This window comes from Burkholderia sp. SJZ089 (assembly GCF_007828315.1).
In the GTDB taxonomy this organism is placed as follows: domain Bacteria; phylum Pseudomonadota; class Gammaproteobacteria; order Burkholderiales; family Burkholderiaceae; genus Burkholderia; species Burkholderia gladioli.
Map to the genome: position 1 here is coordinate 172671 of NZ_VIUM01000004.1, position 55731 is coordinate 228401.

At 70.8% G+C, this 55731-nt stretch carries 52 protein-coding genes (2 of these 52 running past the window's edge); 29 read left to right on the forward strand and 23 right to left on the reverse strand.

Annotated features, from left to right (window positions below):
- On the reverse strand, positions 1–1052 hold the 5' portion of the coding sequence (locus FB600_RS09055) for a porin (protein WP_025099518.1). The gene continues 115 nt to the left of window position 1, outside the view; 1052 of the gene's 1167 nt are visible here — the first part of the coding sequence; its start codon is at positions 1050–1052; its stop codon lies beyond the left edge, outside the window.
- Positions 1053–1174: 122 nt separating this feature from the next.
- On the opposite strand from FB600_RS09055, the gene FB600_RS09060 reads away from it, so the two are divergent.
- From FB600_RS09060 to FB600_RS09070, 3 genes are all read left to right on the forward strand, one after another.
- A complete protein-coding gene (locus FB600_RS09060) occupies positions 1175–1369 on the forward strand; it encodes a hypothetical protein (RefSeq protein ID WP_127840921.1) in 195 nt (64 codons plus the stop codon).
- Between the two features lie 232 nt (positions 1370–1601).
- Complete coding sequence (locus FB600_RS09065; RefSeq protein ID WP_096750835.1) at positions 1602–2180, forward strand: hypothetical protein; 579 nt, start codon at positions 1602–1604, stop codon at positions 2178–2180.
- Between the two features lie 563 nt (positions 2181–2743).
- Positions 2744–4222 (forward strand): SulP family inorganic anion transporter, encoded by a 1479-nt coding sequence (locus FB600_RS09070; protein ID WP_098182776.1) that lies wholly within the window; start codon positions 2744–2746, stop codon positions 4220–4222.
- Positions 4223–4347: 125 nt separating this feature from the next.
- On the opposite strand, the gene FB600_RS09075 is transcribed toward FB600_RS09070, so the two are convergent.
- From FB600_RS09075 to FB600_RS09085, 3 genes are all read right to left on the reverse strand, one after another.
- Positions 4348–5328: a sulfonate ABC transporter substrate-binding protein gene (locus FB600_RS09075; protein WP_096750837.1), complete on the reverse strand. Its 981-nt coding sequence runs from the start codon at positions 5326–5328 to the stop codon at positions 4348–4350.
- Positions 5329–5557: 229 nt separating this feature from the next.
- Complete coding sequence (locus tag FB600_RS09080; RefSeq protein WP_036031334.1) at positions 5558–6418, reverse strand: MerR family transcriptional regulator; 861 nt, start codon at positions 6416–6418, stop codon at positions 5558–5560.
- A 9-nt stretch (positions 6419–6427) separates the two neighbouring features.
- The gene (locus FB600_RS09085) at positions 6428–7006 is read right to left on the reverse strand and encodes a GNAT family N-acetyltransferase (RefSeq protein WP_096750838.1); all 579 of its coding nucleotides are present in this window, start codon (positions 7004–7006) and stop codon (positions 6428–6430) included.
- Between the two features lie 189 nt (positions 7007–7195).
- Here FB600_RS09085 and FB600_RS09090 point away from each other — a divergent pair, with 189 nt between their 5' ends.
- Entirely contained in the window at positions 7196–8755 is a 1560-nt protein-coding gene (locus tag FB600_RS09090; RefSeq protein ID WP_145756571.1) for a methyl-accepting chemotaxis protein, read from the forward strand.
- 142 nt (positions 8756–8897) lie between these two features.
- On the opposite strand, the gene FB600_RS09095 is transcribed toward FB600_RS09090, so the two are convergent.
- Positions 8898–10556: an ATP-binding domain-containing protein gene (locus FB600_RS09095; RefSeq protein ID WP_145756581.1), complete on the reverse strand. Its 1659-nt coding sequence runs from the start codon at positions 10554–10556 to the stop codon at positions 8898–8900.
- 168 nt (positions 10557–10724) lie between these two features.
- On the opposite strand from FB600_RS09095, the gene FB600_RS09100 reads away from it, so the two are divergent.
- Entirely contained in the window at positions 10725–11243 is a 519-nt protein-coding gene (locus FB600_RS09100; RefSeq protein WP_096750841.1) for a DUF305 domain-containing protein, read from the forward strand.
- Positions 11244–11317: 74 nt separating this feature from the next.
- On the forward strand, positions 11318–12781 hold the full coding sequence (locus FB600_RS09105; protein WP_036056656.1) for a YncE family protein: 1464 nt from the start codon (positions 11318–11320) through the stop codon (positions 12779–12781).
- Between the two features lie 142 nt (positions 12782–12923).
- Here the strand turns inward: FB600_RS09105 and FB600_RS09110 are convergent, their stop codons facing one another.
- A complete protein-coding gene (locus FB600_RS09110; RefSeq protein WP_017921853.1) occupies positions 12924–13778 on the reverse strand; it encodes a helix-turn-helix domain-containing protein in 855 nt (284 codons plus the stop codon).
- A 457-nt stretch (positions 13779–14235) separates the two neighbouring features.
- On the opposite strand from FB600_RS09110, the gene FB600_RS09115 reads away from it, so the two are divergent.
- The 7 genes from FB600_RS09115 to FB600_RS09145 all read left to right on the forward strand — a co-directional run bounded on the left by FB600_RS09115 (position 14236) and on the right by FB600_RS09145 (position 21642).
- Positions 14236–15564 (forward strand): NAD(P)/FAD-dependent oxidoreductase, encoded by a 1329-nt coding sequence (locus FB600_RS09115; RefSeq protein WP_096750842.1) that lies wholly within the window; start codon positions 14236–14238, stop codon positions 15562–15564.
- Between the two features lie 126 nt (positions 15565–15690).
- Positions 15691–16476, forward strand: coding sequence for a hypothetical protein (locus FB600_RS09120; RefSeq protein WP_145756583.1), 786 nt, complete (start codon positions 15691–15693; stop codon positions 16474–16476).
- Positions 16477–16873: 397 nt separating this feature from the next.
- A complete protein-coding gene (locus FB600_RS09125) occupies positions 16874–17662 on the forward strand; it encodes a DUF4118 domain-containing protein (protein WP_096750843.1) in 789 nt (262 codons plus the stop codon).
- Position 17663: 1 nt separating this feature from the next.
- Complete coding sequence (locus tag FB600_RS09130; protein ID WP_098152017.1) at positions 17664–18590, forward strand: alpha/beta hydrolase; 927 nt, start codon at positions 17664–17666, stop codon at positions 18588–18590.
- Complete coding sequence (locus tag FB600_RS09135; protein ID WP_096750844.1) at positions 18587–19441, forward strand: MipA/OmpV family protein; 855 nt, start codon at positions 18587–18589, stop codon at positions 19439–19441. Before FB600_RS09130 ends, FB600_RS09135 begins: the two co-directional genes overlap by 4 nt.
- Before the next feature lie 100 nt (positions 19442–19541).
- Positions 19542–20303, forward strand: a complete 762-nt coding sequence (locus FB600_RS09140) for a 2-keto-4-pentenoate hydratase (RefSeq protein WP_096750845.1) — start codon at positions 19542–19544, stop codon at positions 20301–20303.
- A gap of 289 nt (positions 20304–20592) precedes the next feature.
- On the forward strand, positions 20593–21642 hold the full coding sequence (locus FB600_RS09145) for a sulfonate ABC transporter substrate-binding protein (protein WP_244107684.1): 1050 nt from the start codon (positions 20593–20595) through the stop codon (positions 21640–21642).
- Positions 21643–21708: 66 nt separating this feature from the next.
- Here FB600_RS09145 and FB600_RS09150 read toward each other — a convergent pair whose 3' ends face one another.
- From FB600_RS09150 to FB600_RS38060, 3 genes are all read right to left on the reverse strand, one after another.
- Complete coding sequence (locus FB600_RS09150) at positions 21709–22698, reverse strand: aliphatic sulfonate ABC transporter substrate-binding protein (protein WP_098182783.1); 990 nt, start codon at positions 22696–22698, stop codon at positions 21709–21711.
- Positions 22699–22841: 143 nt separating this feature from the next.
- Positions 22842–23414 carry a flavin reductase family protein gene (locus FB600_RS09155; protein WP_145756585.1) on the reverse strand — a complete coding sequence of 191 codons (573 nt, stop codon included), beginning with the start codon at positions 23412–23414 and terminating at the stop codon, positions 22842–22844.
- Positions 23415–23476: 62 nt separating this feature from the next.
- Positions 23477–23953: a helix-turn-helix domain-containing protein gene (locus FB600_RS38060; protein WP_315898300.1), complete on the reverse strand. Its 477-nt coding sequence runs from the start codon at positions 23951–23953 to the stop codon at positions 23477–23479.
- A gap of 53 nt (positions 23954–24006) precedes the next feature.
- Between FB600_RS38060 and FB600_RS09165 the strand changes: the two genes are divergently transcribed.
- The gene (locus FB600_RS09165) at positions 24007–24894 is read left to right on the forward strand and encodes a helix-turn-helix transcriptional regulator (RefSeq protein WP_186022098.1); all 888 of its coding nucleotides are present in this window, start codon (positions 24007–24009) and stop codon (positions 24892–24894) included.
- A 156-nt stretch (positions 24895–25050) separates the two neighbouring features.
- Here the strand turns inward: FB600_RS09165 and FB600_RS09170 are convergent, their stop codons facing one another.
- Positions 25051–25491, reverse strand: a complete 441-nt coding sequence (locus FB600_RS09170) for a DUF2000 domain-containing protein (protein WP_013689973.1) — start codon at positions 25489–25491, stop codon at positions 25051–25053.
- Positions 25492–26056: 565 nt separating this feature from the next.
- Between FB600_RS09170 and cysC the strand changes: the two genes are divergently transcribed.
- Both cysC and FB600_RS09180 read left to right on the forward strand, forming a co-directional pair.
- Positions 26057–26656: an adenylyl-sulfate kinase gene (cysC, locus tag FB600_RS09175; RefSeq protein WP_096750851.1), complete on the forward strand. Its 600-nt coding sequence runs from the start codon at positions 26057–26059 to the stop codon at positions 26654–26656.
- A gap of 165 nt (positions 26657–26821) precedes the next feature.
- Positions 26822–27637, forward strand: a complete 816-nt coding sequence (locus tag FB600_RS09180; protein ID WP_047838690.1) for a sulfotransferase family protein — start codon at positions 26822–26824, stop codon at positions 27635–27637.
- Positions 27638–27693: 56 nt separating this feature from the next.
- Here FB600_RS09180 and FB600_RS09185 read toward each other — a convergent pair whose 3' ends face one another.
- Positions 27694–28974, reverse strand: a complete 1281-nt coding sequence (locus FB600_RS09185) for an Nramp family divalent metal transporter (protein ID WP_227742840.1) — start codon at positions 28972–28974, stop codon at positions 27694–27696.
- 419 nt (positions 28975–29393) lie between these two features.
- Here FB600_RS09185 and FB600_RS09190 point away from each other — a divergent pair, with 419 nt between their 5' ends.
- The 4 genes from FB600_RS09190 (at position 29394) to FB600_RS09205 (ending at position 33867) form a co-directional block, all read left to right on the forward strand.
- Entirely contained in the window at positions 29394–30158 is a 765-nt protein-coding gene (locus tag FB600_RS09190) for a metallophosphoesterase (protein ID WP_096750853.1), read from the forward strand.
- A 303-nt stretch (positions 30159–30461) separates the two neighbouring features.
- The gene (locus tag FB600_RS09195; RefSeq protein WP_096750854.1) at positions 30462–31262 is read left to right on the forward strand and encodes an SDR family oxidoreductase; all 801 of its coding nucleotides are present in this window, start codon (positions 30462–30464) and stop codon (positions 31260–31262) included.
- Positions 31263–31433: 171 nt separating this feature from the next.
- Complete coding sequence (locus FB600_RS09200) at positions 31434–32750, forward strand: CynX/NimT family MFS transporter (protein WP_227744009.1); 1317 nt, start codon at positions 31434–31436, stop codon at positions 32748–32750.
- A 229-nt stretch (positions 32751–32979) separates the two neighbouring features.
- A complete protein-coding gene (locus FB600_RS09205; RefSeq protein ID WP_145756589.1) occupies positions 32980–33867 on the forward strand; it encodes a LysR family transcriptional regulator in 888 nt (295 codons plus the stop codon).
- Between the two features lie 79 nt (positions 33868–33946).
- On the opposite strand, the gene FB600_RS09210 is transcribed toward FB600_RS09205, so the two are convergent.
- On the reverse strand, positions 33947–35299 hold the full coding sequence (locus FB600_RS09210; protein ID WP_145756591.1) for a mechanosensitive ion channel family protein: 1353 nt from the start codon (positions 35297–35299) through the stop codon (positions 33947–33949).
- A gap of 302 nt (positions 35300–35601) precedes the next feature.
- Between FB600_RS09210 and lhpI the strand changes: the two genes are divergently transcribed.
- The gene (gene lhpI / locus FB600_RS09215; protein ID WP_098152035.1) at positions 35602–36540 is read left to right on the forward strand and encodes a bifunctional Delta(1)-pyrroline-2-carboxylate/Delta(1)-piperideine-2-carboxylate reductase; all 939 of its coding nucleotides are present in this window, start codon (positions 35602–35604) and stop codon (positions 36538–36540) included.
- Positions 36541–36571: 31 nt separating this feature from the next.
- Here the strand turns inward: lhpI and FB600_RS09220 are convergent, their stop codons facing one another.
- Complete coding sequence (locus tag FB600_RS09220) at positions 36572–37687, reverse strand: OpgC domain-containing protein (RefSeq protein WP_013689982.1); 1116 nt, start codon at positions 37685–37687, stop codon at positions 36572–36574.
- A 523-nt stretch (positions 37688–38210) separates the two neighbouring features.
- Here FB600_RS09220 and FB600_RS09225 point away from each other — a divergent pair.
- The 3 genes from FB600_RS09225 (at position 38211) to FB600_RS09235 (ending at position 42067) form a co-directional block, all read left to right on the forward strand.
- Positions 38211–39368 (forward strand): porin, encoded by a 1158-nt coding sequence (locus FB600_RS09225; protein WP_145756593.1) that lies wholly within the window; start codon positions 38211–38213, stop codon positions 39366–39368.
- Positions 39369–39675: 307 nt separating this feature from the next.
- The gene (locus tag FB600_RS09230) at positions 39676–40425 is read left to right on the forward strand and encodes a sulfite exporter TauE/SafE family protein (RefSeq protein WP_145756595.1); all 750 of its coding nucleotides are present in this window, start codon (positions 39676–39678) and stop codon (positions 40423–40425) included.
- Between the two features lie 115 nt (positions 40426–40540).
- A complete protein-coding gene (locus tag FB600_RS09235) occupies positions 40541–42067 on the forward strand; it encodes a PLP-dependent aminotransferase family protein (RefSeq protein ID WP_261383358.1) in 1527 nt (508 codons plus the stop codon).
- Positions 42068–42095: 28 nt separating this feature from the next.
- Here the strand turns inward: FB600_RS09235 and FB600_RS09240 are convergent, their stop codons facing one another.
- The 4 genes from FB600_RS09240 to FB600_RS09255 form a co-directional block, all read right to left on the reverse strand.
- The gene (locus FB600_RS09240; RefSeq protein ID WP_186128819.1) at positions 42096–42986 is read right to left on the reverse strand and encodes a PhzF family phenazine biosynthesis protein; all 891 of its coding nucleotides are present in this window, start codon (positions 42984–42986) and stop codon (positions 42096–42098) included.
- Positions 42983–44017 (reverse strand): threonine aldolase family protein, encoded by a 1035-nt coding sequence (locus FB600_RS09245; RefSeq protein ID WP_096750863.1) that lies wholly within the window; start codon positions 44015–44017, stop codon positions 42983–42985. The genes FB600_RS09240 and FB600_RS09245 overlap by 4 nt, the downstream gene beginning before the upstream one ends.
- Positions 44014–45135, reverse strand: a complete 1122-nt coding sequence (locus tag FB600_RS09250) for a carbon-nitrogen hydrolase family protein (RefSeq protein ID WP_098152044.1) — start codon at positions 45133–45135, stop codon at positions 44014–44016. The genes FB600_RS09245 and FB600_RS09250 overlap by 4 nt, the downstream gene beginning before the upstream one ends.
- Positions 45136–45315: 180 nt before the next feature.
- Positions 45316–46227 (reverse strand): LysR family transcriptional regulator, encoded by a 912-nt coding sequence (locus FB600_RS09255; RefSeq protein WP_145756601.1) that lies wholly within the window; start codon positions 46225–46227, stop codon positions 45316–45318.
- Positions 46228–46675: 448 nt separating this feature from the next.
- Here FB600_RS09255 and FB600_RS09260 point away from each other — a divergent pair, with 448 nt between their 5' ends.
- From FB600_RS09260 to FB600_RS09270, 3 genes are all read left to right on the forward strand, one after another.
- The gene (locus FB600_RS09260; RefSeq protein ID WP_013689992.1) at positions 46676–47254 is read left to right on the forward strand and encodes a murein hydrolase activator EnvC family protein; all 579 of its coding nucleotides are present in this window, start codon (positions 46676–46678) and stop codon (positions 47252–47254) included.
- A gap of 299 nt (positions 47255–47553) precedes the next feature.
- The gene (blaPEN-N, locus tag FB600_RS09265; RefSeq protein WP_145756603.1) at positions 47554–48468 is read left to right on the forward strand and encodes a PEN-N family class A beta-lactamase; all 915 of its coding nucleotides are present in this window, start codon (positions 47554–47556) and stop codon (positions 48466–48468) included.
- 268 nt (positions 48469–48736) lie between these two features.
- Positions 48737–49609: a LysR substrate-binding domain-containing protein gene (locus FB600_RS09270; protein ID WP_013689994.1), complete on the forward strand. Its 873-nt coding sequence runs from the start codon at positions 48737–48739 to the stop codon at positions 49607–49609.
- Positions 49610–49648: 39 nt separating this feature from the next.
- Here FB600_RS09270 and FB600_RS09275 read toward each other — a convergent pair whose 3' ends face one another.
- Positions 49649–50038, reverse strand: a complete 390-nt coding sequence (locus FB600_RS09275) for a type 1 fimbrial protein (RefSeq protein ID WP_145756605.1) — start codon at positions 50036–50038, stop codon at positions 49649–49651.
- Between FB600_RS09275 and FB600_RS37690 the strand changes: the two genes are divergently transcribed.
- A complete protein-coding gene (locus FB600_RS37690; RefSeq protein ID WP_261383359.1) occupies positions 50037–50168 on the forward strand; it encodes a hypothetical protein in 132 nt (43 codons plus the stop codon). The two genes, FB600_RS09275 and FB600_RS37690, sit on opposite strands and share 2 nt — an antisense overlap.
- Positions 50169–50482: 314 nt before the next feature.
- Here FB600_RS37690 and FB600_RS09280 read toward each other — a convergent pair whose 3' ends face one another.
- The 5 genes from FB600_RS09280 to FB600_RS09300 all read right to left on the reverse strand — a co-directional run bounded on the left by FB600_RS09280 (position 50483) and on the right by FB600_RS09300 (position 54774).
- Positions 50483–50737, reverse strand: coding sequence for a GlsB/YeaQ/YmgE family stress response membrane protein (locus FB600_RS09280; RefSeq protein WP_096750867.1), 255 nt, complete (start codon positions 50735–50737; stop codon positions 50483–50485).
- A gap of 259 nt (positions 50738–50996) precedes the next feature.
- Complete coding sequence (locus FB600_RS09285) at positions 50997–51752, reverse strand: ABC transporter ATP-binding protein (RefSeq protein WP_096752831.1); 756 nt, start codon at positions 51750–51752, stop codon at positions 50997–50999.
- A 65-nt stretch (positions 51753–51817) separates the two neighbouring features.
- Positions 51818–52723 carry an ABC transporter ATP-binding protein gene (locus FB600_RS09290; protein ID WP_409995214.1) on the reverse strand — a complete coding sequence of 302 codons (906 nt, stop codon included), beginning with the start codon at positions 52721–52723 and terminating at the stop codon, positions 51818–51820.
- Positions 52713–53654 (reverse strand): nickel transporter permease, encoded by a 942-nt coding sequence (nikC, locus tag FB600_RS09295; protein WP_145756609.1) that lies wholly within the window; start codon positions 53652–53654, stop codon positions 52713–52715. The genes FB600_RS09290 and nikC overlap by 11 nt, the downstream gene beginning before the upstream one ends.
- Positions 53655–53703: 49 nt before the next feature.
- Positions 53704–54774, reverse strand: a complete 1071-nt coding sequence (locus tag FB600_RS09300) for an ABC transporter permease (RefSeq protein WP_098182797.1) — start codon at positions 54772–54774, stop codon at positions 53704–53706.
- Between the two features lie 210 nt (positions 54775–54984).
- Between FB600_RS09300 and FB600_RS09305 the strand changes: the two genes are divergently transcribed.
- A protein-coding gene (locus FB600_RS09305; protein ID WP_145756611.1) for a hypothetical protein crosses the window boundary here: on the forward strand, positions 54985–55731 show its 5' end (the start). The gene runs 903 nt beyond the window's last position; only the first 747 of its 1650 coding nucleotides appear in the window; the start codon lies at positions 54985–54987; its stop codon lies off the right edge, out of view.

Consider the following 55731-nt stretch of genomic DNA (forward strand, 5'->3'; position numbering starts at 1 on the left):
TTCTGATAGACCCCTTCCAGGTAGATGTCGGTGCGCTTGCTGAAGGCGTAGTCGGTCTGCAGCATGGCGGTGTTCCAGCCCGGCGACGAGCCGTTGTAGGCGCCGCGCGTGTAGGTATAGGCGCCCGACAGGCTCAGCGCCGGGGTCAGCGCGTATTTCGCGTTGACCTCGTAGTTGTCCAGGCGCAGCGTGCCGCTCAGGCTGCCCGAGGAGCCGTCGGCGGCGCCCAGGTAGGTGCCGGTGCCGAACGAATACACGCCGGTGGCGTTGTCGATCTGGGTGTGGCTCCACACCAGGCCGACGGTGGCGGGGCCATAGGTGTAGTTGCCGCCCAGCGACCAGATCCGCTGCCGTTCGGCGACGAAGTTCGCGCTGGTGTCGCCGGTGGTGACCGCGCCGCTGCCGCTGCCGGCATCGTTGAGCTGCAGGTAGCCGGCCGCCAGGTTGACCGGGCCCTGCGCATACGACAGCGCGAAGCCGTAGGAGCGGTTGTTGGCGAAGTTGCCGGCCTGGTTGCTGAAGCTGTACATGGTCTCGAAGGTGAGGCCGCGCCAGGTCGGGCTCGCGTACTTGACCGAGTTGTTGATCACCACCGAGTTGGCGGCCAGGTTGTCGTTCTCGAACGGATGCGCGGCCAGGCTGCCGCCCCAGGTGTTGAACTCGGCCGACAGCGGGCCCACCAGGTCGTTCATCACGTCGAACTGGCGGCCGAAGGTGAGGGTGCCCGCCTGGGCGCTCTGCAGCCCGACCCAGGCCTGCGAGCCGAAGCCGTCGCCCGAGAAGGCCTGCGCGCCGTTGTTGAGCAGGAAGCCCTGCTCGAGCTTGAACACCGCATGCAGGCCGCCGCCGAGGTCCTCGTCGCCCTTCAGGCCGAACACCGTGTTCTGCGTCGAGCTGCTGTTCTCCTGCCAGTTGCTGTGGCCCTGCTGGTTGTTGGTGTAGACGAGGCCGGTATCGATCAGGCCGTAGAGCGTGACGCTGCTTTGCGCGTACGAGGACGTCGAGACGGCAAGCGCGCCGAACAGCGCGACGGTGATCAGGGTGGGTTTCATCGAATGGCCTCCGCAATGGACGATGAGTGTGGTCGATTGGTTTGCTGCCTGATGTATGTCGATCGGAAAAAGCGGCGCCGCGAATCGGGCGCGCGGCAATTCGGATCGGTCGAATCGATATCGTGTCGATCATCGCGCCGATGCAAATCGGTCGAAATCACCGGCTGCGAGCAACCGGTGCGACGAGCTTGCCGGGCGGCCCTGGCGGGGCGGCCCGGCGATCAGGCAACGGGCCGCATCATAGAACGCCGAAAATAAAAATGGCGTTGAAAAGACCCCTGCGTGGTATTAAAAAAACAGAATTATTTTTTATGTGAAGCAAGCTGTCATTCAATCGGCGATCAGCGCGATTCAAATCCGATGCGCAAAGAAAGTGCAATGAAAAGCGCCTGGCTTTCCATTGATTTGATAATCGATTACCGATGGCTTTCGGCATTGCGGATAAGCGGGGGCGATGCGATGATGGCACGCGGTGCGTTGCGCATTCCGGTCGAATCCGCGAGACGCGCGTGCCCCGATCGTCCACCCCTGCACCGAAGGAGCGCACGCTTGCGTCTCGTACCCGTTCTCGCGCTGGCCGTCGCGGCGCTGCTGTCCGCCTGCGCCGGTTCCGGCACGCCCCGCCAGAGCGCGCCGGTCGCAGCGCCGCGGCCGCCGGGCGCCACCGGCGCGCAATTGCTGCCGCCGGGCTACGTCTGCCAGGATTGCTCGATGGACTTCATCGTCAGCGCGATCCGTCCGCCGCGTCATGGGCTGATGCTGGTGCGCGGCGGTTTCATGACGCCGCAATCGATGTGGATCGTGGTCGACTACGACCAGCAGCGCATCTCGCGCGTGGTCACGGCCGCCTCGCGCGACGCGGCGGGCAACTTCGCGTTGCGCCCGGTGGCCGGCGACGCGGCCGCGCTCGACAGCGCCGAGCTGGCCGGCATCCGCGCGGATGCCGACGATGTCTGGGCCGCGCTGCGCACCATGCGCTCGAAGTCGGCCACCGACGTGACCTGGAGCCTCTACCTGCTCGACGGCGGGGCGGTGCGCCACGAGTTCGGCATCGGCCTGCCCGGCGACGACGCGGCCAAGCTGGCCGCGCGGATCGACACGGTGGTGGAACGGCGCTTCGCGCACTGATGAACGGCGGTCGGCGAGGGCAGCGGCCCGCGTCGGCGCCGGCTCGCCCCATGCGGTGACGCATTTCGGTTCTGGTAGCGCCCGCCGCCTGCCGCCCGCGACGCTGCCGCGCCGGCGCCAAGCCGGTTTGCGCGGTCGCGGACGAACCGGTTAAAATGCGCGGCGCGCAGCGGCCGATGCCTTCGCACCAGGCCGCGCCCGCCCGCCAGGCGCCGCTCAGGCGCCGCTGCCCGGCCGGGCCATCCTCCTCGACGAATTCATCCCGCTACCCATGTAATCGCTCGCGAACTCCCGTCAGTCCATTCCGCCCGACCGATCGGGGGTTCGCGGACAGATGCCGCCTGCCTGCGCGAGCGCCTTGCGCCGCGCCGACCAGGCGCCGTCCCGTCTACCCGTGTTCCACACGAAGCCAGCCGGCAGCGCGCCCGGGATCCGTCCCGTGCGGTCCATGCCGTCGGCATCCGAGCCCGTCCGCGCCCACCCACGGCCGGGCAGTGCGCGCCGGCCCGGCGATCATCGGGCCGCGCGGCGCTGTCCCCAACGATTCAACACGGAATCCACCCATGCACGCCCGTACGCTACGCGACGAGTGGTTCGGCAACCCGCGCGGCGACCTGCTCGCCGGCCTGGTCGTCGCCCTCGCGCTCATTCCTGAAGCGCTCGCCTTCTCGATCATCGCCGGCGTCGACCCGAAGGTCGGCCTCTATGCCGCCTCGGTGATCGCCGTGGTCTGCGCCTTCGCCGGCGGCCGCCCCGGCATGATCTCGGCCGCCACCGGCGCGGTCGCGCTGCTGCTGACCTCGCTGGTGCGCGACCACGGCGTCGAATACGTGTTCGCGGCCGGCATCCTGGCCGGCGCGCTGCAGATCGCCGCCGGCCTGCTGCGCCTGGGCGAGCTGATGCGCTTCGTCTCGCGCTCGGTGATGACGGGCTTCGTCAACGCCCTGGCGATCCTGATCTTCCTGGCCCAGCTGCCGCAATTGCGCGACGTGCCGCTCTACGTCCACGGCCTGCTGGCGCTGGGCCTGGCGATCATCTACCTGCTGCCGCGCGTGACGCGCGCGGTGCCCTCGCCGCTGGTGTGCATCGTGGTGCTGACGGCGATCGCGATCGCCCTGCACCTGCCGCTGCGCACGGTCGGCGACATGGGCGCCTTCCCCGATCGCCTGCCGGGCTTCGCGCTGCCGCACCTGCCGTTCACGCTCGACACGCTGCGCATCGTGCTGCCGTACTCGATCGGCATCGCGGTGGTGGGGCTGCTCGAATCGCTGATGACGGCGGCCATCGTCGACGACTACACCGATACGCCGAGCGACAAGAACCGCGAATGCCGCGGCCAGGGCTGCGCCAACATCGCCGCCGGTTTCCTGGGCGGCATGCCGGGCTGCGCGATGATCGGCCAGACGGTGATCAACATGAAGTCGGGCGGGCGCGGGCGTCTGTCCACCTTCGTGGCCGGCGCGGTGCTGCTGGTGCTGGTGGTGTTCCTCGGGCCCTGGGTGCGGCAGATCCCGATGGTGGCGCTGGTGGCCGTGATGGTGATGGTGTCGATCAGCACCTTCAGCTGGAAGTCGATCGCGAACCTGCGCACCCATCCACGCAGCTCCTCGCTGGTGATGCTGGTGACCGTCGCGATCGTGGTGGCGACCGGCAACCTGGCGATCGGCGTGCTGGTCGGGGTGCTGCTCTCGGCGCTGTTCTTCGCTTCGAAGGTGCGCCGCGTGCTGCAGGTCGAGGCGCTGCGCGAGACCGGCGGCGAGCGCCGCTATCTGGTACGCGGGCAGGTGTTCTTCGCATCCTCGGAAGCCTTCGTCGCGCAGTTCGATTTCCACGAACGCGTCGAGCGCGTGAGGCTCGACGTCTCGCATGCGCACTTCTGGGACCTGACCGCGATCGACGCGCTCGATCGCATCGTCAACAAGTTCCGGCGTCACGGCGTGGCGGTCGAGATCGTCGGCCTGAACCGCGCCAGCGCGACCATGATCGAGCGCTACGCGACGCACGACAAGGGCGATGCGGGCGCGGCGACGCTCTCGCATTGAGGCGCGCCGGCCTCGGCGCGTCGCTCGCAAGGGGGCTGGCGCGCGAGGCACGGAGCGCGAAGCGGCGCGGGGCCGTTCGACGGCCCCGCGCCGCTTCATGCTTGCCGCTGGCGCCGGCGGCGCGCCTACTTCGCGGCCAGCGCCTCGTCCACCGCGCGATCGCGCCAGACGTTCTCAGCCACCTCGAGCTTGCGCGGAATCAGCTTCACGCCGTAGAACGCGTCGGCCACCGCCTGCTGCGAGGCGACGATCCGCTCGTCGATCGGCACCGCGCCGAACGGCACGCGCTTGAACCAGGTTTCCACCAGCGCGGTGTCGAGCCCCACCTTGGGCGCGATGATGGCGGCCGTCTCGGCGGGATGCGCATTGACCCACAGGCCGGTCTCGCGAAGCTGGCGCAGCACCGCGCCCACCACCTCGGGATGCGCGGCGGCGAAGTCGCGGGTGGCCTCGTAGAAGTTGTAGGTGGCCGTGAGCCCGGTGTAGTCCGACAAGGTGCGCACCTTCAGCGAACCCTGCGCGGCCGCGTAATAAGGATCCCAGACCACCCAGGCGTCCACGTCGCCGCTCTCGAAGGCGGCGCGCGCGTCGGCGGGCGCGAGATAGACGGGATGGATCTCGTCGTAGCGCAGGCCGGCCTTGTTGAGCGCGGCCAGCAGCAGGTAGTTCGAGCTCGAGCCCTTCTGCAGCGCGACCTTCTTGCCGCGCAGGCCCGCCACGTCGCGGATCGGCGAGCCGGCCCTCACGAAGATCGCCTCGTTGTGCGGGGCCGGCTGCTCGGCGCCGACGTAGACGAAGCGCACGCCGCCGGCCTGCGCGAACACCGGCGGCGGCGCGCCGGTATAGCCGAAGTCGATGCTGTTGGCGTTGAGCGCCTCGAGCAGTTGCGGGCCGGCCGGGAACTCGAACCATTTCACCGTGTAGCCGAGCGACTTCAGCTTGTCGTCGAGCGCGCCCTGCGCCTTCACCACGGCGAGCAGGCCGGCCTTCTGGTAGCCGATGCGCAGCAGGTGGTCGGCGCCGGCCTGGGCGCTGGCGGCGGTGGAAGCGAGCAGCGCGGCGGCGCTGAGGAGGGCGGCGGGCAGCCAGCGGGTGAAGCGGGGCATCGGGCAATCTCCGGGAGGGTGGCCGGCGGGCGGCGCAATTCGACGAAGCGGCAGCCCCCTTTCTGGCGAGGGCCGCCCCAGTCGAAAAATCGTCGCACGGGCATCCATGCGCACCAACCAAGCATTGCCGATATCAATATGACGACGCGCCGACTATGGTCTTCAGCGCGCGGGGCGATTGCCTTCGAGGGCGCGTGGCGCGTTGGGGACGCCACGCGGGAATGGAGTTTCAGCGCTTGCCGCGCTTGTCCTTGCCGCTGCCGTCTCGCGGCGCTGGCTGGCCTTCGCCGCGCGCGGCTTCCTCGCTGAGCTGCTTGTCGAGGATGGTGGCCACGCGCCCGCCGAGGTAGGCGCCCGAGGCGGCTTCCAGCGCGCGGTTCATCTCGCCCTCGACGAAGGTGGCCGACAGCGGCCGCAGACGCCAGATCGCGTCGACCAGGGCCGGCACGTCGGTGGCCGGCGGCAGGCTGCCTTCGTCGTAGCGGTCGAGCCGGCGCACCACCAGGTCCACCAGCACGCGCGCGATCGCGTCGAAATGCGGCCGCGCGATGCTCATCGCGTCGACCAGCTCGCGCACCGGGATGCCCTCGCGCACCAGCGCGCCGGCCGCCTCGATCAGGCCCGGCGTCTTGGCGACGAAGGACAGGCCGCGCCGCTCCAGCAGGCCCAGCTCGGTCACGCGCATCAGCGAGGCCGGCGTCTGTGGGCCGAACATCGAGACCAGGTCGGCCAGCGAATAGGTTTTCGGACGTTCGTGCGACCAGCGTCCGCCGATCGCGTTCTCCAGGCCCAGGATCGAGCGCAGGTCGTGGCCGTCGTCGATCGCCTTGATCAGGTCCTGGATGTTGGACAGCGTGTAGCCGCGCGCCAGCAGGTGGTTGATCACCTTGAGCCGGGCCACGTGGGTGTCGTCGTAGATGCCGACGCGGCCGCGCTTGCGCGGTGGCGTGAGCAGCCCGCGGTCCTGATAGGCGCGCACGTTGCGCACCGTGGTGTCGGTCACGCGGGCGAGTTCGTCGACGGTGTACTCGTTGGCATGCGCGCCTTCGGGCGGCAGCTCGGCGGGAGAGGTCGGGGTCGGTGTCGGCATGCGCGGATTTTAGCCTGTGTGCGGGCCGGCGTCGCCCCTGGCGGGCGGCGCGTCGGCGCCGGGGCCCAGCGCGCGCTGCATCAGCGCGATGTCGAGCCAGCGGCCGTGCTTGTAGCCGACCGCGGCGAGCGTGCCGGCCGGCGCGAAGCCGAACGCGGCATGCAGCGAGGTGGAGCCGCCGCGCCCGCCGTCGGCGATCACCGCGATCATCTGGCGCCACGGGCCGCGCTCGCAGCGCGCGATCAGCTCGGCGAGCAGGGCGCGGCCAATGCCGCGGCCGCGAAACGCCTCGTCGAGGTAGATCGAGTCCTCGACGGTATGGCGGTAGGCCGCGCGGGGCCGATAGGGCCCGGCATAGGCGTAGCCGGCCAGCCGGCCCTCGACGCTCGCCACCAGCCAGGGCAGGCCGTGGCCGAGCACGGTAGCGCGGCGCGCGCGCATCTCGTCGAGCGAGGGCGGCACCTCCTCGAACGAGGCGACGCTGTGCAGCACGTGGTGCGCATAGATCGCGTGGATCGCGGGCAGGTCCGCGTCGCGGGCATCGCGGATCTCGCAGGCGGCGGGGGGGGCGGCGGCGGGGCTGGACACGATCGGGATCAGGGACGGAAGAGGAGATGAATCGCCACTATGCGCGAGATATTGCGCTGGAGCAAAAAAAGCCGGTGATTCCGATTATTCGGGAAAACGCAATGCTCAAGTTTGGCCCGATCTCTCCGTAAACATCCTCAGCAATTACCGTGCGCGCGAGCGCTCCTGAATCCTGTCGATCGGCCCGCCATGAACGCCCTGTTTTCCCGCTTCTCGATCCGCACTCGCCTCTATTCGACGCTCGCGCTGGCGGCCCTGATCCTCTGCGTGACGGGCGTGGTGGGCCTGGCCGGCATGCAGAACTCGAACGAGGCGCTCAAGGATGCCTATGCCTCGCAGCTCGCCGCGCAGACCGCGCTGGCCAGCGCCAACCTGAACCTGACGATCGTGCGCACCACGCTCGATCGCGCCATCCTGCATCCGGATCGCCCGGACCTGCAGTCGGTGCTCAACAAGGCCGAATCCTACCTGGCGATTTCCGACCAGGCCTGGCGCGACTACACCGCGCTGCCGCGCCACGAGGGCGAGCAGCCGCTGGCCGACGCGGTGGGCGCCGCGCGCGGCGCCTTCATCGCGCAGGCGATCCAGCCGATGATCGACGCCCTGCGCGCCGGCCATCCCGAGGAGGCCGACCACCTGATGATGAAGGTCTCGCCGCCGCTGTCGGTGGCGCTGACCAAGGCGGCGGGCGAGCTCGACAAGTACGGGCTCGCCCGCGGCAAGGCCGTCTACGACGGCGCGCAGCGCAGCTTCTCGCTGCTGCGGCTGGTGTCGGCCGGCACCATCGTGTTCGGCCTGGCGGCCTGCCTGGGCTGCGCGATCGGCCTGCACTACGCGATCACGCGGCCGCTGGCGCGCCTGCTCGAGCATTTCCGCAGCCTGTCCGACGGCGACCTCACGCACGAGCTGCACTGGAGCTCGCGCGACGAGATGGCCGAGCTGGTGAGCGGCGTCACGCGCATGCAGCGCAACCTGGCCGAGACGGTGCGGCGCGTCTCGCGCGGCTCGGAATCGATCGCCACCGCCACGCGCCAGATCTCGGCCGGCAATACCGATCTGTCTCAGCGCACCGAGGAGCAGGCCGCCGCGCTGGAGCAGACCGCCGCCAGCATGGCCGAGTTGACCACCACGGTGCGCCAGAACGCCGACCATGCGCGCGACGCGCGCGAATCGGCCGACGATGCCAGCCGGATCGCCTCGCAGGGCGCCTCGGTGGTGGGCGAGGTGATCGGCACCATGAACGACATCGACCGCAGCTCGCAGCGCGTGGCCGACATCATCGGCACCATCGAGGGCATCGCGTTCCAGACCAACATCCTGGCGCTGAACGCGGCGGTGGAAGCCGCGCGCGCCGGCGAGCAGGGCCGCGGCTTCGCGGTGGTGGCCGGCGAGGTGCGCACGCTCGCGCAGCGCTCGGCCACGGCCGCCAAGGAGATTCGCGACCTGATCGGCGAATCGGTCGAGCGGGTGGCGGCGGGCTCGCGGCTGGTGGGCTCGGCCGGCAACACCATGACCGAGATCCGCCGCGCGATCACGCGGGTGAACGACAGCATGGCCGCGATCGCCGCGGCTTCCGACGAGCAGCGCGACGGCATCGAGCAGGTCAGCCGCGCGGTCTCGCAGATGGACCAGGTCTCGCAGCAGAACGCCGCGCTGGTCGAGCAGGCCGCGGCCGCGGCCGCCTCGCTCGAGGAGCAGGCCGACGGCCTGCGTCACGCGGTGCGCACCTTCCGCGTCGCCATGGCCTGAGCCCGCGAGAGCCGGCGGCGGGCAGGGCGGCGGCGCGTGGCGGCGCCGAACGTGCCCGGCTGCCCGTGCTCGACGCCACTGGCCGCGACTCGCCTCGGCGCATGCATGCATGCGAGCCTGAACCCGTGCATGCGCCCCGGCCTCAGTCGGCCGGCGCGATCCTGGCCGTCGCGCGCTGCGAGGCCACCACGATCAGCTTCATGGTCGCGCGCGTGGCGCCGACGAACAGCTTGCGCGCCGCGCGCGCGTCGAATGCCTCGAAATCGACCTCGGTGAGGATCACGCAGGGCGCGGCCTGGCCCTTGAAGCGGTAGATCGAGTCGAGCAGCACGTCGCCGTCCTGGTACTCGGGCGTGCCGAACAGATCGTACTTGCCGGTGAAGCGGCGCACCCGATGCGGGCCGAGCTGGTCGAGCGGCGTCAGCGCCGAATTCTCGCGGCCGCGATACGAGAGCACCGCGATGTCCTGCTTGCGGAATCCCAGCGAGAGCGCCTGCGTGATGGCGCGCTTGGTGGCGTCGATGCAGGCCTCGCCGGTGGCGTCGCCGTCGTCGTAGGGATTGAAGGCGATCTCCGAGCCGTCGAACGGGCTGCCCGATTTCAGCTCGGCCGCCAGCGGCTCGAATTCCCCCACCAGGTTGCGCAGGTAGGCGAGCACGTCGCGCGGGCTGCGGTAGTTGGTCAGCTCGCGCAACGTCACCCAGCCCTCGAAGGGCACCTCGTCGCGCGTGTAGAGCGCCTGCAGCGGATCCTCCAGCCACCACCAGGCGCCGCCCGGGCGCAGCACGCGTTCCAGCGAGGCCGCCCAGGCCGGCTGGAAATCCTGCCCCTCGTCGACGATCAGCACGTCGAAATGCCAGCGCTCGGGCACCGGCGTGGCCTCGAAGCGTTCCGCCAGCCGCGTGAAGGCATCGGGCTCGCTGAAGTCGGGCGTATGGCCCGCGTCGCGCAGCACCGAATCGCAGAACTGGTGGTAATTGGCGATGATCGCGCCCTCGGGCGCCAGCCGCTTGATCGAATCGGCCAGCGGGCGGTTGAAGCAGACATAGAGCACGCGCTTGCCGGCCGTCACGGCATCGCGCATCACGCGCACCGCGAGCTGGGTCTTGCCGGAGCCGGCGGTGGCCACCACCCGCAGCCGGAACGGCGCGAATTCGAGCCGGCGCGCCCAGGTGGCCAGCCCCGCCGAGAGCCGCGTGACCAGCGTGTCGGCCTGGCCGACCAGCGCGCTGGTGTCGGGCGCGAGCGACAGTTCGTCGGCCAGGAAGTGATGGATCTTGGCGGCGCTCGCGAACGGCGTCTCGTCGGCCGGCAGCAGCGTGGCGATCACCGCCGCGAGCTTGTCGCGCCGCGTGGCATCGACGATGCGATCGGGCGGCAGCCCCGCGATGGCCGGGTTGGCGACCGTGTAGTCGGGGCAGTAGAGCAGCGCGTCCACGCCGTATTCGCCGGCGCCGAAGGCGGCCGTCAGGCGCCGGTGCAGGGTCTCCTGCATGCGCGCGAGCTGGATCGCCACGTTGCGCTCGGTCTTCATGTAGACCTTGGCGAGCCCCTTGGGCGTCTCGCGCAGGAAGCCGGCCTTCTGCTCGACCAGCAGCACGCGCCCGGAAGGGCTCACCACCACGAAGTCGGCCTCGCCGAACACCGAGAAATTGTGATCGGGACGCGTCCAGTGGACGCCGTGATAGACCGTGTAGGCATCGGGCAGCGCGCTCTCGAGCATCGCGAGCGTGTCGCGTTCGCGTTGCGCGGCGCCGGTGGCGGCCAGGCTCTGCCAGTCGTCGGGAATGATGCGGGCCATGAAGGGACTCGGAGGGGAGGGCGCGGCTATTGTACTCAGGCGCGCGGACGGGTGGCGGCCGGGGCGCCCACCCGCGCGGGCAGGAAATTTCGCGGATCGACGGAATAGTCGCGCGAAATCCGTGTTCGCCTCGGTGACAGGATTGGCTGTCCATCGAGGAGACGAACCATGCGAGCGATACCCCGCCCTTCATCCCGACGCGCGCGCCGCCCGGGCATCCTTGCCGCGCTCGGCGCCGTGCTGCTGCTGGCCGCCGGTGCCGCGGCCGCCGCCGGCGCCCCGGCCCAGGACGAGCGCGCCTTCCTGGCCGAGAACGACACCGCCATGAGCCGCATGATGGACGACATGAGCATCAAGCCGTCCGGCGACGTCGACCGCGATTTCGTCGCGATGATGGTCCCGCATCACCAGGGCGCCATCGACATGGCGCAGGCCGAGCTGCGCTACGGCCACAACGAGCAGTTGCGCCGCATCGCGCAGGAGATCGTGGTCGAGCAGCAGCAGGAGATCGTCGCGATGCGCCTCGCGCTCGGCCAGCCGCTGCCGAGCGCCGCGCCCGCGCCGGACCAGCAGCGGCCGGCAACAGCCTCGTCCGCCTCATCCGCCGCTTCAGTTCCGTCGCAGCCGTCGGCCGCGATGTCGATGCACCACCACTCGTCCATGTCCATGAATAAGGAATCCCAATGAAAAGCTCGCCGCGCTTTCCCTCGCTGTTTCCTTCGCTGCGTCCGTCCCGGCGTTCGTCCCCGCGTCCATCCCTGATGTCGGCCGCCGCGGCCGCGATGCTGGTGCTCGCCTCGCAGGCCGCCTGCGCCGGCCAGGCGCCCGGTGCGCTGGCCGCGCCCGACGTGCCGGTCAGCCATCGCGACCGCGTCTATGCCGCCGAGCAGTTCTCGAACACGGTGTCGGTCACCGATCCGGCCGACAACCACCTGGTGGGCGTGATTCGCCTGGGCGATCCCTCGCCGGGCAACTTCAGCCCGCTCTACCGCGGCCAGCTGCTGGTGCACGGCATGGGCTTCTCGCCCGATCACCACACGCTGGCGGTGGTCTCGATCGGCTCGAACTCGGTCAGCTTCATCGACACCCGGACCAATGCCGTCAAGCACACCACCTATGTCGGCCGCTCGCCGCACGAGGCCTTCTTCACGCCCGATGGCAAGGAGGTGTGGGTGACCGTGCGCGGCGAGAACTACGTGTCGGTGATCGATGCGCGGAGCTTCGAGGAGAAGACGCGCATCACGGTGCCGGCCGGCCCGGGCATGACGATCTTCTCGCCCGACGGGCAATACGGTTACGTGTGCTCGTCCTTCAATCCGGAAACCGAGGTGATCTCGGTGGCCGACCATGCCATCGTCGGCCATGTGCCCCAGGCCAGCCCGTTCTGCCCGAACATCGCGGCCACGCCCGACGGCCGGCAGGTCTGGTTCACGCTGAAGGATGTCGGCAAGACCCAGGTGTTCGACGCGCGCCCGCCCTTCGCCCTGCTCAAGACGCTCGACACCGGTCCGATCACCAACCACGTGAACATCGTGCACAACGCGCGCGGCAGCTTTGCCTACGTGACGGTGGGTGGCCTGAACCAGGTGAAGGTGTTCCGCACCGACGATTTTTCGCAGGTCGCGACGATCCCGGTCGGCAACCTGCCCCACGGCATCTGGCCGTCGGGCGACGGCACGCGCGTGTATGTGGGCCTCGAGAATGCCGATGCGCTGGCGGCGATCGACACGGCGAGCAATCGCGTGATCGCGACGGTGCCGATCGGCCAGGCGCCGCAGGCGGTGGCCTACGTGCCCGACGCGGTGCCCGAGGGCGACGGCCGCGCCAATACGCAGCCGCTCGGCGTCTCGGGCGAGGCCGCGCACCTGGCGCTGGTGCCGGTGGGCGGCGCGGCGGCGGCCGGCACCGCGCCGACCAGCGTGGCCCTGTTCGACCAGGGGCTGCTGCAGGTGCTGCAGGCCTCGGCCACCGGCCTGCAGCCCAAGCATCCCTATGTGCTGGGCCTGGCCGGCGCGCCCGACGGCAGCGGCGCGATCGAGCCGCTCGCCAGCTTCATGACCAACCCGGCCGGCTCGGCGATCGTCAATGCGCTCGGGCAGATCCGGCGCGAGGTGGCGCCCGGCACGGATGCGGCGAACGGCACGCCGGATCGGCGGCGCTACCTGGTCATCGCGCCGCAGGTCGACGGCAAGCCGGGCGCACCGGTGCAGGTGCAGGCGCTGTAGCGGGGAGGCGGTAGCGGGAGATGAGCAGGGGCGGGGCGGAGGATCGCCCCGCGAGGATGAGCGGCGCGGGCCGCCTGGTGCTGACTTGCTGGTTCCAGCCGGCCCGGGCGGGCCGGCCGCGCGCCTCCGCGCCGTGGCGAATTCAGTGCTGCGACAGGCGCTTGGCCAGGTCGGCGCACATCAGGCTCAGGCGCACCGGCTTTTCGTAGCAGACCACGTCGAAGGTGCGCATCGCGTCGCCGATCTCGGCTTCGCTGGCCTGGCCCGACAGCAGCGCGTCGGTCAGCACGAAGATCGGCGCGCCGGGGTTGTCCGAGGCGCGCACCGAGCGGATCACCGGCGTGGCCGAGCGGCCCTCGAACAGCCATTCGGTCAGCACCGCGTCGAAGGCCTGGCTCTGCAGCGCGTCGAGGAAGGCCGGCAGGCGCTCGAAATGCGCGGTCGCGAAACCCTGCTCGTCGAGATAGCGGCACACCGAATCGGCGCTGACGCGATCGCCGTCCACCACCGCCACCAGCATCCGGTCGCTCTCGGCGCGGCGCGGGTAGATCTCGATCTTGTGGACGTCGTAGGCGCTCTGGTAGAGCACGCCGGTGTGGCGCAGCACGCGCCAGCGGCCCTGGTGCTCGTAGGCGACGAACTCGGGGCGCGCGCCCGGCTCGAGCTGCGCGCCGATCCATACCGTGCAGGGAATCTCGCTCACGCCGGCGAACAGCACCGCGTCGTGCGCGCTCGCGCCCACCATGCCGGGGTCGAGCGATTGCGCGCTGAACAGTTGCGCGGCGGGCTCGCCATAGGCTTCGGCGACCTTGCGGATCTGGGAGAGGGTCCAGGGGCTGCTGCCGCGCAGCTTGCGATGCCCTTGGGAGAAACTGAGATCGAGAATCCGGCACAGCTCGGTGGTCTGCTGCCGTTTGCCGATGCCGTTGCGGCTCATCAGCTCGCGCACGCGTTCGGCGACGGCTAGGGAGTCCGTGGTCACTGCTTCGTTGGCCATGCTGCGGGTGCGATCGGGTCGAGAAAGTCGCTTTACGACGTGTGGTTCATGTCGGACGAAGCCGTCTGTACTAGAGCGAGCCGACCGGCCACGCACGCAAACGTTAACTTTACCGCAAATCAGAAATGGCTCCGCCGACATTTACACTGGTGGATGTGAAAGCTGTAACCAAACATTGCGAAAACTCGCGCCGGGCACGGCTTGTGGCGCGACCGGGCGGGGCTCGCGAAAGCCCGGGAACGTCCTCGAGTACCCGCCTCCGGCGGTGCGCGGCCGATCGTGGGCGGCGGGTTTCAGCGTGGTCGTCGCGGTTCGTCGGTCTTGTTCCTGGCCCGTGGCCGTGCCGATCCGACGCGAGACGGCACGCGGCTTCAAGTGCATTCGCGAAAAATCCCGAAGCCGCGGCCGGTAGAATGGCCGGTTCCCTCCCACTCGATCGATTCGCAGCACGCCGCGCATGACCACCACCTATCCGCTCCACGGCGCCTTCTCGCGCCCCGACGACGCTTTTCCCGAACAGGCCGACGTGGTGATCGTCGGCGCCGGCATCATGGGCTGCGCGGCGGCCTACTACCTGTCGCGACGCGGGCTCAAGGCGGTGGTGTTCGACAAGTCGCGGGTGGCAGGGCAGCAGTCGACGCGCGCCTGGGGCTTCGTGCGCCAGCAGGGCCGCGAAGCGGCCGAGGTGCCGCTGATGATGGCCGGCATGCGGATCTGGGAAGGCCTGGAGCGGGAGCTCGGCACCGATCTCGAATGGCGCCAGGGCGGCTGCCTCTACCTGGCCGACCAGGAGGACGACTGGGCTGCCTACCAGGACTGGCTCGAGGTGGCGCGCCAGCACGGGCTCGACACGCGCACGCTGTCGCGCGACGAGGTCGGCCGGCACGTGAACGGGCTGGCCGCGCCGGTGCTGGGTGGGCTCTACACCGCCAGCGACGGCCAGGCCGAACCGCGCCGGGTGGCGCCCGCCTTCGCGGCGCGCGCGATCGAGGGCGGCGCGCGCTTCTTCGACGGCTGCGGCGTGACGGCGATCGAGACCGCCAACGGCGCGGTGACAGGCGTGCTCACCGAGCGCGGCCGGGTGAGGAGCGCGCGGGTGATCTGCGCGGCCGGCGCGACCAGCTTCCGCCTGCTCGACGGCATCGGCATCCGCCTGCCGCAGCAGACCGTGCGCGGCACCTGCATCCGCACCAACGCGCTGCCGGCCGTCTCGGCCGCCACCATCTGGGGCCACGGGCTCGGCATCCGCCAGCGCGCCGACGGCGCGATCAATCTCGCCGACGACATGACGGTCGACCTCGACTTCAGCTTCGGTCATCTGCGCGGCCTGTCGCTCTACCTGCCGGAATTCTGGAAGCACCGCGAGAAGTTCCGGGTGCGCGTGAACGGCGCGCTGCTGGCCGACCTGAAGCGCCGCCTGGCGGGCGGCCACGACGCGATCGAGCCGCGCGAGCCGCTGCCGCGGCCAAACCCGGCGCAGGGCCCGCGCGCGCTGGCGCGGCTCAAGCGCATCTTCCCGGCGCTGGCGGCCGCGCAGGCGGTCGAGAGCTGGGCCGGCCTGATCGACGTGCTGCCCGACGGGATCCCGGTGATCGACGCGCCCGAGGCGGTGCGGGGCCTGGCGATCGCCACCGGCTTCTGCGGCCACGGTTTCGCGATGGGGCCGATCGTCGGGCGGCTGCTGGCCGAGCTGGTCGACAGCGGCCAGCCCTCGCTGGCGCTCGGCGAATTCCGCGCGCGCCGCTTCGTCGACGGCACCATGAAGCGGCCGCGCAGCATGCTCTGAGGGCAGCCGCGGGCCAGCGCGGCGCTTGGCAAGCGGGGCGCTTCTCGGCATGATGCAGGGCTGTCCTGCCGCGCCGTGCTAGCGCGCGGACGAGACCCCAGGAGGAGCGCAGCGAACGCTGCTACGATGAACCACCCGCGCCGTTTCACCCCGCCGGCATCCCTGTCCGGGCGGGCTCCGCATCGGGCGCCGGCCGCGCCGCGCCGCCCGCCTCCCCGGGTCGCCCGGGGAGGCTGGGCCGCGCTCTGGCTGCTGGCCGTCCTGCCTGCCGCGCATGCCGCGCACGCCGACGGCGTGGATCTCGCCGCCGCCCGTTTCCAATCCCTGCTGAGCTGCCAGCCCGGCGCGCGTTCGCCCTTGCCGGCCGAGCGCGCCGCCTGGCGCGAGGCGGGCTTGTCGATCACCGGCTACGCGCACGACGGCGGGGTGCTGATCGACGATCGCCGCGAGGATCCGGCCGACCGCTGGGAGGAGATGCGGGTGCGCTTTCCGCGCCCGGTGACGATCGAGGGCAATCCCGTCACCGTGGTCCATCTGGCGCGCCAGCAAAGCGGCGATACCGACGCCGATCTCGACCTGAGCATCTACGCCGAAACCAGCGGCGACGTCGGCACCTTCGCCGCGGCGCGCCGGCTCGCGGCGCTGCCCTCGGCGGTGCCGGCCGGCCTCGATATCTCGAACAACCAGGAAGACGGCCATGTCGCCGGCTTCCACGCCGGCTACCTGCGCTGGAGCGCGCCGCTCTCGAAGCGCCAGGCCGACGCGCTGGCCGAGCCGGGCAGCACCTACCTGCCGGGCGCGCACCGGCTGCCGGCGGTGCGCTTCGCCGGCGCCATGGCCGCCGAGCCGGGCCGTTTCGCGTTCGGCTGCGTGGTCTTCGGCCCCGACGTCACGCCGATCGACGGCATGTAAGACCGCCGCCGATCGCGGGCCGCGCCGGCGACGGGATGCGGTGCGCCCCGCCTGGGCGAGCACGCGGCTTGCTCGCCGCGCGGCCGGCGCGATCCTGCCCCGTTGCGGGCCGGCTCCCGGGGGCCGGGGCATGAACCGCGAGCATGCCGCAAGGGCAGGCTCCGGCGCTCGATCCGCCATCGATCCGGGGCCTTGCACGAGCCGCCGTCGGTCGCCGCGAGCCACTGCGAACGAGACGCGGATTCAGACGCAAAACACGACGAAAAACCAACAAACTTCACGTTCTCGCCCCTTTCTCCTTACGCCTGCGTGACAAGTTGAAAAACATCGTGTCGCGCTCGCCAAATCCCGCCCGAAACTCGTTACCATTCAGCGTTTTTTGAAATATCCGGTAAACATGAAAGTTCGGAATGCGAGTCTCTGGGCGCCCGCGGGGATGCGGCGCTGGGCATACGCGGCGGGGGCCCTGGTGCTCGCGCTGGCGGTGCGGCTCGCCCTGCATCCACTGCTTGGGCCGGTGATGCCCGGCACCGCCTTCGCGATCGCGGCGGTGCTGGTCGAATATTATCTGGGCCTCGCGCCCGCGCTCACCGTGATGCTGCTCGGCCTGGTGATCGCCGACTTCCTGTTCGTGCCGCCCTATGGCTCGCTCGACAACTTCCTGGTGATCGAGCGCGGCGACGTGGTGCTGCTGATCTCCTATCCGCTGGTGACCCTGCTGGTGATCGTGCTGGTCGAGCGCCTGCGCCGCGCGCAGTATCGCGCCGGCCTGGTCACCGCGGTGGCGCAGTCGCGCTACGAGATGCTGCTGCGCCAGGACAACGAGCGGGCGCTGGCGCGTCGCGCCGTCGACGAAACGCATCGGCTGCTGCGCTATCTCGCGCAGCACCAGCAGAAACTGATTCTGATCAAGGCGCTCGAGCGCGATGCCAGGCAACGCGCCCAGGTCGGCCAGAGCGTCGACGCGCCGCTGCCCTTCGACGGCGAGGTCGCCCCCGGCCCGCTGCATGCCGAGCTCCATCCCGACGATATCCAGCGCGTCACGCATGCGCTGTCGGCGGGCAGCCACCGCGTGCGGATCCGCTCGGCCGCGCTGGGCGGCGATTTCCGCCTGGCGCCCTGCATCTGCGAGCGCTTCACCACGCATGCCGGCGACTTTCTGGTGCTGCGCACCGAGGAGGCCTGAGATGGGCGCGAGCGACAGCGGCCTGACCCGGCCGACGGCCAAACCCTCTGCCGCCGCGCCGATCTTCGCCGAGGGCGACGGCCACGCGGTGCTGCTGCTGCACGGCCTGTCCAGCTCGCCGCTCGAATTGCGCTACCTCGCGCGCTACCTGCAGGACGAGGGCTTCACGATCTGCGCGCCGGTGATCGAGGGCTACAGCGCCGGCTCGGCCGAGCTGCCGATGGAGCGCTGGATCGAGGGCGCGGTGCGCGAATACGATGCGCTCGCCGCGCGCTACGAACGCGTCTCGGTGGTCGGGCTGTCGATCGGCGGGGCGCTGGCGCTGCGGCTGATCCAGGCGCGTCCCGACGCGCAGGCGCTGGCCCTGCTGTCGCTGACGCTGACCTACAACGGCTGGGCGATCCCCTGGTACCGCTTCATCCTCGACCTGGCCTACTACACGCCGCTGCGGCACCGCTATCGCTACCGCGAGGCCGAGCCCTTCGGACTGCGCAACGAGGCGCTGCGCGCCAAGATCGCGCGCGCCATGGAGCGCGACGCGTTCAGCGAGGTCGGCCCGTCCGAGATCTCGCTGCCGGCGCTGCACCAGGCGAACCGGCTGGCGCGGCTGGCGCGCCGGCAGCTCGGCGAGATCGAGAACGACACCCTGGTGATCCACTCGATCGACGACGAGACCTCCAGCCCGCGCAACCCGAACACCATCATCGAGCGGATCGGCGCGAGCTTCCTGCGCACCATCTGGCTCGACGATTCGTATCACATGATCACTTCCGACAACGAACGGGAAATCGTCGCGCGCGAGACCGCGCTGTTCCTGCGCGAGAGCGAGATTGCGCACGGCGCCGGCGCGGGGGCGCCGCCGGTCGTGTCGAAAGCGCTCGCGCGGCGGCTGCGCCAGCTCGCGGCGGTGGCCCGCAAGACCAAATGAAGCCAGTCCTTTTCCGCTCCGTGCCGGGCGCCGCGAGCCGCGCCGCTACCATCACCCTGGCCGCCGCGCTCGCCTGCGCGGCGCCGCTCGCCCAGGCCGATGCCGATGCCGAATCCGGCAGCGGCGCTGCGGCCGTCGCCGGCTCCGCGGCGAGCGGCGCCTCGCCCTGGAAGATCACGATCGGCCCGGGCGTCTACGTGGCGCCGCAGTATCCGGGCTCGCGCCACCTGAAGGCCTATCCGTTCCCCGCGCTCGACATCTCCTACCGCGACCGCTTCTTCTCGCAGGGCCCCGACGTGCTGGGCTGGAACGTGCTGTCCAGCGGCGACACCTACCACCTCGGCATGGCCGTCAGCTTCGATTTCCAGTCGCGCGACGCGAAGGACGACGCGCGCCTGCGCGGGCTGCCCGACGTGCACGACGGCCCCAAGCTCAAGCTGTTCGCCGATTACACGATCTGGGCCTTCACCGGCGCGCTGGCCGTCTATCGCGACGTGCTCGGCTACGGGCAGGGCACCACCGCCAGCGCCGATCTCTATGCCTCGCTGCCGCTCAATGGCTGGCTGTTCTCGATCGGGCCGGGCCTGACCTGGGCCAACGGCGCCTACACGCGCACCCTGTTCGGCATCTCGCCGGCCGAGAGCGCGGCCTCCGGCCTGCCGTCCTACGGCACCGGCTCGGGCGTGCGCGACGTGCACCTGAACTTCTACATGACGCACGACTTCTCGCGCCACTGGGTCGGCACCCTCAATTCGACGCTCGGGCGCCTGCAGCGCTTCGCGGCCTCCAGCCCGATCACCGAGCGCCGCACCGAGTGGACCACCTTCGCCTCGCTCGGCTACCGGTTCTGAGGCGGCGCGCGCCGCGCCCGGCAGGCGCGGCGATTCGCCGGTAGCATGTGGCCCTGGCGGCAGCGCGTCCGCCATCCCCGGCCACCACCTGATCCCCGCGATGAACGACTCCCTTTCCCTTGGCCGCCTGCTCGCGCAGGCGAACGCGAACCACCAGCCGATCGAGGCGCTGCCCGCGGCCCTGCAGCCGGCCGATGCCGATGCCGCCTACGCGGCGCAGCACGAGCTGATCGCCGCGCTCGGCGGCGGGATCGGCGGCTGGAAGGTCGGCGCCAAGTCGCCCGACGCGCCGCCCGCGGCCGCGCCGCTACCGGCGCATGGCGTGATGCATGGCGATACCGCCGTCTATACCGCCGACGCGCGGCGGCCCTTCGGGCTCGAACTCGAGATCGCGTTCCGCCTGGGCCGCGTGTTCGAGCCGAGCGAGACCGCTTATGGCGAGGCCGAGGTGGCGGCGGCGATCGCCTCGGTGGGCGCGACCATCGAGGTGGTGGCGAGCCGCTTCGCCCGGTTTCCCGACGTCGAGCGCCTCGCCCAGCTCGCCGACCTGCTCAACCACACCGCGCTCGCGGCCGGCGAATTCGTTCCGTATCGCGAGGACCTGCCGTTCCTCGCGCCCTCGCTGTCCTTCACCTTCAACGGCCAATCGCTGTTCTCGGGCACGCCGGGCAACCCGGCGGGCGACCCGCGCCGGCTGCTGGCCTGGCTGGTCAATCACGCGACCGTCGCGCGGCGCGTGGCGCTCACGCCGGACCAGGTGATCACGGCCGGCACCTATGTCGGCCTGGTGCAGGTGGCCGGCAGCGGCGTGGCGGTCGGCCAGATCGCCGGCCTGCCGCCCGTGACGCTGACGATCGCCTGAACGCCGCTTGACCACCGCTTGACCACCGCATGAACGCCGCCTGAACGCGCCCGGATCTCGCCCGGGTTCGCGTTGTCGATCGCCGGCAACGCTCACGCCCGGCGCGGCCGGCGATCCAGCCGGGGCAGGCGGAACGACCGTGTCCAGCCGCTATCGCATCGCCTCGATAAGCATTGCAGCAATCGGGATTTGGCTTGCGGGCCGCCTTGATTACCATCGGCGCTCCGGCCGCGCGCCCTGGTTCGCGGCCGCCGATCAACCGCACTGCGCGAACCCCGGACACCTGACGATGCGACACGGCCACCCGATCCCCCCCAACCACGACAGCACGGCGGACCTGCCGGACGACGGCGCGCGCCGCCGCGACTGGCTCAAGGCGGCGGCCGCCGCCGCGCTCGCGCTGGCGCGCCCGGCGGGGCTGGCCGGCGCCGGCCTGGCGGCGCTCGGCGCGAGCGGCGCGGCGCTCGCGGCCGGCGAGACCACGCTGCGGATCGGCTACCAGAAGTACGGCAATTTCGTGGTGCTGAAGGCGCGCGGCACGCTCGAGAAGCGGCTCGCGCCGCTCGGCGTGACGTTGCGCTGGATCGAGTTCCCGGGGGGCCCGCAGTTGCTGGAGGGGCTGGCGGCCGGCGCCGTCGATATCGGCACGGTCGGCGAGACGCCGCCGATCTTCGCGCAGGCCGGCAAGGTGGACTTCGTCTATATCGGCGCCGAGCCGCCCGCGCCGAAAGGCGAGGCGATCGTGGTGCCGCACGATTCGCCGATCCGCTCGGTGGCCGAGCTGCGCGGCAAGAAGGTGGCGCTCAATCGCGGCTCGAACGTCCACTACCTGCTGGTCAAGGCCCTGCAGGAGGCGAAGCTCGACTATCGCGAGATCCAGCCCGTCTACCTGGCCCCGGCCGACGGGCGCGCGGCCTTCGAGCAGCGTGCCATCGACGCCTGGGTGATCTGGGACCCTTACCTGGCCGCAGTCGAGCGCCAGACCGGCGCGCGCACGCTGCGCAACGGCGAGGGCATCGTCAGCAACACGCAGTACTACCTGGCGAGCCGCGCCTTCGCCGGCGCGCATCCCGAACTGGTGCGCGCGGTGCTGGCCGAGATCGACGCCACCGACGCCTGGGCACGCGAGCACGTGCCCGAGGTGGCCGCCCAGCTCTCGCCGCTGGTCGGGCTCGATGCGCCGACGCTGGAGCTCGCGCTGGGGCGGGCCACTTACCACGTCGAGCCGGTCGGCGACGCGACGCTGGCTTACCAGCAACAGATCGCCGATGCCTTCACGGCGCTGAAGCTGATTCCGGGCAAGCTCGACGTCACGCAGGCGCGCTGGGCGGGGCACTGAAGCGAACCGGGCCGCTCCCTCCCTGGCGGGAGGCGGCCCGGCATGCAACCGCGCCGCCTCAGGCGCTCAAGCTCCCACCGCCACCGCGCGACGCGCCGCGAAATCCCAGCGCAGCGCCTGCCGCGTGTCGACGCGCGCCGGCAGCAGGCCCGCCTTCAGGAAGGTATCGGCGATCTTCTGCTGCTCGCCGAAGTGGGCCGCCGTCACGGCGCGCACCGCGTAGCTGCGCCGCGCGTTGGCGCGCTCGATGGTGGCCGCGTCGAGCCCCCAGATCGGCGCCAGCACGGCCGCGCCCTGGTCCGGATGCGCACGCAACCAGTCGCCGGCCTGCACCAGCGCGTCGAACACCGCCTGCAGCACCGCCGGATGCGCGGCCGCGTAGTCGCTGGCCGCGAGGTAGTAGCGCTGGTACGAGGCCAGCCCCGTGCCGTCGGCCAGCACCTTGACCTCGGGGCGACGATCGACCGAGGCCACGTAGGGATCCCAGGTGATCCAGGCGCCGACGCTGCCGCGCTCGAAGGCGGCGCGCCCGTCGGCGGGCGTCAGGTAGTGCACCGAGACGTCGGCGGGTGCCAGGCCCGCCTTGGCCAGCGCGGCGAGCAGCAGGTAATGGCTGCCGGCCGCCTTGGTGGTGGCGATGTCCTTGCCCTTCAGGGCGGCCAGCGTGTCGATGCCGCTGTCGCGCTTGACCAGGATCGCCTGCGCCGAGGGCGAGGGCGCTTCCTGGGCGAGGTAGACGAAGCGGGCCTGCGCGGCCTGGGCGAACACCGGCACGGTATCGGCCACGTCGGCGCTGAAGTCGACGGCGCCGACGTTGAGCGCCTCGGTCAAGGGCAGGCCGCTGGCGAACTCGTGCCATTCGACGCGCGTGTTCAGCGGCGCGAGCGCTGTTTCCAGCGTGCCGTGCGCCTTGAGCAGCGTGATCAGCGTCGAGGATTTCTGGTAGCCGATGCGCAGCACGCCGGGCGCGCCCTGCGCCCGCGCGAGCGGGCCGGCGGCGGCCAGCGTCAGGGCCAGCAGGGAACGGGAGAAGGCGCGGCGCGTGAGTCGGGACATGAAGCGGATTCCTGGAGACGGGAGACGGTAGGCAATCCGCTAACGTACCGGTTCTGCCTGCTGCAGCGAACCGATCATTTCAGCTATCGATCCGAGCGCCAGGACTATCTCGCGCGGCGTTGCGCGGCGTGAGCGCCGGCGCTTCAGATCTCGACCTGGAAGGCCTTCCAGCGATGCATGCGCTCGCGCAGGTCGAACACCTCGCCGTCGGCGGCGAAGGTGCCGTCGCCGCGATGGTGGAGCACGCGACGCTCCTCGCGCGCGTCGTTGACGGCGGCGGCCACCGCGCGCAGCACGAACAGGTCGTGGCGCTCGGCCAGCGTGTCGTCCTCGATCACGCATTCGATGTTGTAGAGGCAGTCGGTCAGGCGCGGCGGCGCCACCTGCTTCGAGGGCGCGGTGGCCAGGCCGAAGCGTTCGAACTTGTCGAGCTCGGCGCCGCTGCAGTTGCCGATCTCCACCAGGGTGGCGGCCCAGTCGGCGCCCGGCACCGCCAGCACGCATTCGCCGGTTTCGCGCAGCGCCGCGTGGCTGTGGTCCCAGGGGCCGATGATCGCGCCCACCAGCGGCGGCGAGTGGCGCATCACCATGTGGAAGCCCATCGTCATCACGTTCGCGCGCTGGCCGTCGTGGGTGACGACCAGCGCCACCGGGCCGGATTCGAGCAGGCGATAGGTCTTCGAGGGATCGATGTCGCGCAGGGCGGGTTTTCGCATGGAAGTCTCCGAAAACGAGGGGCGCCGCGCGGCTGGCGCGCGGCGTGTCGCGGGATGCCGCCTCAGCGTGCCGCGCGCAGCCGCCTGGCGTCCTGCAGCGGCGTGAGCCCGAACTGCCGCTGGTACTCGCGATGGAACTGCGAGAGCTTGTCGTAGCCGACCGAGGCGGCCACCATGCCGAGGTCGCGCGAGCCGCGCAGCAGCAGGCTGCGTGCCTCGTAGCGCCGCAGCCGCTTCTGGTATTGCAGCGGGCTCATGGCGGTGGTTTCCTTGAAGTGGTGATCGTCTGCAGTTCGGGGCTGGGGTTCGCGGCGATTATCGCGCCGGCGCGCGGATCGACAAATGAGGCGCGGATCCGGAGGATCGTGCACTGGTCGTGGAGTCGGAGGGCGACCGGGGCCGGATCGGGATGGCGCTTCGCCGGCCGAGGCCACGGCCCGGGCTCGTGAGCCTTGTCGGCCTCGTCGCTGGCGTCGGTAGCCCCGGCGATATCGGCAGCGACGCCGCCCCCTGCCGCCGAGGCGCCGCCCGGCGCCCACCGGCGATGGTACATTGGAGCGTTCGTGACTTCGCCGCCATGGCCGGCTCCAGCATGACAGCTTCGATCCTTCCGCCGGGCGGGCGCGCCGGCGAGGCGGCCCCGGCCATCGCGCGCAAGACCGAGGTGCGCATCTGGCAGGCGCCCGAGCTGGCCGCCGAACTGCTGCGCGGCGATTTCCACGATTTCTCCTACGACGTTCACACCCACGACACGGCCTGTTTCGCGCTGATCACCTCGGGCGCGATCCGTATCCGCATGCGCGGCAGCGAGTTCGTGGCCCGCCAGGGCGACCTCTACGCGATCGACGCCGACGAGCCGCACGCGGGCGGCCCCGTCGATCCGGGCGGCTGGCGCCAGCGCACCGTCTATGTGCGCACCGAGCACCTGCGCTCGCTGCTGTCCGACGGCGAGGCGCGCGGCGGCGCGGCGATCCGCGGGCCGATCATCGGCGATGCGCGGCTCAACGCGCTGTTCTATCGGGTCCACCAGGAATCGGAGGCGCAGGGCGACGCGCTGCGGCGCGAGGAGCGTTACCTGCGCTTCGTCGCGCGGCTGTTCGAGCGGCATGTGCATGAATCGCCGTCGCTGGCCGCGCCGGGCGCCGCGCCGCGCGCGGTGCGTCTCGCGCGAGAATTCCTCGACGCGCGCCTGGACCAGCAGGTCCATCTCGAGGAGATCGCCGGCGCGGCCGGCTTGCCGGTGTTTCGCCTGTTCCGCGCCTTCGAGCGCCATCTCGGCATGACGCCGCATGCCTATCAGCGCCAGGCGCGCGTGCGCGCGGCGATCGCGCTGATCCGGCTCGGGCGGCCGCTCGGCGAGGTGGCCGCGGCCAGCGGCTTCGCCGACCAGGCGCACCTGACGCGCTCGTTCCGCCGCATGATGGGCGTCACGCCGGGCGTGTTCCGCGACGCCACGCGCGCTCGGGCGCCGCGCGCCTGAGCGCGGCGGCGCGTGGTTGCGCCGGTCCACTTCGATTCAAGCTCCGGCCCGGCTTGCCGATTCGCGCTCGATTCCCATCCGGCACGATATCCGATCGGGCGCCCCGGCCATCATGCGGTTCCTGCCGCGATCACGGCTTCGCCGCCCCCGCTTGCCTCACTTCAACAAGCCGAGATTCGAGACGATCTTGCCGATCGCCTTGCGCGGGCCCACCAGCGCCACGCCGAGATAGGCGAGCTCGGCGGTGGCCACCTGCGCGACCGCGTCGCGAAACGCCGAATAGTCGGTGGTCTGCTGGCCCTGCACCGGGAAGTCGACCACCTCGCAGCCGGCCGCCAGGGCCTTGTCGCGGATCGACGGCAACCGGGCCGCCTCGGCCGAGAGCACGGCGATGCCGATCGGGATCAGGCCCGGATGCGAGACGCCGTCGGCGTCGACCAGCGGCGGCCCGACCAGGGCCGGCTGGCGCTGGCCGATGGTCAGCGCCAGCACGGCCGCGGCATTGGCGGCGCGCCCGGGCGGCAACTGGCTGTCGACCACGATCACGCAGCGTTCGGCGACCGGCGCCGCGCTGTGCTCGGGAATCACTGGGTTCATGCGGAAATCCTCCTGGAAAGCGATGAGGACCGCATTATTCGATCGCGCGCCGCGGGTGTCTTGAACGCTATTGCAGGGCAGTCGGCGTTTTTCGTTTCTTACGAACTTCTGACTGGCTCGGCGGAACCTTAAGAAAATATTGCGTAATGAAGCGGTGTTTTTGATTAATTGCAACGTTTGCGATCGTCGCGTAGGATTCGAACCAGACCAAAAATCTTATAACCGTCGAATCCGAGGCTTGAAGTGATCCCATTGTATTTGTCATATGCATCGAATTCCGATGCGCCGTCCCGGTTTCATGAAAGTCGGGCGGCTAGGATCACCTCGATGTGAAGCGTTGAGTCCAGCTCAATCCTCCGATATCGGAGTTTCATGTAACCGCTTTGTTGCTTCGATGAAAGTCGGGTGCGGTATTAATTTTTATTCTCGTTGACGCCTGCATTCTTCCAATTCTCTGGCATGGGCGGATGCATTGCCCCATTGCTTGAGATTCGTTTTGCAGGCAGCGCACGACGGAACATACCGGCATTCATAAGCCGCTATCGAATTCAGTAAAGGTGCTGCCATGAATACGCTCCAAGAGGCTCGACCGGCTGCCGCATCACGGCGACCCGGAGCCGCTTCCGGTTCGCATGCGCGAGCCGCGCTCTGTTATTGGCTTACCGGGTTGCCCGGCGCGGGCAAGACCACCCTGGCCCGTGCCTTTGCCGCGCAGTTGCGCGAGCGGCATCGCGACGCGCTCGTGCTGGACGGCGACGAACTGCGTGCTCGTCTGAATCGAGATCTGGGTTTCGATCGCGCCGGCCGTGCCGAAAGCGTGCGCCGTACCGCCGAAATCGCCCGTGTGGCAGTGGATGCCGGCCTGGTGGTGCTGGTATCGCTGGTGTCGCCATTTGAAGAGGACCGGCGGCAAGCCGCCGAGATTGTAGGTGTCGATCGTTTCGTCGAGGTGTTCGTGGACGCCTCGCTCGACTGCTGCATGCAGCGTGATCCGAAAGGCATGTACCTGAAGGCACGCGCGGGTTTGATTCCAGGCTTCACCGGCATTTCCGCTCCCTACGAACGTCCGGTCTCGCCCGGTTTGCATATCGTCACCGATCAGGGCACTTGCGCGGATGGCATCGATCGCCTGATGCGTCATTTCGAGCTCCAGCGCCCCGGGTGACCGCAGCCCCGGCGCCGCCCATGCGCCGAGCGCGATATCTCGCGGCGTGGCGGCGGGGCATCGAACCATGTCTTGTCGATCCGTATCCATGCCGGATCGGAGAGACGCGGCCTCCAGCCACCGCCTTAGCCGCATTTTCATGCAGTGTCTTGCCATTTACCGATCATGTTCATTCTTTTTGGGTCCCCTCGTTCCGGCACCACGCTCTTCAAGGAGGCGCTCAATCTTCACAGCGGGATCTTCATTCCCAATCAAACCACCTTCATCAGTCCGATTGCCCATGTGCTCGGCTGCATCAGCGACTGGGCGGTCGCGCGCCGGCTGATTGTCGAGATCATCACTTCGGCCGACGATTTCGCCGAGGTCCTGCAGCCTTATATTTCAGCAGCGGAGGTCGAAACCGCCGTCACCGGTGCCGAACCGACCCTTGCCGGGGTGCTGAGCGCGATCTACGCGCGGATGGCGCACAACACTGGCCGCCGCATCGGTGGGGACAAGACGCCCGACGATCTGCTTTCGATCCGCAAGCTCGAGCAGGTCGGCCTGCTCGACAGCGATCTGCGTTTCCTCCATATCGTGCGTGACGTACGCGGTGCCCTGTCTTCGCTGAAGCATGTCAGCTGGGCGCCGACCGGAATCGAGGAGTATTTCCCGCGTCTCTGGAATTACACGAACCTCCATCTGTTCAAGACCATGCACGCGCGGGACAACTACCTGCTGGTTCGCTACGAGGATTTGGTCGACGATCCGCGGCGGGTGCTCGGCCAAGCCAGCGAGTTCCTTGGGCTGCCATTCGAGGAGGCGATGCTCGACAGCACGAATCGCGCTCCGGCGCTGCGCTACGACCAAAGCCACTTGAATCTCTCGCGCCCGTTCCTGGCGGAGCGGGCCACCTCATGGAAGCACGAGTTGGCTCCCGATTTTCAGTCGCACTGCGAAAACACCGCTCACGAGGCCTTACAGGAATTCGGCTACCTCTGAGGTCGAGCCGACGCGGCACGGCGCTGGCAATGATCGGCTGGCGCTGCTTCTTCGCGTCAGGCCACCCACAGCTGCCACAGCAAGGCCACATTGAGCGCGAGGATCAGCGCCGTGCTGGCCCAGGTCGCGGCGAGCACCCAGCCGCGGATGCGCCAGCGCCCCATCAGCGCGGGGCTTGCGGCGAACAGCACCAGCGGAATCACCGCCAGCGGCAGTTGCAGGCTCAGCACCACCTGGCTGGCCACCAGCAGCTGCGCCGAACCGTGGTCGCCGAACGCGATCACCGCCACCAGCGCCGGGCCGATCGCCAGCGCGCGCGTGAGCAGGGCGCGCCGGGTCGGCCCGATGCGCAGTTTCAGGAAACCCTCCATCACGATCTGCCCGGCGAGCGTGCCGGTCACCGTCGAATTGAGCCCGCAGGCCAGCAGCGCCGCGGCGAACAGCAGGCTGGCCCAGTCGGTGCCGACCAGCGGCGCGAGCAGGCGATGCGCGTCGGCCAGGTCGCCCACGTCGGTATGGCCGCTGGCATGGAACACCGCGGCGGCCACGATCAGCAACGCCGCGTTGACCAGGAAGGCGAAACCGAGCGAGCCGAAGGTGTCGTAGCTGACGCCGCGCATGGTGTCGGCGATCGCGGCGTCGCGATCCTCGCCGACCGGCACGTGGCGCTTGACCAGGGCCGAATGCAGGTAGAGGTTGTGCGGCATCACGGTGGCGCCGACGATGCCGGCCGCCAGCCAGACCATGCCGGCGTTGCGTACCAGCTCGGTGGACGGCACGAAGCCGCCCAGCACGCCGAGCCAGTCGGGCCGCGCCAGCGCGAGCTCGGCCACGAAGCTCAACGCGACGAACAGGATCAGCGCGGCCACGCAGATTTCCAGCGTGCGATGGCCGCGCCGCTGCAGCGCCAGCATCGCGAAGGTGCCCACCGCCGAGAGCAGCACGCCGGTCAGCAGCGGCACGTGCAGCAGCAATTGCAGCGCCACCGCGCAGCCCACCACCTCGGCGACGTCGCAGGCGATGATGGCCGCCTCGGTGGCCAGCCACAGCAGCACCGTGGCACGCCGCGACAGCCGCTCGCGGCACAGTTCGGCCAGGTCGCGCCCGGTCACCACGCCCACGCGCGCCGTCACCCATTGCAGCAGCATCGCGATCAGGCTGGCCAGCGCGACCACGCTCAGCAGCCGGTAGCCGAACTGCGCGCCGCCGGCCAGCGCCGTGGCCCAGTTGCCGGGATCCATGTAGCCGACCGCCACCAGCGCGCCGGCACCGGCGAAACGGGTCCAGGGCGTGGGCGGGCGGAACTGGCCGGCTGGCGAGGGAAGGGAGGGGATCATCGGATCGGGCATCGGTCGCGGTCCTGCTGCTGAGCAAAGGATAGGCGGGAAAGACGATTCACATCGGACATGTCAGACTCATATTCACGAATGATAATTATTCTCATTCGTGTTTGGCAATTGAAAATGGCGATAAAACCCATAGCCGGCTGTCCTGGAAAACGGGGGCGGGTCGCTCGGGCCCGTGGCAGGGGCAGCGAGCCGCCGCACGCGGGAAACGGCCGGGGCAGCCGGCCGATGTGGCACCGAAGCCATGCCGCACCGGCCACGCAAGGCGCGAGCCCGCTCGCGAAGCGCCGTGGCGCCGACCGCAAGCCGCGCGGGGCGCGGCATACGCAGCGCCCGAGGGCGTGATAAGGTCCCGGTTTCGCCGGCCCGCCGGCCCGCCGGCCCCGAGTCAAGCGGAAACCGTCGACACGATGCGCATTTTTTCCCTGTCCGATATCCACGTCGATTTCGAAGGCAATGCCGAATGGGTGGCGTCGCTGTCGCGCAGCGAGTACCAGCGCGACGTGCTGATCCTGGCCGGCGACGTATCCGATTCGCTGGAGCGGCTGGAGCGCTGCCTGTCTACCTTCGCGAACTGCTTCCGGCGCGTGTTCTTCGTGCCGGGCAACCACGAGCTGTGGGTGATGCGCGACCCGCCCGGCACCACTTCGCTCGACAAGTTCGAGCAGGTGCGGCGGGTGGCCGAGGCGAGCGGCGCGACGCTGCGCGCCGAGCTGGTGGACGGCGTGGCGATCGTGCCGCTGCTGGGCTGGTACGACGAATCCTTCGGCGTGCCCGGCCAGGAGCTGCGCGATGCCTGGATGGACTTCCATGCCTGCCGCTGGCCGCAGGGCTGGACCAGCCGGCATGTCGCCGAGTATTTCACCGGCCTCAACGCGCTCGACGATCTGCCGCGCGGCCGGCCGACCATCAGCTTCTCGCATTTCCTGCCGCGCATCGACGTGATGCCGGCCTATATCCCCGCCTCGCGACGCATGCTCTATCCGGTGCTCGGCAGCAGCCTGATCGAGGCGCAGGTGCGCCGGATCCGTCCCGACCTGCATCTCTACGGGCATAGCCACGTCAACCGCGAGGTGGTGCTCGACGGCATCCGCTATCTCAACAACGCGTTCGGCTACCCGCACGAGGAGCGGATCACCAAGAAGGCGCTGCACTGCGTCTACCAGGCCGACTGAAGCCGCTTCGAGCTGCTTCGGGCCGTCTGCGCCAGGTTCGACGTGACGGTTTCGAAAAATAACTGAGTAACCGTCAAAATATAACTTGAAAAGTTACATCGCATCGCTAGAATGAGCGCTGTCGATGGTGCGCGGCATGCGCGCGCGGAGCGATCCGCGGCATCCAGGACGACATCGATCAGGACGGCCGCAAGCGCCGCGTACGCATCGCATTCATGAGGATTGCAAAGCGATGCGTCGCGCCCGGGGCCACGCGATCCGTCCCGCATCCATCAAACCGAGAGACGGACGGAGGACGGCCAGATGAACGGCGACAACACGGAGCAGGCGGGCAAGGCGGCGCGGGTGGCGATCGTGACGGGGGCGAGCCGCGGCATCGGCCGTGCCACGGCGCTTCGTCTCGCCCGCGATTTCGACGCACTGGTGCTGGTCGCGCGCAGCGGCGAGCTGCTCGAGGGCACCGCCGAGGCGGTGCGCGCGGCGGGCGGCCAGGCGCTCGCGCTCGACCTGGACCTGCGCGAGCCCGACGCGGCGGCGCAGACGGTGGCGCGCACCCTGGCGGCCTTCGGGCGCATCGACGCGCTGCTCAACATCGCCGGCGCGGTGCCGCAGATCGACCTGCTCGAGATGACCGACGCGCAATGGGACGACGGTTTCGCGCTGAAGCTGCACGGCGCGCGGCGTCTCACGGTGCATGCCTGGGAGGCGCTGAAGGCGAGCGGCGGCTCGGTGATCTTCACCTCCGGCAACTCGGCGCAGGCGCCGAAATCGGCCTTCGCGGCGGTGGCTACCGTCAACGCGGCGATCGTCGCGCTCGCCAAGGCCTTCGCCGAGCGCGGCGTGGGCGACGGCGTGCAGGTCAACAGCGTGCTGCCGGGGCCGGTGATGACCGACCGGCGCCGTTCCTACCTGGAGAAATACGCGCCCGCGCATGGCATGAGCGTGGAGCAGGCGATCGAGCAGTTTCCGCAGCAGGCCGGCATCACGCGCTACGGCACGCCCGAGGACATCGCCGAGCTGTTCGCCTTCGTGCTGTCGCCGGCCGGGCGCTGGATGGTGGGCTCGACGCTGCGCATGGACGGCGGCGAGATCAAGGCCGTCTGAGGCGGATCGAGGCCGCTGGCCGTCGCGACGGCCCCGCGGCGCGCATAGCTGCTATGCGTGCCGCTTCATGGCTCGCCGCGCGTTCGCCGTCGATACTGTCGCGGCGGCCCGGCGGGCATGGCGCGACGGCGCCGGACGTACCGAACACGACAACCAACCAAAGTGACCCCCATGCGTGGCGACAGACAGACGACGGAACAGATGGCGGGGCGCGGCGGCGCCGGCTCCGCGCAGGAGGCGAGGACCGCGGCGGCCCTCGCCCAGGCGGGCACCGCAAGCGTGCCGGCCGCACCCGCGAAACCCGGCCTGGCCGGCGAGTGGCCGCTGATCGTCGCGATCGTGCTGGTGGCGATCAACCTGCGGCCCGGCATCGTGTCGATGGGGCCGCTGCTGCCGCAGATCCAGCAGACCTTCGCGATCTCGCATGCCACCGCCTCGCTGATGACGGCGATCCCCGACCTGCTGATGGGCCTGCTCGCGCTGCCCACGCCGTGGCTGGCGCGCCGCTTCGGCCGCAACGCGGTGCTGATGGGCGCGCTGCTGCTGCTCTCGCTGGCGACCGTGGCGCGCGCCTTCGCGCCGAACACCTTCGGCCTGCTGGCGACCACGGTCGGCGTGGGCGCCGGCATCGCGATCGCCGGCGCGCTGTTCGGCGGCCTGATCAAGGCGAAATTCCCCAGCCGCGTGGCGCTGCTGATGGGCATCTACGCCACCGCGCTGTCGTTCGGCAGCACGCTCGCGGCGGCCGCCACCGGCTTCGTGGCCAGCCACTCGGCGTTCGGCTGGCGCCTCGGCGCGGGCGTGTGGGGCGTGCTCGGCATCGTGGCGATCCTCGGCGCGCGGATGGTGGCGCGCTCCGATGCGGGCGCCGCGCCTGCCCCCACGGCACCGGCACGCGCCGCGCTCCGGCTGCCGTTGCGCGATCCCAAGGCCTGGCTCGTCGCCCTCTATTTCGCCTGCGACAACCTGCTGTTCTACGCGCTGCTGTCCTGGCTGCCGCCTTCGTATCACGAGCGCGGCCTGTCGCCCGAGCGCGCCGGGCTGGTGCTGGCCACCTTCATGGCGGTGTTCACGGTCGCCAACCCGGTGATCGGTTCGCTGAGCCGCCATCACGACCGGCGCGGCTGGCTGCTGCTGTGCGCGGCGCTGGCGGTGGCCGGGCTGGCCGGCATCGCCTGGGCGCCGATGCAGCTCACCACGCTGTGGGTGGCCCTGTCCGCCTGCGGACTGGCCGGCGGCTTCACGCTCGGCATGACGCTGCCGCTCGACAACACGCACAGCGCCGAGGAAGCGAACACCTGGAATGCCTTCTCGCTGCTGGTCGGCTACCTGATCGCCGCCTGCGGCCCGTTCGCGGTCGGCCTGCTGCGCGACCTGACCGGCAGCTTCGACGTGCCGATGGCCTGCCTGGTCGGCGTGGGCCTGGCCATGGCCCTGCTCTCGCCGTTCCTGAAGCCGCGCGAGTTGCGCGCCGGCGCCTCGCACTGAAGCCAGGCGATCGCGCGGCGCCGGTCGCCCGCCGCGCGAAACCGTTGCATCCGCAACCACTTCCGCGCATCCCGGGCGCCGCCGCGCGTGCCGGCCGATAGCCCCCTTTCCCGCCCGTCCGGGCATCCCTGTCGATTGCCTCCAGACCTGCAATAATCCGAGCGCGTTCGGCGCGCCGGTGCCGGCGCGGGCGCCGCCACCGATCCGGTTTTCGTGTCAGGCAGGGTTCATGAAGGGCAATATCGACCATCCGCTGCGGCTGTTCCTCGAGATCGCGAACCGCGGGTCGCTGTCGGCCGCGGCCGAGGCGCTGTCGCTGTCGCAATCGGGATTGAGCCGGCAACTGGCCGCGCTCGAGCGCCATGTCGGGCAGCCGCTGTTCGTGCGGCACGGCCGCGGCGTCGAGCCGACCGACGCGGGGCGCCGCCTGCTCGAAGCCGCGCGGCCGGCCTACCAGGCGATCGACGATGCGGTGATGCAGTTGCGCGAGCGTCACGGCCTGACCGCCGGCAACCTCAATGTCGCCACCGTGCACACGCTCGGCCACGACTTCGTCTCGGAGATCGTCGCGCGCTTCATGCGGCAGCGTCCCGACGCCAGCGTCTCGCTGCTGGAGCGCAGCTCGCCGGGCGTGGCGGAGATGGTGGAGGGCGGCGGCGCCGAGATCGGTTTCGTCTACGACGCGGCGGTGGCCTCCGACCTGCTCGAGATCACGCCGCTGTTCGACGAGGAGATGGGTTTCGTGGTGCACCAGAGCTCGCGCTTCGCCTTGCTGGCGGCCATCACGCTCGACGCGCACACGCTGCCGCTGATCGTGTTCCCGCCCAGCTACGCGCTGCGCCGCATGCTGCACGGTCGCGCCTTCGATGCCAAGGTGGCCGCCGAGGTCGACTCGATGGACGCGATGCTGAAGCTGGTCTCGCTGACCAACGGCCAGTGCATCCTGCCGATGCGGATCCCGTCGCGCCTGCTCGGCGAATACGGGCTGACGCGAATCCCGATCGCCGCGCCGGTGATGCACCGGCGCATCGTCGCGGTGACGCGGCGCGAGCGGCCGCTGTCGGCGCTGGCCGCGCTGCTGCTGGCGATCGCGCGCGAGCTGGCGGCCGCAGCCTGAGCGAGCCGGCCTGAGCGCCCACTCAAGCGCGTCCACTCAAGCTCACCGGCTCAAGCGCGTCGGTTCAAGCGTGCCGGGTTCAGCGGGTGCCGGCCGGCTCGGCGTCGGCCGCGCGCGGTGCGTCGGCCGCCTTGGCGGCGCCGTCCGCCTGCATGAGCGAGGCGGCCGGCTTGGCCGCCCGGGCCGCGCCCGCCGCCGCCGCGGATTCCGCCTCGCGCCGCGAGGCCGCCGCGGCCTCCATCATGCCGCGCATGTCGAAGCCGGAAGGATGCTGGTAGACGCGCAGCCCGAACTCGGGCAGCACGGCGAGCAGGTGATCGAAGATGTCGCCCTGGATGGTCTCGTAGTCGAGCCAGGTGGTGGTGTCGGTGAAGCAGTACAGCTCCATCGGGATGCCCTCGGCCGTCAGCGGCAACTGGCGCGCCATGCGCGTCATGCCGCGATGGATGCGCGGGTGGCGCTGCAGGTAGCTGTCGCAATAGGCGCGGAAGGTGCCGAGGTTGGTCAGCTGGCGGCGATTGCCCATCCACTCGCCGTCGGCGCCGAGCGCGCCGTTCCATTCGGCCAGCGTGTCGCGCTTGCCCGCCAGGTAGTCCTTCAGCAGCGTGAAGCGCTCCAGCCGCGCGATCTCCTCGGGGCTCAGGAAGCGCACGCTGCTCGCGTCGATGAACAGCGCGCGCTTGATGCGTCGCCCGCCCGATTCGGTCATGCCGCGCCAGTTCTGGTAGCTCTCGGTGATCAGCTTCCAGGTCGGGATGGTGATGATGGTGCGATCGAAGTTGGCCACCTTCACGGTGTTCAGCGTGATGTCGATCACGTCGCCGTCGGCGCCCGCGCTCGGCATGGTGATCCAGTCGCCGATCCGCAGCATGTCGTTGGAAGACAGCTGCACGCCGGCCACCAGGCCCAGGATGGTGTCCTTGAAGATCAGCATCAGCACCGCCGACATCGCGCCGATCCCCGACAGCAGCAGGCCGATCTGCTTGCCGGTGATGGTGCCGATCACCACCAGCGCGGCGGTGATGTACATCACCAGCTTGATCAGCTGCATCGCGCCCTTGAGCGACAGCGTGGGCCGCTCGCGCGGCTGGGTGCGGTGCAGGTGCTCGGCGGCCGACAGCACCGCGCCGATCGTCATCGCCACCAGGAACACCACGATCGCGAACAGCAGCTTGTCGACGATCTGCGCGGCCGATTCGGGAATGTTCGGGATCGAGCGGAAGCCGAGCTGGAACACCACGAAGGGCACCAGGCGCGAGAGCCACTTGAAGGCGCCGAACTGGAACAGCACGTCGTCGAAGCGGGTGGGGGTGCGCGCCGCGAACTTCGCGACCACGCGGAACAGCACGAAGCGCACCGCCAGGGCGATCGCGCAGGAGGCGGCCAGCAGGATCAGACAGCCGACGAGGGGGGCAAACCAGATGGCATTCATTGAATCGAGGAAAAACGGTGAACGGGTGGTGCGGTAGTGCGAACCTGCCTGGCGCCGGCTCGGCCGGCTTGGCGCAGGGCGTCTGTAAGGGACCGCGGATCCGGCGCCGGGTTCCGATACTTTTTACCGATCGCCGCCGGGCGCGGCTTCGCGCGCCGGCTCGCGGGCGCCGGGCGCGATCGTACCCGTTTTTTGACGCCGCTTGCCGCCGGTGCCGGGCTCGCTTAACGTGTGCGCTTCCCGCGCGAGCGCGACGCCTGAGAACAGGCGGTGCGCGCCGGCAATCACGAGGAGGCGTTGCGATGACTCTTGCGGTATGCGATGCGGCACGAACGGCGGCCTGCCTGCCGTTCGGGCCCCTGGTGGACGCGCTCGCGGTGGCCGCGCGCGACGCGGCCGAAGGCCGGATCCTGAGCCCGGCGCGGCTGGCGGTGCCGCTGCGCGAGGGCGGCGTGATGCTGTCGATGCCGGCCGCGGCCGACGACATCGCGATCCACAAGCTGGTCAATGTCTGCCCGGGCAACCGCGAGCGCGACCTGCCGACCATCCACGGCCAGGTGGTGGCCTACGATCCCGGCAGCGGCGAGGCGCTGGTCTCGCTCGACGGGCCGACCGTCACCGGGCGGCGTACCGCCGGCATCACCATGCTGGGCGCGCGCACCTTCCTGGCGGCCGCGCCGCGCGAGGTGCTGCTGTACGGCATCGGCACCCAGGCCGCGCATCACCTCGACGCGCTGGCCGAGCTGTATCCCGAGGCGCGCGTGCGCGTGAAGGCGCGCTCGGTGGAGCGCGCGGCGGCCTTCTGCGCGCGCTGGCGCGAGAGCCTGCCCGGCATCGAGCCGTTCGGCGAGGCGCCGGTGCCCGATTCGGTCGACCTGGTGATCGCCGCCACCACCAGCGCCACGCCGGTCTATCACGAGGCGGCGCGCGCCGGGCGCCTGGTGGTGGGCGTCGGCGTGTTCACCGCGGATCGCGCCGAGATCGCCGCGCGGACCGTGAACGGCAGCGCCCTGTTCGTCGACGATCCCGACGGCGCGCATCACGAGGCCGGCGACCTGATCCTGGCCGGCGTCGACTGGGCGCGCGTCGGCTCGCTGGCCGGCGCGATCGTGGCGGCGGAGCAGGCCGGCGGCCGCGCCGAGGCGGAGCAGCCGGTGCTGTTCAAGAGCGTCGGTTGCGCGGCCTGGGACCTGGCCGCCGGCCGCGTCGCGCTCGCTACGCACGCCCGGACGCAGGGCTGAACGCCGGCGCCTGCCCGGCAGCGCCGCGCCCTCAGCGCCGCGGGCGCAGGAAGGGCAGGCGCGCGGCCAGCGGCCCGTAGAGCTTGGCGACCAGGTAGAGCAGGCCGATCGCGACCGCGTCGGCGGTCAGCCCGAGCGGCACGTCGAGATAACCGTCGGTCTGCCAGTACAGCACCGAATCCACCGACAGCGAGATCCCCGTGCCGGCCACGAAGCAGAGCAGGCCCTGGCGGCCGATCGTGCCGATCCACGGCATCGCCCGCGCCACCTTGTGCATCCAGCCCAGGTGGACCAGCTTGGCGGCCAGCCAGGCGATCGCCAGGAAGTTGAGCAGGCGCACCGCGCCGAGGTTCTGCTTGATCGCCGGATCGGTCGGGAACGGCTCGATGCGCAGCCGGTAATAGGCGCCCGCGGCCACCACGGCCACCGCCAGCGCCGTCACCAGCACCCCGCGCGGCTGCCGCGAGAGCGCCGCGTAGACCGGCTGGCAGCGGCACAGCGCGCCGAGCACGAACAGGAACTGCCAGGCGAAGGGATTGAAGTCCCAGGGCATGCCGTCGACGCCCGGCAGGTAGCCGGCGATGCGCCGCGCGGAGAGCCAGCCCAGCAGGCTGATCGCCAGCAGCAGCCAGGGCTTGCCGCGCGCCAGCGGCAGCGCCAGCGGCACCAGCGCCGCGAAGATCGCGTACATCGGCAGCACCGAGGCGAGGTAGGGCTGGCGGCGGAACAGCAGGATGTCGCGCAGCGCCGCGAGCGGCTTGTGCAGCAGCCCCTCCAGGTCGTTGGTCGGCATGTTCGGGCCGTCGATCGCGAGCGCGTTGAGCGCCGCCGTGATCAGCAGCATCAGCCCGGCGGTGATCAGGAAGGCGCGGTAGATCTCGAAGGCGCGGCGGATGAAGCGCTGGCGCGCGACCGCCTCGGTCTGGCGCTCGGCCAGCGAGTTGTAGGCGATCGCGGTGGCGAAGCCGCCCAGGAACACGAACACCTCGGCCGCGTCGCACAGCGCGTAGGCGTGCAGCGTCACGCGCGACAGGATGCTGCCGCCGATATGGTCGACCACGATCACCAGCAGCACCAGCCCGCGAAAGAAATCGAGCTCGGCGAAACGGCCGGCGCGCGGCGCCGGCGCATGGGCGGGTGCGTTCATGCGCGAGGGCGCCGGCGGGCGCGGAAACGGGCAGCGGAAGAAGGCGCGCGGACGATGGCGGCGCGCGACGGAAAACTCGGCATGAAGCGGACGGCGGGGAGCGGAAACGGACGTGATTGTGCCATCGTTGCGGGGGCATCGACGGTTCGCGCGGCGCGGCTCGATCCGCACCAGCCTGGCGCATCGTCGGCGCGGCGCGCCGCGACTCGCGCGGGGCCGCGCCGGCAGCCCGCGCGGGCGCCCCCGGCGGCCCTTCCCGGCGCTTGCCCGAAAGGGCGCGGCAAGCGTTGCGCAAGCCGGGCCGAAGCGCTTGCGCAAGCCCGAGTTGGTAATGCGCAACGACCACGTTTGCCGCCCCGAACGACGTGGACGGCGTGATTCGGCCGTGACACACTTTGCTCCGTGATTCGCGCAGCCGGCGTGCCGACCGGGCCGCGCATCGCCAACTCGAGGTCCAACGGACGACGCTCGCGTCGAGCACTCCGGCGGGCATTCCAGTTTTCCGGTTCGGAGACTGTCGACGATGAACAAGTTCCTGCTGCCCGTCGCTGCCGTCGCGATGACGCTGGCCGCACCCGCCTGGGCGCAGTCCAGCGTCACGCTCTACGGCGTGATCGACGAAGGCGTCAACTATACGAACAATGTCGGCGTAAACGGCACCAACCGCAGCGTCTACGCGCTGGCCAGCGGCTTTGCCCAGCGCAGCAGCTGGGGCCTGCGCGGCGCCGAGGACCTGGGCGGCGGCCTGAAGGCGATCTTCGCGCTCGAGAACGGTTTCGACCTGAGCAACGGCACGCTCAGCGACGGCGGCCGGATGTTCGGCCGCCAGGCTTTCGTCGGGCTCACCCACGCGCAATACGGCGCGCTGAGCTTCGGCCGCCAATACGATTCGGTGGTCGACTACCTCGCGCCGCTGACGGCGGCCGGCAGTTGGGGCGGCATGCTGATGTCGCATCCGTTCGACAACGACAACGCCGACAACACGGTGCGCGCCAACAATGCCGTCAAGTACGCCAGCCCCGATTTCGGCGGCCTGAGCTTCGGCGGCGTCTACAGCTTCAGCAACGAGACCGGCTTCGCCAACAATCGCCAGTACAGCGCCGGGGCGCGTTACGCGTTCGGCGGCCTGCAGGTCGGCGCGGCGTATCTGCAGGCCGACAACCCCGGCCGCACGGCCGACGGCGCGGTGGCGAGCAACGACGCCAATTTCACGGCCGATCGCCTGCGCATCTTCGGCGGCGGCGTGAACTACACCTTCGGCGAGACCACGGTCGGCTTCGTCTACACCAAGACCGACCTGAAGAACCCGGTCGCCATCGCCTACCTGCCCTCGGGCACGCTGTCGGGGCTCGGGCTGACCGCCACCAAATTCGACAACTTCGAGATCAACGGCAAGTACCAGCTCACGCCGGCCTTCTTCGTCGGCGCGCAATACACCTACACCAGCGGCACCTTCGACGCGGCCGACGGCAGCGCCAAGCCGCATTACCACACGGTCGGGCTGATGGCCGACTACAGCCTGTCCAAGCAGACCGACGTCTACCTGCAGGGCGCCTGGCAGCGCGTGGGCGGCGCCGCCTCGGGCAGCGTGTTCGACGGCGCCTACCTGGTCGGCACCGACGGCCCCTCGGCCTCGTCGAGCCAGTTCTCGGTGCGCGCGGCGATCCGGCACAAGTTCTGATCCGGCAAGCGGCGGGGCGCTGGCCGGCGCCGTTCGCCGCTTGCCGCGCCGATTTCCCTTTCCTCTGACGCGTCGATCCGGCGAAGCCTGCCGGCGACGCGTTTTTGTTTTCATCTCGATCGCAACTAACGGTCTGCGGCGCCAAGCCACCGCCAACGGCGCTGCGCGCCGGCCGATCAGTCCGGCAAGCCGGCCGCCCAGCCTACCCGAGCCAGGCTCAGGCAAAACCAGATGGCCGGGCCGTGGCGATGCCCTCAGCATCGCGGCATTCGTCCCTTGAAAACCCAATCCCTGCGCAGGATGTTCCATGAACAATGATGGTTCGACGCTCGCGATCGTCGTCGCGGTATTCGCCCTGGCCGGGGTGGTGAAGGGCATGATCGGGCTGGGCCTGCCGACCATCGCGATGGGCCTGCTGACGCTGGCGATGCCGCCCGCCGCGGCCGCCAGCCTGCTGGTGGTGCCCTCGCTGGTCACCAATGTCTGGCAGTTGCTGCGCGGCCCCGCGTTCGGCGCGCTGGCCCGGCGCCTGGCCACGCTGCTCGCCGGGCTCGCGCTCGGCACCTTTGCCGGCGGCCTGCCGTCGCTGGCGCATGCCGCCCCCTGGACTCGCGACGCGCTCGGCGCGGTGGTCGCGCTGTACGGCCTGTGGGGCCTGGCCGCCGCGCGCCTGCCGGCGCCGGGCCGCCACGAGCGCTGGCTGTCGCCGCTGGTCGGCTATCTGACGGGCGCGGTGACGGCCGCCACCGGCGTGTTCGTGATGCCGGCCGTGCCTTACCTGCAGGCCCTGCAGCTCGACAAGGACGAGCTGGTGCAGGCGCTCGGGCTGTCCTTCACGGCCTCGACCCTGGCGCTGGCCGCGCAACTGGCCTGGAGCGCCAGCCTGCAACCGGTCGACGTCGGCATGTCGGCGTTCGCGCTGGTGCCGGCGCTGCTCGGCATGGCGGGCGGCCAGGTGCTGCGCGCACGGGTGGGCGAGCGCGCTTTCCGCCGCGTGTTCTTCGCGGGGCTGGTGGTGCTCGGGCTCTACATGGCGATCGCGCCCGCGCATGCCTAAAGCCGGTTGCCGGGCCGGCGAAAACCCCGCATCCTTGTCGGCGCCCGCGCTCGCGGGCGCATCATGGCAGGCTGCCGCCGCCGACTTCATCGCGCCGCGCGCGCCGCCGAGATACATGGGACATCACGCCAAGCCTCGCCCCGACGATTCCGCCCGCGATACCCCGCAGGTCCTGCACCGCGCGCTCGCCGAGCATCTGGCCGGCGAGATCGGGGCCGGCCTCTGGAGCGCCGGGCAGCGCCTGCCCTCGGTGCGCGAGCTGGCGCGCAGCCGCTCGGTCAGCGTCACCACGGTGCTGGCCGCCTATCGGGCGCTCGAGGATCGGCGCCTGATCGAGAGCCGGCCGAAGCAGGGTTATTTCGTCAGCAGCCCGGCGGGCGAACCGCGGCAGGTCGTGACGCGCGCGAGCGAGGCGGCCGGCCGGGGCGCCGCGCCCTGGCCGGGCGTCGATCCCACGCAGCTCGGCGATGACGGACTCGAGCACGACGCGCTCGACCCCATCGCGCTCGACCCCATCGCGCTCGGCGACATGGAAGGCCGTCCCGGCGTGGTGTCGTTCGGCACCGCCTTGTGCGGCGAGGCGCTGTTCCCGGTCGAGGCGCTGGCGCGCAGCATCGCCTCCACGGCGCGCCGCCATGGCGGGCTGCTCGCCGCGGTGTCGTTCTCGCCCGGCGCCGAGCGCTTGCGCGCCAGCCTGGCCTCGCACGCGGCGAACTGGAATTGCCACTTCGGCGCCGACGAGGTGCTGGTCACCAATGGCTGCGTCGAGGCCTTCGGCCTGTGCCTGCAGACGGTGGCGCGGCCCGGCGATGCGGTGATCGTCGAATCGCCGGCCTATTACGGCTTCCTCTCGACGCTGGCGCGGCTCGGCATGCAGCCCGTGCCGATCCGCTTCGACGGCCGCGCCGGCGAGGCGCTGGCCGAGATCGAGCGGCTTGCCGACGAACGGCGCATCGGCGCCTGCCTGCTGTCGACGGCGGTCAGCAATCCCACCGGCGCGAGCCTGGACGACCCGACGCGCGCCGCGCTGGTCGCGCGGCTGGCGGCGCGCGCGATCCCGCTGATCGAGGACGCCACCTTCAGCGACCTGCATTTCGAGTCCGTGCAACGCGCGGCCAAGTCCTACGACCGCGACGGCAACGTGCTGCTCTGCAGTTCGCTGTCGAAGACGCTGGCGCCGGGGCTTCGGCTCGGCTGGGTCAGCGGCGGGCGTTTCCACCGCGAGATCGTCGAACTCAAGCGCACCATGAGCGTCGGCCAGCCGCTGATCATCCAGGAGGCCGTCGGGCAGTTCCTCGACGGCGGCGGCTATCGGCATCATCTGCGGCGGCTGCGGGCACGTTGCCGCGCGCAGGTCGACGAGACGGTCGAGCACCTGCGTGCTCGCGTGCCGGAAGGCACGCTGGTGGAGGCGCCGGAAGGCGGTTACCTGTTGTGGGTGGGGCTGCCGGAAGGGGTGTCGTCGGAGGCGCTGGCGCGGCGCGCGGGCCGCGAGGGGATCGCCTTCGCGCCCGGCACGCTGTTCGCGCCCGAGCGCGTCCATGACGACCGGATCCGGCTCAATTGCGGCTACCCGCTCGACGATGCGCGGCGCGCGGCGCTCACGCGGCTGGCCGCGCTGATCGCGGAGATGGCGGGCTAGTTCTTCACGCGCCCGCGCCGCCGGGCACTCAGAGGCTCAGCGAGCCGCGCGAGACGAGCACCGCGTGACCGCCGATCTCGAAGCGCGGCCCATCCTCGGCGCGGCGCCAGAAGAGGCTCGCGTCGCGGCCGAGATGGCGCCCTTGGGACGCCGTCGCGACCGCGCCATTGCCACGTGCCGGCCATCGCCCCTTCGCCGCCAGCATCGCGGCCGCGCAGGCATTGCCGCCGCCGCAGGCGGCATCCTCGTCGACGCCGATCGCCGGGCCGAACGAGCGCAGTTCGAAATCGGCCGCGCCGTGCCGGCCGGGCGCCACCGCCGTGATGCCCGACACTTCGTGGCGACGGCTCAACCGCTCGACGGCATCGAGCTCCGGCGCCAACGCGTCGAGCTTTTCCGCCGATTCGAACCAGACCACCAGCCAGCGCGGGCCGGCCGCCACGCAAGCCATGTCAGCGTGTCGGCCGCTTGCGCCGAGCGCACCGAGCACCTCGCGCGCGCCTTGCGCATCGAGCGGCTCGATACGCGGCTCGGGCGTCTCGAACCAGATCCTGCCGTCGTCGCCGTCGTCGACGCGCATCGTCACCTGCCCATGAGGGCTCTGCTGCACCAGCCGGCCCGCGCGCGGTGTCACCAGCCCGGCGGCGAGCAGAGCCCGCGCGGTGCCGATCGAGGGATGGCCGGCGAAGGGCAGTTCGCGCCGGGGCGACCAGATCCGCACGTGGTAGTCCGCGCCGCCGCGCGCTGCCTCGCCATCCGGCGCCGGCATCGCGAACACCGTTTCCGGCATGCCGTTCCAGGCGGCCAGCGCCTGCATGCGCGCCGCGTCGGGCATCACGTCGGGCAGCACCACGGCGACCGGATTGCCGAGCAGCGCGCGCCGCGTGAACACGTCGACGAGAAACAGCGTGGCGTTCACGACGCGGCCTCCTCGGCGAGTTCCGCGAGCCATTCGCCAGCCCGTTCGCAATCCTCACGGCTCACGTCGAGATGCGTGGTGACGCGGATCCGCGTGTCGTCGAGCGCGCGAATCCGCACGCCGCGCGCGAGCGCGCGCTCGGCGAAGGCACGCGCGCCGATCGGCAGCCCGGGCAGCGCGAACAGCAGGATATTGGTTTGCGGATTTGCCTCCAGCCGAAGGCCGGGCGCCGCCGCCAGGCGCGCCGCGATCAGCGCGGCATGCGCGTGATCGTCGGCGAGCCGCTCGACGTGATGGTCGAGCGCATGGAGCGCCGCCGCCGCGAGGATCCCCGACTGGCGCATCGCGCCGCCGAGCCGGTATTTCCAGGTCCAGGCCTCGCGCACGAAGCGCGCGCTGCCGGCCAGCACCGCGCCGACCGGGCAGCCCAGCCCCTTGCTGAAATCGAGCCAGGCGCTGTCCCAGCCTTGCGCGTAGGTGGCGGCGGCGATGCCGGTGGCGACCGAGGCGTTCAGCAGGCGCGCGCCGTCCAGGTGCGCGACGAGGCCGGCTTCATGGGCCACGTCGCGTACCGCGCGCAGCGTGTCGAGCGGCCAGATCGCACCGCCGCTGAAATTGGTGGTCTGCTCGATCGACACCATCGCCGAGCGCGGCGCGGTGCGCGAGGGCGCGCGGATCGCGGCGCGGCATTGCTCGGCCGTGAAGATGCCGTCGCGCGTGACCAGCGGCGCGACCGCCACGCCCGCGATGGCCGAGGCGCCGGCCGCCTCGGTCGCGCAGAGATGGGCGCCGGCGTCGGCGATCAGCTCGTCGCCGGGACGCGTGTGGACCAGGGTGGCGACCAGGTTGCACATGGTGCCCGACGGCATGAACACCGCCGCCTCGCAGCCGAGCAGGGCGGCCACGCGTTCGCAGAGCGCGCGCGTGGTCGGGTCCTCGTCGGCCTGCTCGTCGCCGACCGGCGCGGCGGCCATCGCCGCGCGCATCGCCGCGGTGGGGCGCGTCTGGGTATCGCTGTAGAGATCGATCATCGCGACGCCTCGGCGGGCCAGGCGGCACCGGCGCCGGCATCGGCACCCGGCACGACGTCCGGCGCAGCATCCGGCACGAAGGGCGCATACAGCGCCTCGTCGGCCGCGCCCGATGCGCCAGCGACGCTCGCCGCGCCGTCGAAGCCGTCGTGGAAGCTGGCCGGCGCCAGCGCGCGGCGGTTCACGCGCAGCTCGAACACGTCGAAGCGGTTGTAGTAGCCCACCACGTCCTGGAACTGCTTGGGCACCACGCAGCGGGCCAGGTCGATATCGGCATAGACGATGCCTTCCTCGTCGCGCAGCACCTCGCTGATCACCGTGCCGTTCGGCCCGAAGATCATCGACACGCTCTTGGGCGACTCCTCCAGCAGGCGCCGCGCGCGGGCGTCGTCGCGCGCGATCAGGTCGATCGCCTCCGGCGGCAGGAAGCCCGAGGCGACGATGTTGAACAGCTTGCCCTCGAAGGCATGGGCGCCCGCGCGCAGCCGGATCGCGGCCTCCAGGTCGTAGCCGCCCTCGCCGGGCGGGTGGGTCGGCCAGCGCGGCGAGAACGAGGAGATATGGACGTTCTCGCCCTGCGCCAGCAGCGCGAAGCGCGCCAGCGAATTGGTGTTCTCGCCGCATACCAGCGCGCCGATCCGGCCCAGCGGCGTATCCACCACGCGCAGGCCGCTGCCGTCGCCGTTGGCCCAGGTCAGCTTCTCCCAGTAGGTCGGCACCAGCTTGCGATGGCGGTTCAGCAGGCGGCCGTCCGCGCCGATCAGCAGGTTGCTGTCCCAGATGCAGGCCGGGCTGACATGCGTGCCTTCGTTGATGCCGATCGAGACGATCACGCCGTGGCGGCGCGCGGCCTCCTGCAACTGCCGCACCTCGGGGCCGGGCACGCGGATCGCGCTGGCGGCCAGGCGCTCGAAGAAGGGATGCACGTCGACCGGCGCGAACACGCCCGACCAGACCGGGAAGGCCGACACGAAGGCTTCCGGGAAGGCCACCAGGGCCGCGCCGTTGGCGGCGGCCTCGGCGATCAGCGCGCAGGCCTTGTCGACGGTGCGCGGCGTATCGAAGTAACAGGGCGCGACATGGCAGGCGGCCGCGCGAAATGCCGGGTAGGAATTCATGATCGACGGGAGTGACGAGACAGCGGCCATTGTCGGGCGCGCCGCCGCGGCGTGTCGATGCACAGAGCCCGGCGATTCCGCTGGAACAGGGCGGCGGGACGGGCGCTCGCGGTGGTTGCTCGATGAGCCGTTCAGTCGACTGCCCAGCCAGCCGCTCGATCAGCCGCTCGACCGGGCGGCTCAGCCGGGCGCCGGTTCTTCCGCCGGGCCGCCCTCGCTGAGAAAATCGACGAACTCGCGCGTGTATTTCGGCAGTGCCTCGAAATCGCGCGCGCAGAGCACCAGCCGCCGGTAGGCCCAGGCGTCGGTCAGCCCGACGGTGGCCAGCTTCATGCTGGCCATCGCGCGCTGCGCGGCATGGCGCGACACCACGCCGATTCCGACCCCGCTCTCGATCACGCGGCAGATCGCGTCGAAGCTGCGCAACTGGGCGCGGTAGGTGATGCGCTTGCCGAGCGCGCGGGCCTGGTCGGCCAGGTGCACGTGCAGGGCGCTGCCTTCGGTCAGGCCGACGAATTCCGCGTCGACGATCTCGTCGAACGACACCGAGCCGCGCCGCGCCAGCGGATCCCCGGCCGCGGCGACCACCAGCAGCCAGTCCTCGCGGAACGGCTTCTGTTCCAGCCCCTCCAGCCCGACCGAATCGGCGACGATGCCGACCTCGGCGGTGCGGCTGCGGATCGCGTGGACGATCTCCTCGCTGGAGCGCTCCTCGACGCTGACCGACATGCGCGGATGGCGCGGCAGGTAGGCCGCGAGCGCGTCGGGCAGGTACTCGCTGAGCGAGGCGGTGTTGCAGAGCAGCCGGATCCGGCCGCGCAGGCCGTTGCCGTATTGCTGCAGCTCGCCGTGCATCTGGTCGATCTGCTGCAGCACGGTGCGCGCGTGATGCTCGAGCGAGCGGCCCGCGTCGGTCGGCAGGGTGCCGCTCTTCGTGCGGTGCAGCAGCGGCACGCCGAGCGTGTCCTCCATGCCGCGGATCCGCTCGCTGGCCGATTGCAGGGTGATGTGGGTGCGCTCGGCGCCGCCGGTGATGCTGCCCGCCTGACAGACGTTCAGGAACAGGCGCAGGTCGGTGAGATCGAATCGCATGTGGGGTTCCGTTGCGGGGAGGGCGGCCGTCGGGCGCGACGCGCCGCGGCCGGCGATACGGTAGCAGGCTTCGCGCGGCGCGGGCGTCAGTCATTGCCTGAGGATCGCTTCGACAGATCCGCATGGTCGGCGCGGCCGCGCTCGCCGATCATGCGCCTCATGGCCCGGCCACGGGCTTTCCTCGTTTTCCGTCCATGCCAGGAGGTGGGTATGCAGGTCGGTCCCGACTGGTTCGTTTCGTTCAAGCTCGCGCTGCATATCCTGATGCTCTGCATCGGCCTGGCGACGGCCTGGCACACGCTGCTCGAGCGGCTCGGCTGAGCGCGGCGCCGGGCCGCCGCCGCAATTTGTCATGCTTGCTTGCATCCGGTTACAGGTCTGGGCCGCCAATTTTGAGAAGCTTGGCGGCCCCAGGACCGAGATCCTCGCCAGACATGAATTCCATCGCATGAACCCCAGGCAGACGATGTTCCGAGGCGCCGCGCGCGCCGCCGCGATCGCGGCCTTGTGCGCCGCCGCCGGCTGCGCCACGCAGCGCGAGGCGGTGCCGCCGAGCGACACGCTGGCGAGCGGCGCCGTTGCCGTGCCGGCCGCCGCGCCCTCGGCGGCCGACGTCGCGCAGATCATGCGCGCCACGCGCCGTCATGCGCAGCGCGTCACGCTGGCCTGGCCGGCCGAGGGCCCGGTGGTGGAGCCGTTCCAGCCGGGGCGCAATCGCGGCATCGGGATCTCGGTGCGCTCGGGCGAGCCGGTGCGCGCCGCCGCCGACGGCCGCGTGATGTATGCCGGCACCGGCTTGAACGACTACGGCTCGCTGGTGATCGTGCAGCACAACGCCGATTTCCTGACCGCCTATGCGCGCGGCAGCCGCCTGCTGGTGAAGACCGGCGATATCGTGCGGCAGGGCGAGCCGATCGCCGAAGCCGGCGGCGCGGGCTGGGTGCGCGGCACGGCCGTGCTGTTCGAGGTGCGCCGCGACGGCAAGCCGGTCGATCCGGTCGCCTACCTGCCGGCGCGCGAGAGTTGACCGGGTGCGCTTGGCCCGGCGTCGGCGCGGGATTTCCTGCGGCCTGGCTGGCCGCGCGGATTTCCGCGCTCAGGCCCAACCCGGCTCGGCGCCGCGCGATCCGCTGCCATTTCGCCTGATCGCGTCCGGAGCCGGGGCCGAACCATCGGCGGCGCGGCGCGAACCATTGCCGCCTCGCCGCGGTCTACCCGATCCGGCATCGTGAGTATCGCGACCGACGATGCCCGGCGGTGGCGCCGGCCATCTCGCGCCATGCCGCCGATCCACCCCTGAACCACCGATCGAGACATCGACCCGTCATGACCCATTCCCCGCTCCGCCGTTCGCTGCTGCTCGCCGCCGTTTCCGCTCCCGTTCTTGCCGCCTGCGCCGTGGTTGGCCATCAGGACGGCAAGAAGGACGGCGTGAAGGAAGACGCCCGGACTCGCGACGCGGCCCGGCAGATCGCGGCGCTCGAAAGCAGCTTCGGCGGGCGCATCGGCGTGAGCGCGATCGACACCGGCAGCGGCCGGCGAATCCTGCACCGCGCCGACGAGCGCTTTGCGCTGTGCAGCACCTTCAAGGTGGTGCTGGTCTCGGCCGTGCTGGCGCGCGCGACCGGCGACGCGCGCTTGCTGTCGAGCGTGATCCGCTATACGCGGCACGACCTGGTGAGCTATTCGCCGGTCACCGAGAAAAACCTCGCCACCGGCATGACGGTGGCGGCCTTGTGCGCCGCCGCGATCCAGTACAGCGACAACACCGCGGCCAACCTGCTGATCCGGCTGATCGGCGATCCGGCCGCGGTGACGGCCTATGCGCGTTCGATCGGCGACGCCAGCTTCCGCCTCGATCGCCTGGAAACCGAGCTGAACGAAGCGGTGCCCGGCGACGAACGCGATACCACCACGCCGGCCGCGATGGCCGACACGCTGCGCCGCGTCACGCTCGGCGACGGGCTCGATCCGTCCGGCCGCGCGCAACTGGTGACCTGGATGCTGGGCAATACCACCGGCGAGACGCGGATCCGTGCCGGCGTGCCGGCCGGCTGGCGGGTGGCCGACAAGACCGGCAGCGGCGACTACGGCACCGCCAACGACGTGGCCGTGCTGTATTCGCCGAGCCGCCAGCCGGTGGTGCTGACGGTCTACACCACGCGCCCGGGCAAGGACGCGAAATACGACAACGCGACCCTTGCCGCGGTCGCGCGCATCGTCACCGCCACCTTCGCCTGAACGCGTGAGCGCCTGAGCACCTGAACCTGAACATCCGAGCGCTTCTCCGGCGTGCCGAAAACCGGGCGCGCACGGCGCCCGGAAGCGGCCGGCGCCGGCGCGGACGAGCGCTCGCCGCGGCGGGTGCCGCAAGTCACGCCGAGCCCGCCCCGGCCGGCGCCGATCGTCCACGCCACCGCGCGCTCCTCGCGCAAAACCCCCGGATCGCTTATCTTGGCGCCTTGCGCGCCGCATCGGCCGGCGCGCCCGTCTTCCGTTCGCGCCAGCCATGCATCGTCTTCCGCCGCTCAATGCCCTGCAGGTCTTCGTCACGGTCGCGCGCCACCTGAACTTCACGCGCGCGGCCGAGGCGCTGTGCCTGACCCAGGGCGCGGTCAGCCGCCAGATCCAGTCGCTCGAGGCGCATTACGGCTTCCCGCTGTTCGTGCGGCGCGCCAAGGGGCTGGCGCTCACCCCCGAGGGCGAGCAACTGCTGCCGGTGGTCAGCGAGAGCTTCGCGCGCATCGACGACGTCTCGCGGCGCCTGACGCGCCAGCGCACCGACCTGGCGCTGAAGGTGCCGACCTGCGTGATGCGCTGGATCCTGCCCAAGGTGATGCAGTTCCAGACCGAGCATCCGGACCTGCACGTGCAGATGACCACCACCTGGCGGCACGACGTCGATTTCGCGACCGAGCCCTTCGATGCGGCGATCGTCTACGGCATGGCGGCGACGCCCGAGGTGCGCGTCGTGCCGCTGTTCGCCGAGCGGCTCACGCCGGTCTGCGCGCCCGAGCTGCTGGCCGAGCGGCCGATCGCCTCGGGTGCCGACCTGGCGCGCCACACGCTGCTGCATCCCACCCGCGACCATCGCGACTGGCGCCAATGGCTGGCCCATGCCGGCATCGAGGGCATCGATCCGGCGCGCGGGCCGAGCTTCGACACGCTGGACCTGGCCACCAATGCCGCCATGCAGGGTTTCGGCATCGCCATCAGCGATGTCACGCTGATCGCCGACGACGTGGCCGCGCGGCGCCTGGCGAGGCCCTTCGAGGCGGTGCTCGGCACCGGCGCGCGCTACGACTTCGTCTGCCCGGCGCGCAACGCGGCCCAGCCGAAGCTGGACCTGTTCAGCGACTGGCTGGCGGCGCACCGCGACTGAGCCGCGGCGGCGGAGCACGGGATGCGCCTCGATGCGCGCTCAACGATAGTCGACCGTCACGATCATGGGGTTGCGCCGGGTGCCCTGGCCCGGGATGGCGAACGGCGCGGAGGCGATCGTCAGCGTTGACGAGCCGAGCTTGCGGCCGCTGTACAGGTCGACGAAGCCGACCTGCCCGAAGGCCGGCCTGGCACAGTTCGGTTGCACGCGTGTGGCGGCGGCATCGACCTGGAACGAGCAGGGCGGCTCGACGATGCGCCCGCTGAACTGGATGGTGCCGCCCTGCGCATGCGCGGCGGTGCCGGGCAGCGCGAGCAGCGCGCAGGCGGCGAGCGTCAGGACGGCGAGGTGCCGCCATCCTGACGGATTCGCAAGACTCGGAAAACCACGCGCAGACGATAGCGACGGCAGCGACGAACGGGCGATCATGACGGACTCCGAATCGGTGGGGTCGGACTTGTTGGCACGTCGCGGCGGGACACTCGCCGACGACGGCCTGCTCACCCGCATTGACGGCATCCAGGGCGGTTGCCTTGAGCGGATTTTTGACGTTTTTTGACAAAGTTCGCTGCTTCAATGCTAGGAGATGGTCGGGCCGATGTCAGGCCGCTTCGATCGAGCCGGCGGCGACGCGAATTCGTGTGCTGAAAGGGACGGCAACGGACGGCAAGAACGCGGATCGTCGACGATCGCGGGCCGCCGCAAGCACATGCGAGATGCCGCCGGACCTGGTGGCGGTGCCGGCCGGGCGGTGTTCTAGAGGGGTTCTTCGGTCGGGAGGGGAGGCAGGCCGGCTTGGTTGTACGCGCAACGGCCGTGGCGCGGTGGAGGGAGCGGAACGCCGCCGAGCCGACGGCGTTCCGCCGGGCTGGTTCAGCCGGCGCGCTTGCGCACCGCGCCGACGATCACCAGCAGCACGATCGCGCCGATGATCGAGGCGATCCAGCCGGCGCCCTGGCCGGGCTGGTACCAGCCGGCGGCGCGGCCGACGTAGCCGGCGATCACCGAGCCGACGATGCCGAGCACGATGGTCATCACCATGCCCATCTTGTCGTCGCCGGGTTTCAGCGCGCGGGCGAGCAGGCCGACGACCAGGCCGACCACGAGCGTTTCGATGAGATGAATCACGGGCGCTCCTCTAGCGGTTGGGAAAAGGCATGGACCGGCCGGCGCGCGCGAAGTTCGGATCGGGTTCGTCGCGGTTCGGCCGGGCTTGCCGTGCGATCTTACGCCAGCCGCGATCGGGTTCGCCACTCTCGCGTACCCGGCTGGCCACGCAGCATGCTGCGCCGCGAGGTGGCGCGTGCCGCGCATGACGCCGGCGGCTGCCGCGCCGCAACCGCCATGGCAGTCGCAAGCGCCGCCACCGCAAGCTTGCGCCCCGGCTTCAGCCGCCGGCGCGCCGATAACCGTCGGTGGCGCGCAGCAGGGTACGCGTGTACGCGTTCGCCACCTGTCCCGCGCGCAGCGCCTCCACCGTCAGTTGCTCGACGATCTCCCCATGCTGCATCACGGCGAGCCGCTGGCAGAGGAAGCCGACCACGGCCAGGTTGTGGCTCACCAGCAGCATGGTCAGCCCGCGCTCGCGATGCAGGCGGCGCAGCAGGTTCAGGATCTCGGCCTGCACCGAGACGTCGAGCGCCGAGGTCGGTTCGTCGAGCAGCAGCACGCGCGGCTCGACGATCAGCGCGCGCGCGATCGCCACGCGCTGGCGCTGGCCGCCCGAAAGCTGGTGCGGATAGCGGAAGCGGAAGCTGCCGCCGAGCCCGACCTCGGCCAGCGCCCGCGGAATCCGCGTATCGGCGTCGGCGATGCCGTGGATCGCCAGCGGCTCGCGCAGCGTCTCGTCCACCGTGAAGCGCGGATGCAGCGAGGCATAGGGGTCCTGGAACACCATCTGCACGTCGCGGCGGAAGGCGCGGTCGAGCCGGCCGTGCACGGCGCGGCCGTCGATCGCCAGCGAGCCGGCCGAGGTGGGGACCAGGCCCGTCAGCGCGCGCAGCACGGTGGACTTGCCCGAGCCCGATTCGCCGACCAGCCCGAAGGCGCCGCCGCGCGCCACCGCGAAGCTCGCGCCGCGCAGCGCGTCGACGTGGCCGCCGCGCGTGGCGAAGCGCACCGAGGCCTCGCGCACCGCGATCATCGGCTCGGCCGGCTCGGCCGGCTCGATCGGCAGTGCCGCGCCTGCCTCGATCCCGTGTTCCGGCATCATTGCTGCACCTCCTTCAGCCAGGCCGGATCGCGCGCCAGCACCGGCAGCGATTCGGGCGGCGCGGCCAGCGGCGGCGTCGCGCCGAGCAGCCCGCGCGTGTAGGGATGCTTCGCGTGGGCCAGATCGCGCGCCGCGCAGGTCTCCACCACGCGCCCCGCGTACATCACCGCCACGCGATCGCAGAACGACATCACCAGCGGCAGGTCGTGGCTGATGAACAGCAGGCCGCTGTTGTGCCTGGCCACCATCGCGTCGAGCACCGCCAGCACCTGCATCGACACCGCCACGTCGAGCGCCGAGGTCGGCTCGTCGGCGATCAGCAGGCGCGGCCCGGTGGAGACCATCATCGCGATCATCACGCGCTGCCCCATGCCGCCCGACAGCTCGTGCGGATAGGCATCGGCCACGCGCGCCGGATCGCGGATCTCGACCGCCTCGAGCGCGGCCACGATGCGCTCGCGCAGCGCGCGTCCCCTCAGGCCCGGCTCGCGCAGCCGGAACGCCTCGGCCATCTGCCGGGCCACCGTCATCACCGGGTTCAGCGAGTACTTGGGATCCTGCAGGATCATCGCGATCTCGGCGCCGCAGAGGCGCCGCCGCTCGGCCTCGCGCATCGTCAGCAGGTCGCGGCCGGCGAAGCGCATGGCGCGCGCCGACCACTGCGCGGCACCCGGCAGCAGGCCGAGCAGGGCGCGGCCCGTCAGCGACTTGCCCGAGCCCGATTCGCCGACGATGCCGAGCCGCTCGCCCGGCGCGAGCGTGAGCGAGAGGTCGCGCACCGCGTCCGCGAGCCGGCCGTCGTGGCCGCGAAAGCCGATCCGCAGCCCGTCGATCTCGACCAGCGGCGCGGCGGCGGGCGGGGTGTTGCCGATGGCGGGCGTCTGCATCGCGTCAGGCTCCATGGCGCGGGTCCAGCACGTCGCGCAGCCCGTCGCCGAGCAGGTTGAAGGCCAGGCTGACCAGCAGGATCGCCACGCCGGGCAGGGTGGCCACCCACCAGGCGTCGAGCAGCACGTTGCGGCCCGAGGCCACCATGAAGCCCCATTCCGGGCTGGGCGGCTGCGCGCCGAGGCCGAGGAAGCCGAGCCCGGCCACCGTCAGGATGATGCCGGCCATGTCGAGCGTGGCGCGCACGATCACAGAGGACAGGCACAGCGGCACGATATAGCGGCGCAGGATGCGCCAGCCCGAGGCGCCCTGCAGGCGTGCGGCATGGATGAAGTCGGCCTGCGCGGTGCGGATCGTCTCGGCGCGCGCGAGCCGCGCATAGGCCGGCCAGGCCGTGATCGAGATCGCCACCACCGCGTTGACGATGCCCGGCCCGAGCGCGGCCGCGAAGGCCAGCGCCAGCACGATCTTCGGGAAGGCCAGGGCGATGTCGGTGAGGCGCATCAGGATGCTGTCGACGAAGCCGCCGATGAAACCGGCGGTGGTGCCGATCAGCACCCCGATCGGCACCACGATCGCCACCACCAGGATCGCGATGCCGAGCGTGATGCGCGAGCCGCCGATCATGCGCGAGAGGATGTCGCGCCCGAGCTGGTCGGTGCCGAGCCAGTGCGAGGGCGTGCCGGGCGGCAGCAGCCGGTCGTTCAGCACCTGGCGCAGCGGGTCGTGCGGCATCAGCAGCGGCGCGAGCAGGGCCACCAGCACCAGCGCGGCCAGGATCGCCAGCCCCAGCAGGTTCAGCGGATTGCGCGCGAAGCGCTGCCAGCGTCGCCAGGCCAGGCCCAGCGAGGCCTGCCGGCGCGAGGCGGGGGTCTCGCTGAGCAGCCAGGCGCGCCAGCGGCCGGCGGGCGGGGAAGCTTGGGGAGGAGCGGGAGGCTGGGTCATCGGAGTCCGGTGGAGGCGGCCAGGCGCGCGGGCACGGAGCGGGCCGGCGTCAGCGCGCGCGCGGATCGAACACGCGGTAGAGCGCGTCGGTCAGCAGGTTGAGGGTGATGAACATCGCGCCGATCACCAGCGTCGAGCCCAGCACCGCGTTCATGTCGCCGTTGAGCAGCGCGCCGGTCAGGTAGGAGCCGATGCCGGGCCAGGCGAACACGATCTCGGTGAGCACCGAGCCTTCGAGCAGGTTGCTGTAGGTCAGCGCGATCACGGTCAGCAGCGGCACGGCGATATTGCCGAAGGCGTGGCGCCAGATCACGCGGCGCTCGGGCACGCCCTTGGCGCGCGCGGTGACGATGTATTCCTGGCTGAGCTGCTCGAGCATGAAGGCGCGTGTCATGCGGCTCAGGTAGGCCACCGAGTAGTAGCCGAGGATCGCGGCCGGCAGCGCGATGTGCGAGACCGCGTTGCGCCAGACTTCCCATTCGCCGGCCAGCGCCGCGTCGATCAGCAGGATGCCGGTGCGCGTGTCGACCATGCCGTCCCAGGCGGGATCGAGCCGGCCCGGGCCGCCCACCCAGTGCAGCTTCGCGTAGAACAGCAGCAGGCCCATCAGGCCCAGCCAGAACACCGGCACCGAGCTGCCGATCAGGCCGACGAAACGCGCCACGTGATCGATCGGGCGGTTGTGGCGCACCGCGGCGGCCACCCCGAGCGGCACGCCGATGCCGATCCCGATCAGGGTGGCGATGGTTGCCAGTTCGAGGGTGGCGGGGAACACGCGCAGGATGTCGTCGCCGACCGGGTTCGAGGTCAGCAGCGAGGTGCCCAGGTTGCCGTGCAGCACGTCGCGCACGTAGATCGCGAACTGCGTGAGCAGCGGCTTGTCCAGCCCGAGCGCGGCGCGTTCGGCCGCGTAGGCGGCGGCCGAGGCGCGATCGCCGAGCACCGCCAGCACCGGGTCGATCGGCACCTTGCGGCCGATCACGAAGGTCAGCGCCAGCAGGCCGGCGAAGGTGACGGCCAGCGTCAGCGCCCAGCGCAGCACGCGCAGCGCCCAGCGCGCGAGCGGCTGCCGCGCGGGCAGCGTGCGCAGCGAGTCGAACAGCGTGGAGGGGGACGACATCGGGCGGGGCATCTCCTGGGCGGTGAAATCGTTCGCGCGGCCAGCGGCGCGAACCCGAAGTATGCCGGATGCGCGGGGGCGCGAAAACCGGGTGGGCGGATCGCGGTTGGGCAAGCCGTCGTGTTCGCCTATCATTCGCGTGGGCGACGATCCGCGATGAGGGCGCGGGGCGGTCGTTCGCCACCATGAACACGACACGAGGGAAAGATCATGAGAGCAATCGGCTCGTTACTGCTGTCAATCTGCTGCGGCCTGTTCTGCGGCAGCGCACTGGCGGCGGGGCAGGTCATCGGCGGGGTCGACGGTTTCGGCAGGGATGCGTCGGGCAATCCGGTGCTGTCTGGATGGACCTGCCAGGTCGGCAATCCCGCGCCGATCCAGGTCGATCTCTACCTGAACCAGCCCTATTCGCCCCAGGCGGGTGCTTCCGGCTTCTTCGCCGGGCGTTTCGCGGCGAACCAGCCGAGCGAGCCGGCGATCGCCTCGCAATGCGGTACCGGCGGTGCCAACTACCGCTTTTCGGTCACGCTCGCTTCGAGCCAGTACCTGGCGGGCTCGTCGGTGTTCGCCTACGGGATCCTGCCGACGGGCGGCACGCAGTTGTCGGCGGGCGCATCGTTCCGGATCCCGGCCAACCCGAATGGCGCGGTGTATCCAGGCTCGGTGGCGACCGGCACCTCGCTGGTGGTCTACGACACCTTCTACGATTCGGGCTCGGGTTGCGCGCCCCTGATCGACACGGCGCTCTATCCGATCAGCTTTCCCTCGCCCGACGGCAACGGCGTGCTGCTGAGGTTTCCGGTCCTGTCCGACGACGGCCGGGATCTCAACTACCTGGTGACGGGGCAGATGAACGCTCAGGGAGCGGAGGTGCAGCCATTTCATGCGAATTGCGCGCCGACGCTGGCGAGTCCGCAGAATGTCGACAGCAACGCCTTTGAGGGCAATATGTGGCTG

What these genes read in the sequence shown, in the direction of transcription:
- FB600_RS09070 (WP_098182776.1), top strand. Translation starts at nt 2,744, where the DNA reads ATGCACGCCCGTACGCTACGCGACGAGTGGTTCGGCAACCCGCGCGGC.
- FB600_RS09075 (WP_096750837.1), bottom strand. Translation starts at nt 5,328, where the DNA reads ATGCCCCGCTTCACCCGCTGGCTGCCCGCCGCCCTCCTCAGCGCCGCC.
- FB600_RS09080 (WP_036031334.1), bottom strand. Translation starts at nt 6,418, where the DNA reads ATGCCGACACCGACCCCGACCTCTCCCGCCGAGCTGCCGCCCGAAGGC.
- FB600_RS09090 (WP_145756571.1), top strand. Translation starts at nt 7,196, where the DNA reads ATGAACGCCCTGTTTTCCCGCTTCTCGATCCGCACTCGCCTCTATTCG.
- FB600_RS09095 (WP_145756581.1), bottom strand. Translation starts at nt 10,556, where the DNA reads ATGGCCCGCATCATTCCCGACGACTGGCAGAGCCTGGCCGCCACCGGC.
- FB600_RS09100 (WP_096750841.1), top strand. Translation starts at nt 10,725, where the DNA reads ATGCGAGCGATACCCCGCCCTTCATCCCGACGCGCGCGCCGCCCGGGC.
- FB600_RS09105 (WP_036056656.1), top strand. Translation starts at nt 11,318, where the DNA reads ATGTCGGCCGCCGCGGCCGCGATGCTGGTGCTCGCCTCGCAGGCCGCC.
- FB600_RS09110 (WP_017921853.1), bottom strand. Translation starts at nt 13,778, where the DNA reads ATGGCCAACGAAGCAGTGACCACGGACTCCCTAGCCGTCGCCGAACGC.
- FB600_RS09115 (WP_096750842.1), top strand. Translation starts at nt 14,236, where the DNA reads ATGACCACCACCTATCCGCTCCACGGCGCCTTCTCGCGCCCCGACGAC.
- FB600_RS09120 (WP_145756583.1), top strand. Translation starts at nt 15,691, where the DNA reads ATGAACCACCCGCGCCGTTTCACCCCGCCGGCATCCCTGTCCGGGCGG.
- FB600_RS09125 (WP_096750843.1), top strand. Translation starts at nt 16,874, where the DNA reads ATGAAAGTTCGGAATGCGAGTCTCTGGGCGCCCGCGGGGATGCGGCGC.
- FB600_RS09130 (WP_098152017.1), top strand. Translation starts at nt 17,664, where the DNA reads ATGGGCGCGAGCGACAGCGGCCTGACCCGGCCGACGGCCAAACCCTCT.
- FB600_RS09135 (WP_096750844.1), top strand. Translation starts at nt 18,587, where the DNA reads ATGAAGCCAGTCCTTTTCCGCTCCGTGCCGGGCGCCGCGAGCCGCGCC.
- FB600_RS09140 (WP_096750845.1), top strand. Translation starts at nt 19,542, where the DNA reads ATGAACGACTCCCTTTCCCTTGGCCGCCTGCTCGCGCAGGCGAACGCG.
- FB600_RS09145 (WP_244107684.1), top strand. Translation starts at nt 20,593, where the DNA reads ATGCGACACGGCCACCCGATCCCCCCCAACCACGACAGCACGGCGGAC.
- FB600_RS09150 (WP_098182783.1), bottom strand. Translation starts at nt 22,698, where the DNA reads ATGTCCCGACTCACGCGCCGCGCCTTCTCCCGTTCCCTGCTGGCCCTG.
- FB600_RS09155 (WP_145756585.1), bottom strand. Translation starts at nt 23,414, where the DNA reads ATGCGAAAACCCGCCCTGCGCGACATCGATCCCTCGAAGACCTATCGC.
- FB600_RS09165 (WP_186022098.1), top strand. Translation starts at nt 24,007, where the DNA reads ATGACAGCTTCGATCCTTCCGCCGGGCGGGCGCGCCGGCGAGGCGGCC.
- FB600_RS09170 (WP_013689973.1), bottom strand. Translation starts at nt 25,491, where the DNA reads ATGAACCCAGTGATTCCCGAGCACAGCGCGGCGCCGGTCGCCGAACGC.
- cysC (WP_096750851.1), top strand. Translation starts at nt 26,057, where the DNA reads ATGAATACGCTCCAAGAGGCTCGACCGGCTGCCGCATCACGGCGACCC.
- FB600_RS09180 (WP_047838690.1), top strand. Translation starts at nt 26,822, where the DNA reads ATGTTCATTCTTTTTGGGTCCCCTCGTTCCGGCACCACGCTCTTCAAG.
- FB600_RS09185 (WP_227742840.1), bottom strand. Translation starts at nt 28,974, where the DNA reads ATGATCCCCTCCCTTCCCTCGCCAGCCGGCCAGTTCCGCCCGCCCACG.
- FB600_RS09190 (WP_096750853.1), top strand. Translation starts at nt 29,394, where the DNA reads ATGCGCATTTTTTCCCTGTCCGATATCCACGTCGATTTCGAAGGCAAT.
- FB600_RS09195 (WP_096750854.1), top strand. Translation starts at nt 30,462, where the DNA reads ATGAACGGCGACAACACGGAGCAGGCGGGCAAGGCGGCGCGGGTGGCG.
- FB600_RS09200 (WP_227744009.1), top strand. Translation starts at nt 31,434, where the DNA reads ATGCGTGGCGACAGACAGACGACGGAACAGATGGCGGGGCGCGGCGGC.
- FB600_RS09205 (WP_145756589.1), top strand. Translation starts at nt 32,980, where the DNA reads ATGAAGGGCAATATCGACCATCCGCTGCGGCTGTTCCTCGAGATCGCG.
- FB600_RS09210 (WP_145756591.1), bottom strand. Translation starts at nt 35,299, where the DNA reads ATGAATGCCATCTGGTTTGCCCCCCTCGTCGGCTGTCTGATCCTGCTG.
- lhpI (WP_098152035.1), top strand. Translation starts at nt 35,602, where the DNA reads ATGACTCTTGCGGTATGCGATGCGGCACGAACGGCGGCCTGCCTGCCG.
- FB600_RS09220 (WP_013689982.1), bottom strand. Translation starts at nt 37,687, where the DNA reads ATGAACGCACCCGCCCATGCGCCGGCGCCGCGCGCCGGCCGTTTCGCC.
- FB600_RS09225 (WP_145756593.1), top strand. Translation starts at nt 38,211, where the DNA reads ATGAACAAGTTCCTGCTGCCCGTCGCTGCCGTCGCGATGACGCTGGCC.
- FB600_RS09230 (WP_145756595.1), top strand. Translation starts at nt 39,676, where the DNA reads ATGAACAATGATGGTTCGACGCTCGCGATCGTCGTCGCGGTATTCGCC.
- FB600_RS09235 (WP_261383358.1), top strand. Translation starts at nt 40,541, where the DNA reads ATGGGACATCACGCCAAGCCTCGCCCCGACGATTCCGCCCGCGATACC.
- FB600_RS09245 (WP_096750863.1), bottom strand. Translation starts at nt 44,017, where the DNA reads ATGATCGATCTCTACAGCGATACCCAGACGCGCCCCACCGCGGCGATG.
- FB600_RS09250 (WP_098152044.1), bottom strand. Translation starts at nt 45,135, where the DNA reads ATGAATTCCTACCCGGCATTTCGCGCGGCCGCCTGCCATGTCGCGCCC.
- FB600_RS09255 (WP_145756601.1), bottom strand. Translation starts at nt 46,227, where the DNA reads ATGCGATTCGATCTCACCGACCTGCGCCTGTTCCTGAACGTCTGTCAG.
- FB600_RS09260 (WP_013689992.1), top strand. Translation starts at nt 46,676, where the DNA reads ATGAACCCCAGGCAGACGATGTTCCGAGGCGCCGCGCGCGCCGCCGCG.
- blaPEN-N (WP_145756603.1), top strand. Translation starts at nt 47,554, where the DNA reads ATGACCCATTCCCCGCTCCGCCGTTCGCTGCTGCTCGCCGCCGTTTCC.
- FB600_RS09270 (WP_013689994.1), top strand. Translation starts at nt 48,737, where the DNA reads ATGCATCGTCTTCCGCCGCTCAATGCCCTGCAGGTCTTCGTCACGGTC.
- FB600_RS37690 (WP_261383359.1), top strand. Translation starts at nt 50,037, where the DNA reads ATGACGGACTCCGAATCGGTGGGGTCGGACTTGTTGGCACGTCGCGGC.
- FB600_RS09275 (WP_145756605.1), bottom strand. Translation starts at nt 50,038, where the DNA reads ATGATCGCCCGTTCGTCGCTGCCGTCGCTATCGTCTGCGCGTGGTTTT.
- FB600_RS09285 (WP_096752831.1), bottom strand. Translation starts at nt 51,752, where the DNA reads ATGATCGCGGTGCGCGAGGCCTCGGTGCGCTTCGCCACGCGCGGCGGC.
- FB600_RS09290 (WP_409995214.1), bottom strand. Translation starts at nt 52,723, where the DNA reads ATGGAGCCTGACGCGATGCAGACGCCCGCCATCGGCAACACCCCGCCC.
- nikC (WP_145756609.1), bottom strand. Translation starts at nt 53,654, where the DNA reads ATGACCCAGCCTCCCGCTCCTCCCCAAGCTTCCCCGCCCGCCGGCCGC.
- FB600_RS09300 (WP_098182797.1), bottom strand. Translation starts at nt 54,774, where the DNA reads ATGTCGTCCCCCTCCACGCTGTTCGACTCGCTGCGCACGCTGCCCGCG.